General features: G+C 67.1%; 45 protein-coding genes, 3 tRNA genes, 1 other RNA gene and 2 pseudogenes (2 of these 51 only partly in view). 27 read left to right on the forward strand and 24 right to left on the reverse strand.

Going from position 1 to position 57671, the window contains the following annotated elements:
- The 21 genes and pseudogenes from GBA63_RS11400 to GBA63_RS23620 form a co-directional block, all read left to right on the forward strand.
- Window positions 1-200 carry the 3' portion of an O-antigen ligase family protein gene (locus GBA63_RS11400; protein ID WP_166176169.1) on the forward strand. 1099 nt of this gene lie to the left of the window's left edge, so the window shows 200 of its 1299 coding nt (coding positions 1100-1299); the start codon falls outside the window, past its left edge; it ends in the stop codon at window positions 198-200.
- Entirely contained in the window at window positions 197-1639 is a 1443-nt protein-coding gene (locus GBA63_RS11405) for a hypothetical protein (RefSeq protein ID WP_166176171.1), read from the forward strand. Before GBA63_RS11400 ends, GBA63_RS11405 begins: the two co-directional genes overlap by 4 nt.
- A 78-nt stretch (window positions 1640-1717) precedes the next feature.
- Window positions 1718-2482, forward strand: a pseudogene (locus GBA63_RS24370) (oligosaccharide flippase family protein); the annotation flags it as partial.
- Window positions 2483-2597: 115 nt separating this feature from the next.
- Entirely contained in the window at window positions 2598-3194 is a 597-nt protein-coding gene (locus tag GBA63_RS11415) for an oligosaccharide flippase family protein (RefSeq protein WP_166176173.1), read from the forward strand.
- Between the two features lie 218 nt (window positions 3195-3412).
- The gene (locus GBA63_RS11420; RefSeq protein ID WP_228282552.1) at window positions 3413-4432 is read left to right on the forward strand and encodes a DUF4915 domain-containing protein; all 1020 of its coding nucleotides are present in this window, start codon (window positions 3413-3415) and stop codon (window positions 4430-4432) included.
- Window positions 4432-5541, forward strand: a complete 1110-nt coding sequence (locus GBA63_RS11425) for a sulfotransferase family protein (RefSeq protein WP_166176177.1) — start codon at window positions 4432-4434, stop codon at window positions 5539-5541. The genes GBA63_RS11420 and GBA63_RS11425 overlap by 1 nt, the downstream gene beginning before the upstream one ends.
- Complete coding sequence (locus GBA63_RS11430) at window positions 5538-6554, forward strand: sulfotransferase family protein (RefSeq protein ID WP_207956729.1); 1017 nt, start codon at window positions 5538-5540, stop codon at window positions 6552-6554. The genes GBA63_RS11425 and GBA63_RS11430 overlap by 4 nt, the downstream gene beginning before the upstream one ends.
- Before the next feature lie 10 nt (window positions 6555-6564).
- Complete coding sequence (locus GBA63_RS11435; protein WP_166176179.1) at window positions 6565-7707, forward strand: glycosyltransferase family 4 protein; 1143 nt, start codon at window positions 6565-6567, stop codon at window positions 7705-7707.
- Between the two features lie 6 nt (window positions 7708-7713).
- On the forward strand, window positions 7714-8904 hold the full coding sequence (locus GBA63_RS11440) for a DUF1972 domain-containing protein (RefSeq protein ID WP_166176181.1): 1191 nt from the start codon (window positions 7714-7716) through the stop codon (window positions 8902-8904).
- Entirely contained in the window at window positions 8901-10334 is a 1434-nt protein-coding gene (locus GBA63_RS11445) for a hypothetical protein (protein ID WP_166176184.1), read from the forward strand. The genes GBA63_RS11440 and GBA63_RS11445 overlap by 4 nt, the downstream gene beginning before the upstream one ends.
- A gap of 245 nt (window positions 10335-10579) precedes the next feature.
- Window positions 10580-11230: a DUF1326 domain-containing protein gene (locus GBA63_RS11450; RefSeq protein ID WP_166176186.1), complete on the forward strand. Its 651-nt coding sequence runs from the start codon at window positions 10580-10582 to the stop codon at window positions 11228-11230.
- A 2-nt stretch (window positions 11231-11232) separates the two neighbouring features.
- Window positions 11233-12030, forward strand: a complete 798-nt coding sequence (locus GBA63_RS11455; RefSeq protein ID WP_166176188.1) for a DUF2182 domain-containing protein — start codon at window positions 11233-11235, stop codon at window positions 12028-12030.
- 370 nt (window positions 12031-12400) lie between these two features.
- Window positions 12401-14365, forward strand: a complete 1965-nt coding sequence (locus tag GBA63_RS11460) for an O-antigen ligase family protein (RefSeq protein WP_166176190.1) — start codon at window positions 12401-12403, stop codon at window positions 14363-14365.
- 268 nt (window positions 14366-14633) lie between these two features.
- Window positions 14634-14942 carry an LPXTG cell wall anchor domain-containing protein gene (locus tag GBA63_RS11465; RefSeq protein ID WP_166176192.1) on the forward strand — a complete coding sequence of 103 codons (309 nt, stop codon included), beginning with the start codon at window positions 14634-14636 and terminating at the stop codon, window positions 14940-14942.
- A gap of 635 nt (window positions 14943-15577) precedes the next feature.
- On the forward strand, window positions 15578-18925 hold the full coding sequence (locus GBA63_RS11470; protein ID WP_166176194.1) for an efflux RND transporter permease subunit: 3348 nt from the start codon (window positions 15578-15580) through the stop codon (window positions 18923-18925).
- Complete coding sequence (locus GBA63_RS11475) at window positions 18922-19401, forward strand: efflux RND transporter periplasmic adaptor subunit (protein ID WP_166176196.1); 480 nt, start codon at window positions 18922-18924, stop codon at window positions 19399-19401. The genes GBA63_RS11470 and GBA63_RS11475 overlap by 4 nt, the downstream gene beginning before the upstream one ends.
- 16 nt (window positions 19402-19417) lie before the next feature.
- The gene (locus GBA63_RS11480; protein WP_166176198.1) at window positions 19418-22528 is read left to right on the forward strand and encodes an efflux RND transporter permease subunit; all 3111 of its coding nucleotides are present in this window, start codon (window positions 19418-19420) and stop codon (window positions 22526-22528) included.
- A gap of 72 nt (window positions 22529-22600) precedes the next feature.
- Window positions 22601-23563 (forward strand): hypothetical protein, encoded by a 963-nt coding sequence (locus tag GBA63_RS11485; protein ID WP_166176200.1) that lies wholly within the window; start codon window positions 22601-22603, stop codon window positions 23561-23563.
- 178 nt (window positions 23564-23741) lie between these two features.
- Entirely contained in the window at window positions 23742-24767 is a 1026-nt protein-coding gene (locus GBA63_RS11490) for an ABC transporter ATP-binding protein (RefSeq protein ID WP_207956730.1), read from the forward strand.
- 200 nt (window positions 24768-24967) lie between these two features.
- Window positions 24968-25120, forward strand: a pseudogene (locus GBA63_RS24375) (ABC transporter permease subunit); the annotation flags it as partial.
- Between the two features lie 94 nt (window positions 25121-25214).
- Complete coding sequence (locus GBA63_RS23620; RefSeq protein WP_228282102.1) at window positions 25215-26207, forward strand: hypothetical protein; 993 nt, start codon at window positions 25215-25217, stop codon at window positions 26205-26207.
- Window positions 26208-26348: 141 nt separating this feature from the next.
- Here GBA63_RS23620 and GBA63_RS11500 read toward each other — a convergent pair whose 3' ends face one another.
- From GBA63_RS11500 to GBA63_RS11515, 4 genes are read right to left on the reverse strand one after another with little or no spacing between them, the layout of a single operon-like run.
- Complete coding sequence (locus GBA63_RS11500; protein WP_166176202.1) at window positions 26349-27764, reverse strand: sensor histidine kinase; 1416 nt, start codon at window positions 27762-27764, stop codon at window positions 26349-26351.
- Window positions 27765-27771: 7 nt separating this feature from the next.
- Window positions 27772-28449, reverse strand: coding sequence for a response regulator transcription factor (locus GBA63_RS11505; RefSeq protein ID WP_166176204.1), 678 nt, complete (start codon window positions 28447-28449; stop codon window positions 27772-27774).
- Window positions 28450-28459: 10 nt separating this feature from the next.
- Entirely contained in the window at window positions 28460-29083 is a 624-nt protein-coding gene (locus GBA63_RS11510) for a phosphatase PAP2 family protein (RefSeq protein WP_166176206.1), read from the reverse strand.
- 22 nt (window positions 29084-29105) lie between these two features.
- Window positions 29106-30002 carry an ABC transporter permease subunit gene (locus tag GBA63_RS11515; RefSeq protein ID WP_166176208.1) on the reverse strand — a complete coding sequence of 299 codons (897 nt, stop codon included), beginning with the start codon at window positions 30000-30002 and terminating at the stop codon, window positions 29106-29108.
- 625 nt (window positions 30003-30627) lie between these two features.
- Here GBA63_RS11515 and GBA63_RS11520 point away from each other — a divergent pair.
- From GBA63_RS11520 to GBA63_RS11535, 4 genes are all read left to right on the forward strand, one after another.
- On the forward strand, window positions 30628-31347 hold the full coding sequence (locus tag GBA63_RS11520; RefSeq protein ID WP_166176210.1) for a hypothetical protein: 720 nt from the start codon (window positions 30628-30630) through the stop codon (window positions 31345-31347).
- Between the two features lie 308 nt (window positions 31348-31655).
- Window positions 31656-33128, forward strand: coding sequence for an undecaprenyl-phosphate galactose phosphotransferase WbaP (gene wbaP, locus GBA63_RS11525; protein WP_166176212.1), 1473 nt, complete (start codon window positions 31656-31658; stop codon window positions 33126-33128).
- A gap of 1 nt (window position 33129) precedes the next feature.
- The gene (locus GBA63_RS11530; RefSeq protein WP_166176214.1) at window positions 33130-35154 is read left to right on the forward strand and encodes a calcium-binding protein; all 2025 of its coding nucleotides are present in this window, start codon (window positions 33130-33132) and stop codon (window positions 35152-35154) included.
- Window positions 35155-36062: 908 nt separating this feature from the next.
- Window positions 36063-36539 carry a calcium-binding protein gene (locus tag GBA63_RS11535; protein ID WP_207956731.1) on the forward strand — a complete coding sequence of 159 codons (477 nt, stop codon included), beginning with the start codon at window positions 36063-36065 and terminating at the stop codon, window positions 36537-36539.
- A 414-nt stretch (window positions 36540-36953) separates the two neighbouring features.
- Here GBA63_RS11535 and GBA63_RS11540 read toward each other — a convergent pair.
- Window positions 36954-37027: transfer RNA gene (locus GBA63_RS11540), tRNA-Arg, on the reverse strand.
- A 117-nt stretch (window positions 37028-37144) separates the two neighbouring features.
- On the opposite strand from GBA63_RS11540, the gene GBA63_RS11545 reads away from it, so the two are divergent.
- On the forward strand, window positions 37145-39976 hold the full coding sequence (locus tag GBA63_RS11545; RefSeq protein ID WP_207956732.1) for a PAS domain S-box protein: 2832 nt from the start codon (window positions 37145-37147) through the stop codon (window positions 39974-39976).
- Complete coding sequence (locus GBA63_RS11550; RefSeq protein ID WP_166176218.1) at window positions 39973-40362, forward strand: response regulator; 390 nt, start codon at window positions 39973-39975, stop codon at window positions 40360-40362. Before GBA63_RS11545 ends, GBA63_RS11550 begins: the two co-directional genes overlap by 4 nt.
- Before the next feature lie 142 nt (window positions 40363-40504).
- Here the strand turns inward: GBA63_RS11550 and GBA63_RS11555 are convergent.
- The 19 genes from GBA63_RS11555 to nuoL form a co-directional block, all read right to left on the reverse strand.
- A tRNA-Gly gene (locus tag GBA63_RS11555) sits at window positions 40505-40575 on the reverse strand.
- A 28-nt stretch (window positions 40576-40603) separates the two neighbouring features.
- Window positions 40604-40677: transfer RNA gene (locus tag GBA63_RS11560), tRNA-Pro, on the reverse strand.
- A 38-nt stretch (window positions 40678-40715) separates the two neighbouring features.
- Window positions 40716-41528, reverse strand: coding sequence for a glutamate racemase (gene murI / locus GBA63_RS11565; protein ID WP_166176220.1), 813 nt, complete (start codon window positions 41526-41528; stop codon window positions 40716-40718).
- Between the two features lie 648 nt (window positions 41529-42176).
- Window positions 42177-42532: a transfer-messenger RNA gene (gene ssrA, locus GBA63_RS11570) on the reverse strand.
- Window positions 42533-42729: 197 nt separating this feature from the next.
- Window positions 42730-43182, reverse strand: coding sequence for an SsrA-binding protein SmpB (gene smpB, locus GBA63_RS11575; protein ID WP_166176222.1), 453 nt, complete (start codon window positions 43180-43182; stop codon window positions 42730-42732).
- A complete protein-coding gene (locus GBA63_RS11580) occupies window positions 43179-44714 on the reverse strand; it encodes a ribonuclease R family protein (protein ID WP_166176224.1) in 1536 nt (511 codons plus the stop codon). The genes smpB and GBA63_RS11580 overlap by 4 nt, the downstream gene beginning before the upstream one ends.
- Before the next feature lie 363 nt (window positions 44715-45077).
- Window positions 45078-45962, reverse strand: coding sequence for a cell division protein FtsX (locus tag GBA63_RS11585; RefSeq protein ID WP_166176226.1), 885 nt, complete (start codon window positions 45960-45962; stop codon window positions 45078-45080).
- Window positions 45952-46638, reverse strand: a complete 687-nt coding sequence (gene ftsE / locus GBA63_RS11590; protein WP_166176227.1) for a cell division ATP-binding protein FtsE — start codon at window positions 46636-46638, stop codon at window positions 45952-45954. Before ftsE ends, GBA63_RS11585 begins: the two co-directional genes overlap by 11 nt.
- A gap of 114 nt (window positions 46639-46752) precedes the next feature.
- On the reverse strand, window positions 46753-47469 hold the full coding sequence (locus GBA63_RS11595) for an LmeA family phospholipid-binding protein (RefSeq protein ID WP_166176229.1): 717 nt from the start codon (window positions 47467-47469) through the stop codon (window positions 46753-46755).
- Window positions 47470-47475: 6 nt separating this feature from the next.
- The gene (prfB, locus tag GBA63_RS11600) at window positions 47476-48567 is read right to left on the reverse strand and encodes a peptide chain release factor 2 (RefSeq protein ID WP_166176231.1); all 1092 of its coding nucleotides are present in this window, start codon (window positions 48565-48567) and stop codon (window positions 47476-47478) included.
- The gene (gene secA, locus GBA63_RS11605; protein ID WP_166176233.1) at window positions 48568-51180 is read right to left on the reverse strand and encodes a preprotein translocase subunit SecA; all 2613 of its coding nucleotides are present in this window, start codon (window positions 51178-51180) and stop codon (window positions 48568-48570) included.
- Window positions 51181-51267: 87 nt separating this feature from the next.
- Complete coding sequence (gene hpf / locus GBA63_RS23630) at window positions 51268-51828, reverse strand: ribosome hibernation-promoting factor, HPF/YfiA family (RefSeq protein WP_166176235.1); 561 nt, start codon at window positions 51826-51828, stop codon at window positions 51268-51270.
- 180 nt (window positions 51829-52008) lie between these two features.
- The gene (locus GBA63_RS11615) at window positions 52009-52692 is read right to left on the reverse strand and encodes a ComF family protein (RefSeq protein ID WP_228282103.1); all 684 of its coding nucleotides are present in this window, start codon (window positions 52690-52692) and stop codon (window positions 52009-52011) included.
- Window positions 52693-52695: 3 nt separating this feature from the next.
- The gene (locus GBA63_RS11620) at window positions 52696-52884 is read right to left on the reverse strand and encodes a PDDEXK family nuclease (RefSeq protein ID WP_166172263.1); all 189 of its coding nucleotides are present in this window, start codon (window positions 52882-52884) and stop codon (window positions 52696-52698) included.
- Window positions 52830-53246 carry a Uma2 family endonuclease gene (locus tag GBA63_RS24380; RefSeq protein WP_166176239.1) on the reverse strand — a complete coding sequence of 139 codons (417 nt, stop codon included), beginning with the start codon at window positions 53244-53246 and terminating at the stop codon, window positions 52830-52832. Before GBA63_RS24380 ends, GBA63_RS11620 begins: the two co-directional genes overlap by 55 nt.
- A gap of 162 nt (window positions 53247-53408) precedes the next feature.
- Window positions 53409-54515 carry a sugar phosphate nucleotidyltransferase gene (locus GBA63_RS11630; protein ID WP_166176241.1) on the reverse strand — a complete coding sequence of 369 codons (1107 nt, stop codon included), beginning with the start codon at window positions 54513-54515 and terminating at the stop codon, window positions 53409-53411.
- Between the two features lie 39 nt (window positions 54516-54554).
- Window positions 54555-55988, reverse strand: a complete 1434-nt coding sequence (locus GBA63_RS11635) for an NADH-quinone oxidoreductase subunit N (RefSeq protein WP_166176243.1) — start codon at window positions 55986-55988, stop codon at window positions 54555-54557.
- Window positions 55988-57442, reverse strand: coding sequence for a complex I subunit 4 family protein (locus GBA63_RS11640; RefSeq protein WP_166176245.1), 1455 nt, complete (start codon window positions 57440-57442; stop codon window positions 55988-55990). The genes GBA63_RS11635 and GBA63_RS11640 overlap by 1 nt, the downstream gene beginning before the upstream one ends.
- On the reverse strand, window positions 57439-57671 hold the 3' portion of the coding sequence (gene nuoL, locus GBA63_RS11645) for an NADH-quinone oxidoreductase subunit L (protein WP_166176247.1). 1759 nt of this gene lie beyond the right edge of the window; only the last 233 of its 1992 coding nucleotides appear in the window; its start codon lies off the right edge, out of view; its stop codon occupies window positions 57439-57441. The genes GBA63_RS11640 and nuoL overlap by 4 nt, the downstream gene beginning before the upstream one ends.

Below are 57671 nucleotides of genomic sequence, written 5' to 3' on the forward strand. Positions count from 1 at the left end.
TGCTCGTCGCGTGCCTGACCTTCGTCATCATCTCCCCCATTCAGGCCAGGTTCATATACAGTGAAGGGCTGCCCCTGGCGGCGTTCTGCTGGGGTCTGCTCATGGCCCACAGGCACGTCCCGGAGCCGACGCCCCGCGCGCCGGTGATGGCCCGGCGCCCCACGGACCGCCCACGGACCCCAACGGAGGTTTCCCCATGACGCTCTCCGGCCCGTCGAAGCTGCTCGTCACCGTCGCCGTCCTCTACCTGGTGAACGTCGGGGGTGGGGCCTGTTTCGCCGGGGAGGTGAAGAGGTCCGCAACGCCCAAGACCTCCGCGCTGCCGGCCATCAACGTCGCCTCGCCGGGCGCGGCGAGGGCGCCCGTCACCGGAATGAACACCAACTTCTTCGAGCCGCAGGGGGTCTTCGACAACGCCGGCGTCTGGAACGCCGCGGAGGCCGCGGACGTGCCGATGATGCGTTTTCCCGGTGGGACGCGCAGCAATTTCTACGACTGGGAGACCGGGCGCATCCGGGACACGGGGGGGCTGGAGCCGGGACTCGAGGGCGGCGACGTCGTTCCGATGGACGACTTCATGACCCGCGCCAAAAGGTCCGGCATCCAGGTTTCCTACGTCGTCAACGTAACCGACCCGCCGGCGAAGATCGAGGCCCTCGCCCGCCGCTGGCAGCAGACCAACGCGCCCGTCCGCTGGGTCGAGCTCGGGAACGAACACTACCTGCCGGATTACATAGACAGGATCGGCGGCCCCGCAGGATACCTCGAGAAGGCCCGGCGGGCGCTGGCGGCGCTTCGGGCCGGCGGCTACGGGGGTCCCGCCGGCCTCGTCGTCGCCCCGGAGATAGACGTCGGCCAGAACGACACGCCGGACCAGGAATCCCGCGCCTGGAACAGGGCGCTGGCGGCGGCGGAGAACTCCGCCTTCGACGCCGTCGTCGTTCACGTCTATCCTTCCCTCGAGAGGGTCGGCTTCAAGAGGGCCTACGCCCACGCCCCGTCGGCTTTGACCGCGGAAGTCTCCAACCTCAGGCGGATGTTTCCGGGAAAGCAGGTCTGGCTCACCGAGTGGAACCTCGGCAAGCCCTCCGGGACCCCCCAGGTCAACACGCTGTGGAACGCGCTGTTCGACCTCAGGATGCTCAAGGCCATGCTCCGCAACGGGGTCGAGCTGGGCTGCTACCACGTCCTGACGGGCCACGGCTGGGAGCTGGTGCACCTGTCGGACGACGCGGGCCCGAACGCGGCCATAGAGCGGGAGGTGCCGTACTTCGCCTTCCAGATGGTCAACGAGGCCAGGGGCGGCGGGGCCGCTTACGCCGCGAACCCGAAGGGGCGCGTGCTCCTGCCCGAGGGCGCCGAGCACGTGGCCTTCCGCACGCAGGACCAGCTTCGCGTGGTGGCGTGGACTTCCGCCGCGAGGACCGGGGTCGTGCGGGTCGAGGCGGACGGGAGGCCGCTGGAGTTCGTCGGGGGCAGGAGGCTGCACGGCGACCTGAACGCCACGAACGAGAGCAAGATCCCGGACGAGGAGATCAAAGCCGTCCCCGCGGAGTGGCCCCGGTTGGTCGGCCCGGGGGCCGTGGTGTTGAGGTTCTCGCTCGGGTCCGGCCGAGGCGATAGCCCGGGCGAAGGCTAGATGCCGCCCGCCACCCCGGGCGACCCGGGGGAGGAGAGGTACGGCGCCTACGTGGGCCGGATAGCCCGGGGGGCCGGCATGAGCCTCTCCGGGCAGGGGGTGGGCCGAATCCTGAACTACGCCACCCAGATCTCCCTCGCCTGGATGTACGGGCCGGCCCAACTCGGCCTGTACGCGCTCGGGCTGACGCTGGTCCAGATGTCGAACATCCTCTCCCAGTTCGGGATGGACAACGGGGTGGTGCGCTTCGTCGCCTACCACCAGGCAGAGGGGGACGTCCCGCGCGTTCGGGGGACCATCTTGCTCTCCCTGGGGGCGACGTTCGCCGCGAGCGTGGCGCTCGCCGCCGCGATGTACCTCGGCGCGGGCTTCTTGAGCGCCGGGGTCTTCGGCAAGCCCTCGCTGCGGACGACCGTGGAGGTCTTCTCGCTCGCCCTGCCCTTCCTGACGCTCATGAACATGGCTCTCTACGCCACGGTCGGCTTTCAGACCGTCCGGTACATGACCTACGTGCAGCAGGTCCTGCAACCCCTGGCGAACTTCGCGCTGATAATCGTCTTGTACCTGGTGGGGATGGGGATTCTCGGCGGCGCCGTCGCCTACGTCGCCTCCACGCTGCTCGGCGCCCTGGTGGCCCTCTATTTCCTCAGGCGCGTCTTCCCCGGGCTCCTGGCCCGCGGGGAGCCCGCCAGGTACGAGGCGCTGGCCCTCTTCGACCACTCCTGGCCGCTGACGCTCTCCAACTTTACCCAGCGCATAAACAGCTGGACGGCGGTGCTCGTGCTCGGCGTCTTCGGCACCGCGAGCGCCGTGGGCATCTACAACGCCGCCGCTCGGACGGCGATGCTCTCCGCCCTGGTGCTCTTCGCCTTTAACGGGATCTTCTCCCCCATCATCTCCAGCCTCTACCGCAGGGGGCTGATGGAAGAGCTTGGTCGCCTCTACGGGACGTCTCCCGGTGGGTCTTCGCGGGGGGCTGGCGATCTTCCTGCTCACGGTCCTCCTGAGCAAGGACATTATGGCGGTCCTCGGCCCCGAGTTCGTGCCCGGCTGGGTGGTGCTCATCGTCGTGGCCGCGGCCCAACTGTTCAACTCTTCGGTCGGGCCCACGCAGCGCGTCCTGGCCATGACGCGCCACCAGAAGGTGCTCATGGCGGCCACGGCGGGCTCGGCGCTGGTCGGCGTGGCGGCGAGCTTCGCCCTGGTCCCCGGCTACGGCATCCTGGGCGCCGCGGCGGCGACGGCGACGGCGATAGTCCTCATGAACGCGATCACGCTCCTCTCCGTCCGGCGGCTCCTGGACTTCTGGCCCTACGACCGGCGGTACGCGAAGCCCGTCTCCGCCGGCGCGCTCGCCGCCGCGGCGGTCTACCTCGTCGGGCTGGCCGCCCCCGTCCCCCAAGGCGTACAGGCCCTGCTCGTCTTCGCCCCGCTCTTCCTCGTCTTCTACGCCGGCCTCCTCATCGTCCTGGGCCTCGGAAAGAGCGACAGGCAACTACTCGCCGCGCTGTGGGCCCCGGCCCGGCGCGCGATGCGGCGCGTCGCGCGCCGTTAGTCCGGGGCGCGTTTAACGGCGCCTTAACACTTTGGTGCGTGCCACCGGCCGGTCGCGCGGCGTACTTCAGATCGTTCCGGGTGCGCTTTGCGCGAAGCGGCCTGTTTCCGGCCGTTACCCCCGTTATAGAGTGAAAACGCGGCAAGGACGGGAGGCCGAACCCTGGCCTCACGCAAGCGACGAGTAAGGACGTTTACGTGTCCCGGTGGAGATCTTTGGTGCATCCAGACGAGGCGTTGCTGGTCCTCGGTTCCCTGCACGCTTTCGCGCAGGACCGGAGGCTCGACCGCTCGGAGGTGCGGTCACTTCAGGTGGTCCTTGACGGGGAGGTGGGCCACGCGCCCTTCTTCGACGCGTGGGGCGAGTGGGGCGTCGTCTCGTTCGCCTGGGCCCCAGAGCGGCCCGGGACGGCCTACGTCGCCACCGGCACCGAGCTGCTGGAGGTCGACCTCATAGAACGGCGCGTGAGGGACCTCGGGGTTTTAGACCTGCACGACGTGCACGAGTTGACCCTGATGGGACGGGTGCTCTGGATCGCCAACACCGGCCGGGACGAGGTCGTGGCCTTCGACGTTGCCCGGGAACGCGTCGCGGGACGCGTTCAACTCTCCGCGTACGGCTCGACGCCGAAGATCGTCCCCCGGCCCGTCGAGGACGACGTCCCGGACCGGCGGTTGGCGACCGACGTGCGGGAGGAGTCGGAGAGGTTCCACTGCAATCAGGTGCTCAAGGGCTTCGACGGACATTACTACGCGCTGGTCCACTACGCGTTGGGCGAATCGCAGCTGATCCGGCGCGCCGCGCGGCGCCTGATGGGACGCCAGGGCAACGGCGGCGTCATCGACCTCAACGACGGCCGGGTCGTGCCCCTGGGGCTCATGGGCCCGCACACCTTGAGGAAGGTGGACGGCCATTACCGGGTCTGCGACAGCGGCCGTTCGGCCATAAACGTCTACGACGGAGACTGGACCCTGATGGAGAAGATCCCCTCGCAGGGATGGGTGAGGGGCGCGGACGCCTCCGAGAGGCTCGGCATCTACTACGTGGGCATCTCCCAGTTCCGCCGGCGCTACATGGCCCTGAACCCCACGGCCCGCCAGACGCCCAACATGGTGCAGGCAATCTCCATAGAGACCGGGGAGCCCGTGGGCGAGATGGTCCTCTCGGGCGTCGAGAGGGTGACGAACGTCTACGTGATACCCAGAGAGATTGCCGCATCCATACTGGAGATGCGGTAGTGGCCCGGGTGCGGGGTGACCTTTTCGAGAAAGGTCAAGACGCGAAGAGCGCGGCTTCCCGCCGGCCTTCCGGGCACGCTGACGAGGTGGGTTGCCCCATCTTCGTCGTCGGGAACAGCCGCAGCGGCACGACGATGATGGGCCGCGCTCTCGGCCGGCACCCGCACGTTTTTACGATGGGCGAGATCCACTTCTTCGAGCAACTGCGGTCGGCCGGCGGGATGGACGACCGAATGCCGGAGGCGGAGGCCGTCAGGCTGGCCGCCCGGCTGCTCTGCATCCAGCGCGACGGCTACCTGAGGCAGGGAGACCCGGCGCGTTTCGGCGCGGAAGCCCGTGAAATCCTGAGCCGGATGCCACGGTCCACGCCGCGGCGGGCCCATACCGCGGCGGAGGTGTTCGAGGGCTTTCTTCTGCACGAGGCCGCGAGGGGCGGCAAGGAGGTGCCCTGCGACCACACGCCGCGCAACGTCTTCTACATCGGGGAGATACTCCGGCTCTACCCGCGGGCGAGGGTGATCAACCTGGTCCGCGACCCCCGCGACGTCCTGCTCTCCCAGAAGCGAAAGTGGAAGCGGCGCTCCCTGGGCGCGAAGGGCATCCCCCCCCGCGAGACCCTGCGGGCGTGGGCCAACTACCACCCGGTAACGACGAGCAAGCTGTGGAACGCCTCCGTCCGGGCGGCCGACCGGTTCGCCGGCCACGGGCGGGTGCTCTCCCTCCGGTTCGAAGACCTTCTCGCCGACCCCGAGGGAGAGCTTCGCGCGGTCTGCGAATTCATCGGCATCTCGTTCGAGGATGGCCTGCTGGAGGTGCCGCAGGTCGGCTCGTCCAGCGGGCGCGACCGCCCGGACCGCAAGGGAATAGACCCGGGCAGGGCCGGGAGCTGGAAGAAGGGCGGCCTGGGCGAGGCCGAGCTGTTCCTGTGCCAGAGGGTGACGGCCCCCCTCATGCGGCGCCACGGCTACTTCGTGGAGCCGGTCGCCCCGAACCCCCTGCGGGTGGCGGGCAGCGTGCTCGCGTTGGGGCCCAAGCTGGCGCTGGCCCTGGCCGCGAACCTCGGCAGGATAAAGAACCTTCGGGAGGCGCTCGGGAGGCGCCTGTCGTGATAGCCCAGCTCGACCCCCTCTACATCAAGACGCGCCCGACAAAGGCCGTCTCGCGCCTCGTCAGCTACGCGCTCTTCGAGGGGCGCCCGCTCACGACCAGGGGGCAGTGGATCAACCCGCTCGTCTTCGCCCACTTCGCCGTAGAGACGCGCCTGCCGCAGCTGACGGAGGTTGAGAAGCCCGTCTTTATCGTAGGCACCGGCAGGAGCGGCTCGACGGTGCTCGGGGTGCTCATGTCCATGCACCGCGACGTGGGCTTCCTGAACGAGCCGAAGGCCCTGTGGCACGCCGTCTGCCCCGATGGGGACGTCTTCGGCCAATATCCTTCGGATGGGACGCCGCGTTACTCCCTCGGTGCGGCGGACGCCACGCAGGACGTGCGCCGCAGGGCGCGGCGCCTGTTCGGGGCTTACCTCAAGGCCACCCGTAGCAGGCGGGTGGTGGACAAGTACCCGGAGTTGGTCTTCCGGGTTCCTTTCGTGCGCGGGATCTTCCCCGACGCCCGGTTCGTCTTCCTCGTCCGCGACGGGCGGGACACGTGCCGGTCCATAGAGGACTGGTCCGGAAGAAAAGGCGTAAGAAACGCCGGAGAGGTCCACGACTGGTGGGGCGCCGACAACCTCAAGTGGCGCCTGATGCTCGATCAACTCGTCCCCAAAGAGGAAGACCTCTCAGGCTCCATCGACGAGATACGCGGCTTCGACCGCCACGTCGACCTGGCGGCGGTGGAGTGGGTGATCACCATGCGCGAGGGCCTACGCAACGCTGGACGTTACCCGAACAGCTTCCACACCGTCCGCTACGAGTCGCTCGTGGCGAACCCCCGAAAAGAGCTGTCCGGGTTGATCGACTTCTGCGAGCTGCCGCAAGACGAAACCTTCCTCTCGTTCGCCGAGCAGAAGCTCGTCCCGGCCCCGCCGAAGGACGGAGCCCTGAGGTTGCACCCGGCGATCCGGGGTCCTTTCGAAGAGACAGCCGGAGCCCTGGGCTATTTGGGGGCGAACAGTGGGTGAAAGTAAAGGCTTGAGGGCCGCGATCGTGGAGCCCGTCGGCGGCCACGGCGGCATGGACTACTACGACTTCGGCCTGTGCGAAGCCCTTTCGAAGGCCGGGATCGAGGCCACCCTGTACACCTGCGACGAAACCTCCTGGAGGTCTCGCGCATTTGGCGTGGAAATTCCTTACCGGGGCGTCTTCGGGGCTGCCCCGGCCTGGCTCCGGGGACTCCGTCACCTCAGGGGCACCGTCCGGGCGTTGGTGGGCGCGAGGCTCAAGGGGGCGAGGATCTCGCACTTCCACTTCTTCCACGTGGGTCCTCTTGAGCTGTTCGGCGTGCTGCTCGCGAGATCGCTGGGCATGAGGGTGGTCGTCACCGCCCACGACGTTCAGCCTTTCGTCGAACGCCTCTCGGTGCCCTGGATGGCCGCGCGCGCCTACCGGATGGCCGCCCGGGTTATCGCCCAGGGCAGGACTGCCGAGAAGGAACTCGGAGCGCTGCTCGATGTGCCCGCGTCCAGGATCGACGTGGTACCCCACGGCAGCTACCTGCCCTTCGTCGGCGAAGCCCCGGCGCGGGGGGCGGCGAGGGCCCGGCTCGGGCTGCCGGAGGAGGCCAGGGTGCTGCTCTTTTTCGGGCAGATCAAGGCGGTCAAGGGGCTCGACCTCCTGATCCGGGCCATGCCGCGGGTTCTACGGGAACATCCCGATACGGTCCTGCTGGTGGCCGGTAAGGCTTGGAAGGACGACCTCAGGCGCTACCGCGCGCAGATCGAGGCTTTGGGCATCGCCGAGAGTTGCGTCTTACACACCCGCTACATCCCAGACGAGGACGTGGCTGCGTACTACGCCGCCGCGGACGTGGTCGTCCTGCCTTACCGCAGGATCTACCAGAGCGGCGTCCTCTTGATGGCGATGAGCCACGGGAGGCCGGTCGTTGCCTCGGACCTCCCCGGCATGACGGAGGTCGTCTCAGACGGCGTCACCGGTTATTTGTTCGCCGCCGGAAACGCGCAGGCCCTCGCCGCGAGGCTCGCCGGCGTGCTGGGCGAAGACGGGGAGCTACGCCGGACCGCCCAGAGGGCCCTGCGGTACGTGGAGGAGCACCACGACTGGGAAAGGATCGGCGCGATGACGGCGGCGTGTTACCGATCGGCCCTGAAAGGTTAGCCCATCATGGAGATTCACGGAGACAAAGCGGTTGCCTTCTGCGGGACGCGCGGCGTGCCGGCCAACTACGGCGGCTTCGAGACCGCCGTGGACGAGATCAGCCACCGCTTCGTAGAGCGCGGGCGCGACTGCGTGGTGTTCTGCCGAAAGTCGGCCGGGGGCAAGGTCCTCGAGGTCCACGGGGGTCGCAGGTTGATCTACGTGACGGGCAGCTCCGCGCGCGCCCTCGACACGTTCGTGTCGGCGTTCCAGACGGGGTGGCACCTGCTGCGCCACCGCGAACGGTACGGCCACGTCTTCTGGTTCAACAACGCCAACCTCCCGGGCATACTGCTGACGCTGCTCGCCGGCCTGCCCGTGTCGGTGAACACCGACGGCATGGAGTGGCGCAGGGCCAAATGGAGCTGGCCCTTCAAGGCCTACTACTTCCTTTCGTCTTTCCTCATCTCGCGGCTGTGCGGGTCCCTAATCTCCGACTCCAGGGCCATCCAGGATTACTACAGGAAGGTCTTCTTCAAGAAGACGCAGTTCGTCCCGTACGGCATACCGGGGACGCCGCCGGTCGCCCGGGAGAAGCGGCGGGAGGTGCTCCGCGAGTACGGCCTGCGGCCCGGGCGCTATTTCCTGCAGATCACACGCTTCGAGCCGGACAACCTGGTGCTCGAAGCGGCGCACGCATTCCGGGCGTCGCGGCTCTGCGAAGACGGGTTTGCGTTCTTGCTGATCGGATACCAGCACGACACGCCTTACGCCCGGCGGGTTAAGGAGCTCCAAGGCCGCGATGGAGTTCGGGTGGCGAGCGCCGTCTACGACGCCGGGGTCCTGGCGGTTCTAAGGGAGAACTGCTTCTGCTACGTCCACGGCAACACCGTGGGCGGCACCAACCCCGCCCTGCTGGAGGCGATGGAAGGCTGCCCGAGGGTGCTCGCCGTCGACGGGCCTTTCAGCCGGGAGGTCGTGGGAGAAGACGGCCTCTTCTTCACCCCGGACGGCATGGTGAACGCCTTCCGCGACGTTCTCGCCAGACCGGCCGGCCCGGCCCTGCGGGAGCGGGCGCGGTCTCTGTACCAGTGGGACGCGGTCGCGGAAGGCTACGTCCGGCTGACCGAGGGCAAGCCCGCGAACTACCGTCCCGAGAAACCCGGCCCGGCCCGGGAGCGCCCGCAGAGGCTGGCGACAAAGGAGCGCGGGGCGTGACCGAAGATGGAGCGCCCCGCGAGGCTTCGGGAAGGGCCGGGGTGACGTCCACCCGAACCTCCGTCGAAGGCGAGATCCTGCGCGGCGCCGTCCGCGCCTTCGAACGGGCGGGCCTCGGGTTCTGCGTGCTGAACTCCTACGCGGACTACCCGGAGCGCATAGGCTCGGACGTCGACGCCGTCGCGGAAGACCCGGCCCGTCTCCCCCGCCTCCTGTCCGAAAGCCGAAACGCCACGCTGGTGCAGGCCGCGCGCACCAGGGCGGCGGCCGCGACCTACTACGTCCTGTGCCGGTGGCACGAAGGCAGGCCCCGGTTCCTCACCCTCCACGTCGGCGCGGATTGCCGGCGCCACGGCCGGGTGTTTTTGCGGGCGGAGGAGTTCCTGGAAGATTCGCGGCCCTTCGAGTTCTTCAGGGTGCCCTCCCCCGCCCCCGAGTTCGCCGCCTACCTGGTGAAGAAGGTTCACCAGGGCTCCCTGGAGGAGTCCCGGGCCCGGCGGCTGGGCGAGCTCTACCGAGAGGACCCTGCGGGATGCGGGCGGTACCTGCGCCGCCTCCTTCCGGCGGCGGAAGCGTGCCTGGTCGCGGAGGCCGCGGAGGGCGGGGACTGGGGGCCCGTGCGGGCGCGGATGGCGCGCCTGCGAGGGGCGATGTCCGGCAGGGTGGACTGGGAACGGCCTCTGGAGGTCCTGCTAAACAGCCTGGGAGATCACTGGAAGCGCCTGCAAAACGCCGTCAGGCCGCCCGGCCTCATGGTGGCCGTCCTCGGCGTGGACGGGGCCGGCAAGAGCACGGTGATGGCCGCGCTCGAGCGGGACCTCGGCCCGGCCTTCTGGTCGACAAAGCAGTACCACGGGCGGGCCCTCGAATCGCCCCTGCGGTGGACGAAGAGGGTCCGCGAACAACGCCGGCGGCGGGACGCCGAGATAGAGGCCGAGGCCGGAAGATCCCAGAAGAAGCCGCGCGACCCGCACGCGAAATCCCTGCGGGGGCTCGGCCTCTCCCTGGTCAAGCTCGGCGCCTGGTGGGCAGACTTCACCTTCCTCGGGTACGTCCTGGACGTGCACCCGCGCCTGCGACGCTCGGGGCTCGTGCTCTTCGACCGCTACTACCAGGATCTCCTCGTGGACCCGAGGCGCCACCGCTACGGGGGACCGCTGTGGCTGGCCCGGTTCGCCGGGCGCTTCTTTCCGAGGCCCGATCTCGTGATCCTCCTCGACGCCGCGCCCGAGGTCCTCTACGCCCGCAAACGGGAGGTGTCCCTCCGGGAGACGACCCGGCAACGGGAAGCCTACCTGGATCTGGTGCGAAAGATTCCCAACGGCCGCGTGGTGGACGCGTCGAGATCCCCCCGAGAAGTCGCGGCGCAGGTCGAGAAGCTCATCCTGGACCACATGTCCGAACGCACGGCCCGACGGCTGGGGCTCTGACGACCCATAACCCGTCTTTCGCGCGTCGTGCGGGCCGCCCGCCGCCACGGCGGCCTGCAGGCTCCTTGCCGGTGAGGTGGGAGGATTTTCCTATAGCTCCCCGGCGCCTCTCGCGGTAGCCTGCCACTGCGACGAGACCCGTTGGGCCCGGTGGGAAAGACGAACCGTACTCGGGCCGTCGGGCCCATCGCTATAGGTCTCGCGACACGACATCCTGCGGCCGCGAGCGGGAAGGAGAGGAGAGCATGGAACCCAACGCTGAGGGCGTCTCCTCGTGGCGGGTCGAGGGAGACTGGTTCGACGTCTGCAGGTGCGACATCCCGTGCCCCTGCGAGTTCGCCCAGGCCCCGACCGACAACTGGTGCCAGGGTGTCCTCGCCTGGCACGTCCGCGAAGGGCACTACGGCGACGTTCGGTTGGACGGGTTGAACCTCGTCGGGGTCGCCGCCTTCGAGGGGAACGTCTGGGCCGGGGAGGGGAAGGTCACCATGGGCCTGTACATCGACGAGCGGGCCGACGAGGGGCAGCGTGAGGCGCTGCAGCGGATCTTCGGCGGCCAGGGCGGCGGTTTCCCCGCGGAGTTCGCCGAGCTGGTCGGGGAGATGCGCGGCGTCGAGTTCGCGCCCATAGAGTTCGAGGTCGCAGACGACCTGGCCTACTGGCGGGCGGAGGTACCGGGTAGGGTCCAGGCCAGCGCCGAAGCCCTGACCGGGCCGACGACGCCACCCGGCGCACGGGTGCAGTTGCTCAACCCGCCGGGCAGCGAGGTGGGCCCGAACCAGGGGGCGGCCACCTGGGGCAGGGCCGTAACCGACCGGGTGGAGGGCTTCGGGTTCGAGTGGGAGTGGGACGGCAAGTCGAGCAAGCATATCCCCTTCGACTGGAGCGGCCCTTAGCCTTGACCGGTCTAGAGCGGTCAAGCGCGTTCTCGCCCCCGGTCTTCGGGAGGTGGCGCAGGTCCGAGAACCTCGTCCCGGCGCTGGTCCTGCTCGCCCTGGCGGCGGCGGGATGGGCTTACGCCATCCGTCAGGCAGGCGCCGCGCACGGAATGGACCCGGCGATGGATGGCCTGTCGTCGGGCGGGGCCTGGGGTCCGGCATCCTTCCTTTTCGGTTGGACGGCGATGATGGCGGCCATGATGATCCCCGCCACGCTTCCCCTGATCCTGCTCTACCGCGTCTTCGCCCGCAACCGGCTGGACAAGGGCCGGGCCGGGGTGGCGGCGCTGCTCGCTGGTTACGTCGCGGTCTGGGCCGCCGCAGGGCTGCCGGTCTACGCCTACTCGCTCTTCGGTGGATGGGCCGGTCCCCCGGCGGCGGCGTTGCCGGCGTTGCTACTGATCGTCGGGGGCGCCTACCAGTTTACGCCGCTCAAGAGGGGCTGCCACGTCCGGTGCAGCAGCCCCCTGTTCTTTCTGGTGCGGAGGTGGAGGCCGGGACCAACGGGTGCCCTGAGGCTGGGCGCGATCCACGGCGTCGACTGCGTGGGCTGCTGCGCCGGGCTGATGGCGGGGCTGGTGGCGCTCGGCACGATGAACCCCGCCTGGATGCTCACGGTCGCCGTCGTCGTCTTCGTCGAGAAGACGATCCCGGGCGGCCACCGCGTCGCCCATCCCCTCGGCGCCCTCATGATCCTGGGCGGCGTGCTGCTGGGGGCGTCCTTGATAGACGGGACCTCACCAGGCATGGAACCATAGACCCCTCCCGGGCGCGGACAGCCCGGACAACCTTGCACGGCGGCCCCCGCGGCATGCATGCAAACACTTTGGTGCGTGGCAACGCTTGACACCCGCCGATGCCTAATGCCGGTTAAAGTGCGTTTGTTTCCGCCATCCCGCCTTTTGTACAGAAGTTCGCCGTAAATTTGCGTCAAGATTCGTCGTCACGAATTGGGTGAGGGAAGCGGAGATCCGGAACAGGCAGGGGTGGCGTTCCCCCAACCCGATGGAAGCAGAGACATTTGGGCCCACGAACCACACCAACCCGCGGCGCCGCGTTTCATCGCCCTGGCCCACGCCTTCACGGGCTTTGCACGGGGCCGTGCGTCGCGACCCGGAGGGCTGACGGGTGATCGGAAACAAGGCGATCAAGCCGCGCGCGGCCCGATCGTGGTCGATCCCGGGCAAGCGCCCGCGGCCGGCGGGCGGCCGGCTCGCGTCCACCGCCGCCCTGGTTATGGTCCTGTTGCTGGGCGTCTGGATGGGCGGCTCTTACGGCGGCTACTTCGTCGAGACGTGGGCGCCGGTCGCCCTTGTGCTCTGCGCGCTGGGGATCGCGCTGGCGTCGGCGGGCGTGCCCGACGCCCGGCCGTCCCGTTGGGGCGTTTTCGCGCTGGCCCTGTTCTCCGGCTATACGGCGTGGACTTTCGCCTCTATCCTCTGGTCCCCCAACAAGGGCGACGCCTGGGCCGGCGCGGGCCAGACATCCTTGTACTTGGTCGCCTTCGCGCTCGCCGTTTGCCTGGACGCTGCGGGGGCGTCGCGCCGCGTGGTGCTGGCGGCCTGGGTGCTCGGCACGTCGTTCGTGGCCGGGCTCACGCTGCTCGACCTCGCCTCGGATCCCGAGGGAATGTTTCGGCGCCAACGCCTGATCGGCACGGTCGGGTATTACAACGCCAAGGCGGCCTTCCTGCTGATGCCTTTCTGGGCGGCGATCTACCTGTCCGCCTCCAGGCGCGCGCACCCCGCCCTGCGCGGGGCGGCGCTGGGTGGCGCGGTGCTCTGCGCGGCGGTCGCCGTCATGGCCCAATCCCGCGGCGCGCTGGCGGCGATGGCCCTGTCGCTGCCGGTCTTCTTCCTGTTCTCCGGCGCCCGGCTCCGAGGCCTTCTGGCCCTTGCCCCGGTCGCAGCCGTCCTGCTTGTCCTGCTTCGGGACCTCAACCACGTCTACGTCGCGCTCTCGGACGGCGCCGCGCCGTCGGAGGCCGTCCGCGGTGTCCCGGCCGCGGTGTGGTCGGCCTCGGGGGCGGCCGCACTCTACGGCGTGGCGTGGGGGATCGTGGATCTCCGGTGGAGGCCCCCGGCGGTCCGGGCCGGCGGCCGGCTGGCGGTGGCCTGCGCGCTGCTGCTCCTGATCCCCGGCGCGCTCGCGTTTTACGAGCGGGCGGGCGACCCCGTCGCATGGACCGGTAAGAAGTTGGAGGCGTTCAAGACAGACGACCGGACGGGAGAGGCCGGGAGCCGGTACCTGAGCGCGTCGGGTTCGGGCCGGTACGTGCTTTGGGAGGTGGCCTGGAGGGACTTCACCGAACATCCGTTGCTCGGCGTGGGCACCCAGAATTACGAAGCGACCGTCTACCGGCTGCGCCAGGAGGCGACGGTGCGGGCCCGCCAGCCCCACGCGCTGCCGCTCGAGATCCTCGCCGAGCGCGGCGCGGTCGGGGGGGTCCTCTTCGCCGGCTTTCTGTTCGCCTGCCTGCGGGGCGGCCTGGGCCGCCGGCGGGCCGACCCCGACGCGACGATGCGGGCGGGCGCCCTGGCCTCCACCGTCTGTTACTGGTTCGTTCATTCCGGCGTGGAGTGGTTCTGGCAAATGCCCGCCGTGACCCTGCCGGCGATCGTCGCCCTGGCGATGCTTGTGGCGCCGGAGCGCCCGCGACGCGCCCCGCGGGCGGGCGGGCCTCCGCGCCTCGCGATCGTCGGCATCGCCCTGTTCACGATCTGCGCCGTCTCCCCCCTCTACGCCGCCGACGCGTACCTGCGCCAGAGCTACGCCGCTGGCGGCGCGGGCGGAGCACTCACCGCGGTGGAGAGGTCGGCGGCTCTCAATCCCCTGGATCCGCGAACCCCACGGCGCGAGGCTGAGGTGGCGGCCCGGGCCGGCTACGACCTCCGGGCCGAGGATGCGTACCGGCGGCTGATCCGGGCAAACCCCAACCACTTCGCGCCCTATGTCCTGTTCGGCGACTACCGCCTCGCCCGCGGTGACAGGGCAGGCGCGCTTGACCTTTACGAGAAGGCCCTCGAACGCAACCCGCTGGACAAGGGCCTCATCCGTTCCGCCGACCGGCTCCGAAACGCCGGGCCCCGTTAGCAGGTACGCTCCCGTTCGACGGTCCACCCTCCGCGAACGCGCCCGCCCGAGTGCGCGACCTCCCTTGGTCCTTTGGACCAACCGGCGGTTTGCGCCGTCGCGGCACGTTGGGATTCGGTAAGTGTAGTTCAGTGCTTCGCCCCCTTCCCGTAGTCGTATTCAGGATGCTATACGTTACGCGACCGGTGTTACGAACATCACCACGAGGAGGTACCTTGTCGCGTCGAACGTCTCTGTACAAGCATGTTTTGGAAAGGAGGTGTGAATTATGAGGGGTGCGACGAGTTCCGGTTTTCGTTTGGCCTGGATCGCCGTTTTCGTTATCCTGACGGTGCTCATGATCTCGGTCCCTTCGGTGGCGGACGCGCAGACGCCTTTCGACCACCAGTACGGATCCTCGGTCGTGTCGCCCGAGATCGGCGAAAAGGGCAAGGAGGTGGCCGCCGCGTTTACCGGGGTCTTGCCGGAGACCGGCGGGGTACCGTTCCTCGTCCTGGGGGCACTGCTGATGTCCGCGGGAACGGGCCTGTTCGCCCTGCGGCGCCTGGGTCGCCGAACGGGCCGCCGGGGCCGGTAGCCGGACGAACAAACCGTAACGGACAAGAAGGGGGGCGGACTCTCGGACCCGCCCCCTTCGTGCGCATGATCCACGCCTCGGAGCCCTAGAGCGGTTTGCGGAGGTATCGGGCCTACCGTGAGCAGGCATCCAGGTTCTCACGTTCATAGGTGTAAAAGGTCGGGGCCCGCCCGCGGCCTCGGGGCGCACCCCTCAAAACCTCGGTGTCTCAAAGCCTCACGGCCGACGAGGGTCGATCCTTATGCGAACCGCTGTGAGGGGAACCACCGGTTGCGGACCCTTGAGGGTTTTCCGGTCGCCCGGTACTTCGGTGCACGGCCCTGCCCGCAAACCGCGAAGACAACCGATGGTGTTACCCCATTGAGTGCCCCGGAGGCCTACCCGTAAACGACCCGGACAGGCTATATACATCACAAAGTTGCATTGTTACATTCGAGTTTCTATGGACAGAATGTGCCCAACCGCAGGCTGCGCCTCTCAGATCGGGTCCTGCGACGAGCCGGGAGAGGGTGAGGCATGAACGGATGCGTCGCGGAACGGTTCGCGGTGTCCGCGGCGGAGGAACGGTCCCGACGGCTCCGGGCTAATCGGATGCGTTACAGGCACCAGGCATCAACGCGGGGAGGTCGTCAGCAATGATTCGTTCGATCATCCGGTCAAGCCTGCGGTTCCGGCTCCTGATCGTCGGCCTCGCGGTGGGTCTGGTGGCCGTCGGGGTCGTGCAGTTGCGCGCGGCGTCCGTGGACGTCCTCCCCGAGTTCACGCCGCCGTACGTGGAGGTTCAGACCGAGGCTTTGGGGCTCTCCGCGAACGAGGTCGAGCAGATGATCACCGTCCCGCTGGAGGCCGACCTGCTCAACGGCGTCGAGGGCGTCGACACGATCCGCTCGGAGTCGGTTTCGGGGCTCTCCGACATCGTGATGGTCTTCGAGCCCGGCACCGATATCTACCAGGCACGGCAGCTGGTGCAAGAGCGGCTCACGGGGGCCACCGGGGCGGCCGGGATTGCCGCCGCATACTCCAAACCGCCCACGATGATCAATCCTCTGTCGTCCGCGAGCCGGGTGATGATGATCGGAATCGACCCGAACGAGCTGTCGCCGATGGAGGCGGGGGTTCTCTCCCACTGGGTGATCAGGCCTCGTTTGATGGGCGTTCCCGGCGTGGCGAACGTCGCGATCTGGGGCCTGCGCGACCAGCAGCTTCAGGTGCAGGTCGACCCGGAGAGGCTTCAGGACCAGGGCGTCACACTGAACCAGGTGGTCGAGACGACGGGCAACGCGCAACTGGTGTCGCCGCTCACCTTCCTCGAGGCCTCGACGCCGGGCACCGGCGGGTTCATCGAGACTCCCAACCAGAGGCTCCAGGTCCGGCACATCTTCGAGAACCTCGGGACGCCGGAAGCCCTCAGCAAGGTGACGGTAGAGGACACCAACGGCCAACTGAGCGTCGGCGACGTGGCCAACGTGGTGGAGGAGCACCAGCCGCTTATCGGTGACGCCGTGGTCAGCGGCAACGACGACCGTCTGATGCTCGTCGTGGAGAAGTACCCGGGCGCCGACACCGCGGAGGTGACCGGCGGGGTCGAAGAGGCGCTCGAAAACCTGCAGCCCGGCCTCTCGGGCATGAGGTTCGACCCGAACGTCTTCCGGCCGGCGACCTACATCTCGGACGCGATCGGCAACCTGACGCTCGCGCTCATGGTCGCGGGCGCCCTCCTCGTCCTCGCGCTGGCCGCGTTCCTGTTCGAGTGGCGCACCGTGTTGATCGGCGTCGTGACGATCCCGTTGTCCCTGCTGGCGGCGGCGCTCGTGCTCTACTTGCTCGGGGAGACGTTCAACCCGATCGCGCTCGCGGGGCTCGCCGTGGCGGTCGTGCTCATCATCAACGATGCCGTCGTGGGCGCCCACAACGCCGTCCGGCGCCTGAGGGAGCAGCGCCGGGCGGGCGTCGGCGGATCGACCGCGGATACGGTCGTCGAGGCCCTGGCCGAGGTGCGGGGGCCCCTCACGTACGCCGCGCTCATAGGGCTGCTCGCGATCGTGCCGGTCGTCGTCATGGAGGGCAGGCCCGGCGCGTTCTTCGAGCCGCTCGCGCTCGCCTACGGGCTCGCGGTGCTGGCGTCGATGGTCGTCGCGTTGACGGTCGCGCCGGCGTTGAGCCTGCTGTTGTTCTCCAGGGGCTCGGTGACGCGCCGCGAGTCCCCCATCCTGCGGCGGCTGAGACCAGGCTACGACGGCGCCCTCTCGCGGCTCGTCCGCGCGCCGCGCGCGATCCTCATCGCCGCCGGGGTCCTCGTGGTGCTCGGTCTCGCCGCGCTTCCGCTTCTCGGCACGTCGCTCATTCCGTCGTTCGAGGACAGGGACGTGCTGATCCGCCTCGAAGGGCAGCCCGGCACCTCGGAGCCGAGGATGAGCGGTCTGACGGCAGATCTCAGCCGGGATCTCGAGGGTATCCCGGGCGTCACGGGCGTCGGCGCCCACGTCGGGCGCGCCCTGACCGGGGACCAGATCGTCGACGTCAACTCCAGCACCATCTCCGTCAAGGTCGGCGCCGACGCGGACTACGACGCTACGGTGGCGTCTATCGGGGACGTCGTAGGTCGCCTCGACGAGAACGTGAGCAGCGAGGTCGCGACTTACTCGCAGCAGGCGGTCCGCAACGTCGGTACGCTCATCGACGCGGAGGCGCCGAGTTCCGGCGACGGCCTCGACGTCCTGACGGGGGCGGACAAGCCCCTCGTGGTGCGTCTCTACGGCCAGAACCTCGACACCTTACGCCACGAGGCGGACAAGGTGCGGGGCATCGTGGGCGGGATCGAAGGCGTCGACAGCCCGAGCGTCGAATCCGTGCCCGAGGAGCAGGTCCTCGCGATCGAGACGGACCTCGCCAGGGCCCAACCCCACGAGGTCAAGCCGGGCGACGTCCGCCGGGCGGCGGCCATGTTGTTGCAGGGCGTCGTGGTCGGCAACATCTTCGGCGAACAGAAGGTGTTCGAGGTCGTCGTGAAGGGCACGCCGGACGTGCGCCAGAGCGTGGAGAGCGTCCGCAACCTGCTCATCGACACGCCCGGCGGCGGTCACGTGCGGCTGGAGCAGGTGGCCGACGTGCAGACCCGGCCGTCGCCGTCCGTCATCAATCGCGATGCGGCCCAGCGTTACCTCGACGTCGAGGCCGACGTCAGCGGCCGTAGCCTCGGCGCGGTGGCGGCCGACGTCGAGAATCGCCTCGGCGACTCCTCGTTCCCGCTCGAATACCACGCCGAGGTGCTCGGGCAGACCACGACGGGCCAGGAGGCCAACCTGGGGCGCGTTCTGGGCTTCACTCTCGCCGTCGTGGTCGCCGTCTTCCTCCTGATCCAGGCTGCGGTCGGCAGTTGGCGGCTGGCGGTGCTCGCCTTCCTCACCCTGCCGGTGGCCCTCGTCGGCGGCGTCCTGGCGGCGCTCATCGATGGCGCCACGCTCTCGCTCGGCTCGCTGGTCGCCTTCCTCGCGCTGCTGGGCCTCGCCGCCAGCAACGCCATCATGCTGATCCAGCACTCTCAGCGACTCCAGGTCGAGGAGAGCCGGACCTTCGGTGACGAACTCGTCCGGCGCGGGGCGGGGGATATGCTCGCGCCGGTGTTGAGCGTCATGGTGGCGACGGCCGTGGTGGTGCTGCCGTTCGTGATCATGGGCGACGTCGCCGGCCTCGAGATCCTCAACCCGATGGGGATAGTCATCCTGGGCGGTCTGATCACCACGGCCCTGCTCAGCCTCTTCGTGCTGCCGGTCCTCTACCTGCGTTTCGGCGCCGACGCGCGGCCCGAACCGGTAGTTGAAGCGACCGCGCCGCCCGCTGTCGGGGTCGAGCCGGCGGATCGCGGCAGGGAGGTGACCACCGAGCGCTCCCGCCGGTTCGGAAGGGTGCCCGGGCGACGGAGCGGGGTGTCCCATCAGGACGACGGAGATGGCAACTCCCCGGAAAGGCGCGGCGAACGATGATCCTGTCGCGCATCGACCTCAGGTGCGGGCGGCTGCGTACCGCCCGCACCGGGCTCTTGCTGATCACCGCCGGCGTAGTATCGCTTTCCGGATGTGGTGGCTCGTCGAGTTCGAGCTATTCGTCGGAAACGGCGAGCCATCACGAACCCGCCAGGATCGAGCCCATCAAGGGAACGGACGTCATGCGCGTGATCTTCTCCGCCGAAGGGGCGGAGCGGGTCGGCCTCGAGACGGACGCGGTTCGCCAGGAAGGTCAGGAACTGGTCGTGCCCGATGGCGCCGTTATCTACGACGCGGAAGGCAACGCGTACGCCTACACGGCCCCCAAGCCGCTCACCTTCGTGCGCCAGGAGATCGAGATAGATCGCTCCGAAGGCAACAGCGTCATGCTCTCCGACGGTCCGCCCGCCGGTACCGAGGTCGTGACGGTCGGGACCGCCGAGGTGTACGGCACCGAGTTCGAGGTGGCACATTGAAAGGTGGGGATAACTGATGCGTTGGATCGTCGGATCCAGCCTGCGGTTCCGGTGGCTGGTTATCTTTGCCGCGGCGGTGCTGATGATCTTCGGCATCGGCGAGACCCGCAACGCGGACGTGGACGTCTTCCCCGAGTTCGCCCCGCCGCAGGTCGAGATCCAGACCATCGCGGTCGGCAACTCCTCGCAGCAGGTCGAGGAGCTGATCACGATCCCGCTGGAAGACCAGCTCAACGGTATTCCCGGCCTCGAGGAGATGCGCTCGAAATCGGTTATCGACCTCTCGCAGATCCAGCTGATCTTCAGCAGGGACACCGACCTATACGAGGCCCGGCAGCTGGTGCAGGAGCGCCTGACGGCGGCGTCGCCCGACCTGCCGACCTGGGCCAGCCCACCCTTCATGATGCCTCCCCTGTCGTCGACGAGCCGGGTGATGAAGATCGGGATCTCCTCGGACGAGCTGAACATGAGAGAGATGTCCGTGGTCGCCTACTGGAAGATCCGGCAAGAGCTCCTGCGCGTGGACGGCGTGGCGAACGTGATGATCTACGGCGAGCAACTCCAGCAGCAGCACGTGTACGTCGACCCGAAGAAGCTCGCCGACAACGGCGTCTCGGTGGAGCAGGTGATGAAGAGCACGGGAGATGCCCTGGACGCGGGACTGCTGCGCTACTCCGAGGGCGCGGTGATCGGAACCGGCGGTTTCGTCGAGTCGAACGGCCAGAGGCTCGACGTGCGCAACGTGCTGCCGATCGTCCGGCCGGACGACCTCGCCAGGGTGCCGCTCGAGGGGAGCGACGGCACGAGCTTGCGCCTCGAGGACGTGGCGACCGTGGACTGGGGTCACCAGCCGCTGAGCGGCGACGCCGTCATCAACGACGGCCACGGCCTCATGCTGATCGTCCAGAAGTTCCCGAACGCCAACACGGTGGAGGTGACGCGGGGTATCGAAGAGGCGATCGACGACATGCGCCCCGGCCTCCCCGCCATGCAGATCGACACTACGATCTTCCGGCCGGCCACCTTTATCGAGCTGGCGATCAACAACCTCACGAGGGCGTTGCTGCTCGGCGTCGTGCTGGTGATCCTGATCCTGGCCGCGTTCCTTTTCGAGTGGCGCACCGCGTTGATCAGCCTGATCGCGATTCCGCTGTCGCTACTGGCGGCCGTGCTCGTGCTCCAGGAGCTCGGCGCCATCATAAACGTGATGATCCTCGCGGGGCTCGTCGTCTCCATCGGCGTCGTCGTCGACGACGCGATCATCGACGTCGAGAACATCGTGCGAAGATTGCGCCAGAACCGGAGCGAGGGCACGGGAAGGACGTTGATCTCCATCGTGCTCGACGCGTCGGTGGAGGTGCGCACGGCGATTACCTACGCGACCCTGATCAACGTCGTCGCGGTGATCCCGGTCTTCTTCCTACCAGGCCTCTCGGGCGCGTTCTTCAAGCCGCTCGTCCTCTCCTACGGGCTGGCGGTGCTCGTGTCGATGGTCGTGGCGCTGACCGTCACGCCGGCGCTGTGCCTGATCCTCCTCTCGAGGGGGCACAGGCACCATGAGTCCCCCCTGCTGCGGGTGCTGAAGCGCGGCTACGGCGCGTTTCTTGCCCGCATCATCCGCACGCCGCGGCCGGCCATGGGCGTCGCCACCACCTGCCTGCTTGCGGGCGTCCTGGTGGTGCCGACGCTCGGGACGATCCTGCTCCCGGACTTCAAGGAGAGGGACTTCCTCATGCACTGGTTGACGAAGCCGGGCACTTCGCAACAGGAAGAGTACCGGATCTCGGTGCGGGGCTGTCAGGACCTTCGGGAGATCCCCGGCGTGCGCAACTGCGGATCGCACATAGGTCAGGCCTACCTCTCCGACGAGCCCTACGGCGTGGACTTCGGCGAGAACTGGATCAGCGTCAGCCCCAGGGTCGACTACGACAAGACCCTGGCGGCCGTCCAGGAGACGGTAGACAGCTACCCGGGGATCTACAGGGACGTGCAGACGTACTTGAGGGAGAGGGTCAAGGAGGTGCTGACGGGCACGAGCGAGGCCATCGTCGTGCGCATTTACGGCCCCGACCTCGACGTGCTTCGCGCCAAGGCGGACGAGATAACGGAGCAGATCGCACCCATCGACGGCGTCATCGACGCGCACCCCGACTTCGCGGAGGATCTGCCCCACGCGGAGATCGAGGTGGACCTCGCCGCGGCGGAAGAACACGGGCTCAAGCCCGGCGACGTGCGCCGGCAGGCGGCCACGTTGGTGGCGAGCGAAGAGGTCGGCGACATCTTCCGCGGCGGCAAGGCCTACGACGTGCACGTGTGGAGCACGCCCGAGACCCGCCACGACTTCACCAGCCTGCGCGAGCTCCCGATCGACACCCCGGGGGGCGAACAGATACGCCTGGAGCAGGTGGCGGACGTCCGCCTCGGGCCGATCCCGAACGCCATCGAGCGCACGCAGCAGTCGCGCCGGATCGACGTCGGCGCCAACGTGGAGGGGCGAGACCTCGGCGCCGTCGTGGCCGACGTCGAGGAACAACTCGCGGGTGTCGGGCTGCCGCGCGAGTACCACCTGGAGGTCCTTGGAGAGTCAAACGAGCTGGCCGAAGCGCAGAAGAACCTGCTGATCTACGGCGTGGCAGCGGCGCTCGCGATCTTCTTCCTATTGCAGGCATCCTTCGGGAGCGTGCGCCTGGCAGTCTTGCTCTTCCTCACCCTGCCGATGGCGCTGGTGGGAGGGGTGCTCGCGGTGTGGATGGGCGACGGCATACTCTCGCTCGGCTCGCTGATAGGGTTCCTGACGGTCTTCGGCATCGCGGCGCGGAACGGGATCCTGATGATCAGCCACTTCCAGCACCTCGAGCGCGAAGAGGGCGAGGCGTTCGGGCCCGCGCTCGTCCTGCGCGGTGCCAAGGAGCGCCTCGCGCCGATCCTGATGACCGCCTCTGCGACGGGTCTTGCGCTCGTGCCGCTGGCGGTCGCTGGCAGCATCGCCGGCCACGAGATCGAGCACCCGATGGCGATAGTCATCCTCGGCGGCCTCATCACCTCGACGTTGCTGAACCTGTTCGTCCTGCCGTCCCTCTACTTGCGTTTCGGGAAGAGCAGGAGAGAGCTTGCGCGCATGAGTTAGCGGACGCTGGCGACCAGCCGTCCTTGCGGCGAGGAGTCTTTCTCCTCGCCGCCGACGTAAAGGAGACAAGGGATGAAAATCCTTATCGCCATTGTTTTTGTCCCCCTGACGGCGCTTCTGGCCGCCTGCGGCGCGCAACAGGGCGCCAATCAGGAGAGCGCCAACCGGGACGCCCAGACGAGCGCCGAGAGCACGCAGGCGGAGCACCTGACGGGAACCGCCGAGGAGTTCGACCGAGCGCAGTTCGACAACCCCACGCAGATCGACAACGAGTACCAGCCCTTCGAGCCGGGGACGCAGTGGGTGTACGAGGGGGCCATCACCAACGAGGAGACCGGCGTTCGGGAGAAGCATCGCCTCGTCGTCACCGCCACCGACCTGACCAAGGTCGTCGACGGCGTGCGGACCCTGGTGGTCCACGACAAGGAGACCACCCAGGCGGGCCAGATGCTCGAGCCTGAGGTCCGCTTCCACGCGCAGGACAACGAGGGGAACGTCTGGTACTTCGGCGAGTACCGCGAGGAGTTCGAAGACGGCAAGCTGGTCGAGCCCCGCGCCTGGGTCCCCGGCCAGAAGGGGGCCAGGGAGGGGATCTCCATGCAGGCAGATCCCCGGCCCGGCACGCCAAGCTACGCGCAGGGGTACGCGCCGAAGCCCGTAGTCTGGGTCGATCGGGGCAAGGTCTACGACGTGAACCGGAAGACCTGCGTCCCCGTCGGTTGCTACGACGACGTAGTGGTGATCGACGAGTTCGAGCGGACCAAGCCGGGCGCCTTCCAGCAGAAGTACTTCGCGCCGGGCGTCGGGGAGGTCAGGGTCGGCTGGAGGGGCGAGAAGGAGAAAGAGCGGGAGACGATGGTCCTGGTGGAGCGGCGGCACCTCGACCCCGAGGCCCTGGCGAAGGTAAGGCAGGACGCGATCGAGCTGGACCGCCGCGGCTACGAGCAGCCGAACAAGGTCGGACCCTTCTGGAAGTACACCAAGGAGGTCTACCGTCACACCCAACCGGTAGAGCGTACCTTCCAGGCGGAATGATGCCGGGGCGCAGCTTGTGCCGGGGCAAGGGAGCGTAGGCGAAGAAAGGGAGAGCGTCAGCAGCGGCGTCGGCCGCAATTGACCACGGCGTCGCCGACGAGCCGGGCGACGCCGACAAACCGGACGGTACCGAAGACCGGGCCCGGAAGTTGTTCTCGTATCGTATGGAGCGCGAACTGTGGCAAGAAGCAGCGATCATCTAGCGGTTTCGGACAGAACTTCAGAGGAGGAATCGCATCTGCTGGTAGCCGAGGATCTACGGAAGTCCTACGGCGACAACCCGGCCCTGAAGGGCCTCTCTTTCTCGCTAAGGCCAGGCAGAATCCTGGGCTTTCTGGGCCCCAACGGCGCCGGCAAGACGACCGCCATCCGGATCCTGACCACCGTCTTAAAGCCCTCCGCGGGAGGTTTCTCCGTCAACGGCATCGGCCACGACGACCCGACCAGGATCCGCAAGATCATCGGCGTCTTGCCCGAAAGCCAGGGCCTCATCGAGGGCATGACGGGCGCCGAAACCCTGACGTATTTCGGCAGGCTCTACGGCCAGAGGGCATCCGAGGCCAGGAGGCGCGCCGCGGGCCTACTGAGGGAGGTCGGCCTGGAGAACAGGGCAAACTCCCTGGTGTCTACTTACAGCCGTGGGATGAGGCAGAGGTTGGGTATCGCCCGGGCGCTCATAAACGAGCCTGCGCTCCTGTTCCTGGACGAGCCCACCCTGGGGTTGGACCCGAAGGGCCAGCGGGGGCTGCTCCTGCTGCTGAAGGACATCGCCCGCCGTCATGGCACGGGCATAATCCTGTGCAGCCACCTCCTTTCAGAGATCGAGGAGGTTTGCGACGACGTGGTCATACTGAGGTCTGGCGGGATCGTCGCCTCGGGCACGGTCTCCGAGGTGCTGCAAAACGCCCGCCACAACAACGTGCAACTGCGCATCCCGGCGGACTTTGTAGAGCGGGCCACGGAGACGCTCGGGGCCTTGCCCGGCGTCCGGCAAATCTCCCGGAGGGGAACAGGCGAATCGCTCTACCGGCTTGACGTCGAGCTCGAGGACGTGGCGGGGCGGCAGGCAAAGGCGGACCTGAGAAACGGGATGTTGTCGGCCTTGATAGAGGCCCGGATACCGATACTCAACTACGATGCCGCGGGCGTCAGCCTCCAGGACGTCTTCCTTCAGCTTACCGACGAGGAGCAGGTAGAAACATGACGACTACAGCGGAACGCGTCGAGCGCAGGTCTTCGGGTCCGGCGGCGCCGGGGTGGGTCGTGATCGCGTTGCGGGAGCTCTCGGCCCTGTGGCGGGGAGGAAGGATTCTGGTCCTGATCATCCCGTTCAGCATGGTGCTGAGCGCCATATCCTACCTTCTGGCGACCAACAACGAGCTGAACCTGATCCCCCCGAAAGAGATGGTCCTCCTGGTCCTGCAGGTCAGCCTGGCGGTCAGCATCCTTATCACCCTGATCCTCGGCGCCAACGCGATCAGCGGCATGCGGGAGAACGGGACGCTTGAGAGCCTGCTGGTAACGCCTGTAAGTCGCCAACAGATCGTTCTGGGCAAGTTCCTGGCGGCCCTCTCCCCTGGCCCGTCATGCTTGCCGTCGCCGCCCCTACGCGGCGATACTCTCCCCCGACGCCCGCTTCTTCTGGCTCTCGTTGTCGGTGTTCGCCCTCGTGGGCAGCCTGCTCGTGATCCTCTCCGCGGGCTTCGGCCTGCTCGTCAGCATCTACTCGAACTCCAACAAGTCGAGCCTGTCGGTGAGCCTGGTAGTCCTTCTCCTGTCCATGTCGTTCACCCAGTTGCCGGGCACCACGCAGACGGGCAACATCGCGCGGTTGTTCAAGCGCATCAACCCGATGGAGTCGACGTGGCACTTCACCGAGAAGGTGCTCGTCAACAACAGGACGATCTCCGAGATGACCAGCATTACGGGGCCGGAAGGCAACTGGCTCTTGTCGCCGCTCTTGCTGACGGGGCTGGTACTGGGCCTGCTCTTCGTCTACAGGCCAAAGCTAAACCTCGAAGGAAAGCTGGACCTCGACGAGATCCTGGGCCTGTTTCGCAGAAGGCAGTCGGCAGCCCCGGTGGTCTTCTTGCTGGTCCTGGCAGGCTCCCTCTTGTTCACGCCGGGCGCCCTCGCCCAGAACGTGGTGAAGCAGGACGTCGGGATCTCGATCGACAGGTCCTACGAGACGCGAAGGACCGGAGACATATTCAACTTCACCACCAGGGTAAAGAACAACGAACCCAGCCAGCAATCCGCGCCACTGGTGGTTGCCATGAACATAGTAAACCTCGGAAGCGGAGAGCCGGTCGACCCGGAGGATTGGTCCCCGGAGCGACTGCAGGCCCTGGACCCGCTCGCGCCCGGGCAGGCTTCCGAGTTGCACTGGGAGGTGGACCCGATCCTTGAGGGCGACTACCTCGTCTACATGGTGCTTGCTCCCAAACCGGGCGGCAAGACGTCGACCAGCCAACCGGTAACGACACCGGCCATCCACCTGACTGTCACGCGATACACCTGGCTAAACCCGGGGAACGTCGTGCCGCTGGCGATCGGCATGCCCCTCGCTTTGACGGCGATGTGGATAGGCCTGAGAGCCCTGCGGCGCAGGGAGATCGGACGCGTCTCCCCCACCCCGGGGTAGACACAGATCCAGGACCTCGAAGCGGTTTTGCAAAGTGGGTGGACCCGCTTGCAAAGCTTCAGCGGTCAACTTTCAGCTGAGGACAAGAAGCTGATAGCTGACCGCGCGGGCTGCGGAGGCATTGAGCCTCCGCAGCCCGCATCAGAGACCCGGTTCCCGCGGGCCGGGGGACTTCTTCGGTAGGCGTAGCGTGAAAGTGGAGCCCTCGCCTGGCTTGCTGCTCACCTCGACGGTACCGCCGTGGGCCTCGGCGATCTGGCGCGCGATGGAGAGTCCCAACCCCGCGCCGCCCTTCGTACGGGACGGGTCGGCCCGGTAGAAGCGCTCGAAGACGAAGGGCATCTGGGAATCGGGGATGCCGATTCCCGTATCGGAGACCTCGAGCTCCGCCCGGCCGTCCCTCTCGCGCACCCGCACCGTCGCCTTGCCCCCCTCGGGCGTGTACTTCACGGCGTTGTCCAGGAGTATGCCCGCCAGCCGCAGGATGCTGTCGCGGTCGAAGGTTGCCATGACCGCGCGCGCGGGACGGGCGTACTCGACGGACGTTCTCCCGTCGGCCGTGGCCCTGGCCGTTTGGACCGCCTCTTCGGCGACGGCGGCGAGGTCGTGGCGCCCGAACTCCAGGCCGCCTCCTTCGTCGCCGCGGGTGAGGGCCAGGAGGGATTCGACGAGGTCGCCCATCCTCGCGGCCTCCCGCCGGATGGCGCCGACGCTCCGTCTTGCCCTCTGCGGGTCCTCTTCGAGCGCCCACTCGTCCAGCATCCTGGCGTGACCGCTGATGGAGGTGAGCGGCGTGCGCAACTCGTGGCTGGCATCGGCGGCGAAGCGGCGCTGGCGCTCCAGGGCCTCCTCCCTGCGAGCGAGGGCGGCTTCGAGGCGCGAGAGAAGACCGTTTATGGTGATGGTGAGACGCCCGACCTCGTCTTTGGGGTTCGCCACGGGCAGCCGTTTGGAGAGGTCGCCCTCGCCCATCTCCCGGGCCGCGCTCGTCACCGCCCCGACGGGCCTCAAGGCCGCCCGCGCCAGGAAGTACGCGCCGCCGATGGACAAAAACAGGGCCGCGCCGATGCCGGTCGCCAGCACGGTCGCGAAGACCTCGAGCGTCTCCTGGGCGGGCTCGTAGGACTTGCCGGCTTCAAGCACCCGCGCGGGACCGTCCTCCGGGTCTACCGGCACGGCGTAGACGTAGTCGGGCTCCTCGGAGGAGAGCTCCGCCGTGCCGCCCTCGGGTTCCCCGGAGCCGAGCGCCCGTTTCCAGACGGAGTCCCTGGCCTCTTCGTTCTCCGAAAGGTTCGGTGTCTGGTTGAGGATCCTGCCCTCCCCATCCCTGACGATGAGGAAGACGCCGTCCGCCGTGAGCTGCCCCGCGTCGTCGTCCAGGGGATCTTCGCCGTCCTCGAGTGCCCTGGCGGCCGCGACGGCGCGGACGCGGGCGGTGTCCTCGACACCCGAGACCAGGGCCTCACGCAACAGCAGGTAGAGCGAGAGGCCGAGCGCCAGGAGGATGGCGCCGATGATAAGCGCGTTGAAGAGCGTCAGGCGCCGCCGGATCGACAAGGACCCTCTACGCCCCTTTCAGGGCGTACCCCGCGCCCCTGACGGTGTGGATCAGCTTCTGCTCCCCGGCCACGTCCACCTTCTTCCTGAGGTACGCGACGTAGACCTCCACGGCGTTGGTGGTGACCCCGAAGTTCTGGTCCCACACCTGGCTGAGAAGGAGCTCCCGCGAGAGAACCCGCCTGGGGTTGCGGGCCATGAACTGCAGCAGGTCGTACTCGCGGGCGGTAAGCTCGATCTCGCGCTCGCCGCGCCTGACCTCGCGCGTGGCCGTGTTCACCTCCAGGTCTGCGACCACGAGCACCTCCTCCCCCTCCGCGCGCCTCAGCAGGGCCCGGATGCGGGCGAGAAGCTCGTCCATGTCGAACGGCTTGGTGACGTAGTCGTCGGCGCCGAGGTCGAGGCTGTGGACCTTGTCTAGCGTGGCGTCGCGGGCGGTGAGCATGATGACCGGCACCCGGTTGCCCTCGTGCCTGAGCTCCTTCAAGACCCCCACCCCGTCCAGTTTCGGCAGCATGATGTCCAGAAGCACGAGCTCGGGCCTGAACCGCCGGGCCTCCTCGAGGCCGGAGGGACCGTCGTAGGCGCAGCGTACGCGGAAGCCGAGGCGCCCTAGCTCGGGCTCGACGAAGTCGGCGATCGAGCGGTCGTCTTCCACCAGGAGTATGCGAGTGCCTGACCTCATCTGCTCCTCGTCACCTTCCCAACCGGTATTGTACTTCCTGGTCCTCCTCGTGATGACCGCCCGTCTTGCCCGGAGGTCCAGGTCTCCCCGTCCGGCTCGCGAGGCCCGCCACGCACCGGGCACCTATCCAGCCGCAGGCGATCCCGAGGCCCGCCCCCGCCAGCACGTCCGTCGGGTAGTGGACGCCGACGTAGACGCGCGAGTAGGAGATGGCGGCGGCGAGGGCGAGCATGCCCCATCCCCAAAACGGCACCCGCTTCAGGGACCACCTGGCAACCAGCACGACGCCGGTGGCGGCGGAGAAGGCGCTGGCGGCGTGCCCGGACGGGAACGCGTAGGAGCTCGGCCTGGGGACGAGCAGCCGCGCATCCAGCGCGGAGGCCAACGGTCTCGGCCGCACGGTGAGCTCCTTGAGGACATCCGAGGCCCCGTGACCCAGGATGAGCGCGAACAGACCGGCCAGGGCCACGACGCGTCCCGTCCGCCCGCCGAAGACGGCGATGGCCCCGAGCAACGCCAGCCAGACCGCGCCGGAGTTCCCGGCCCGGCTCAGGGTCGTCATCAGCCAGTCGAGCGCCGGGGCCGTCCACGACCCGTTGATCGAGTGGAAGAGGGCCTGATCCCAACCGGCCATATAGGGATCCGGGTCCCTACTCTTACCTCTGGCCCCGCGGGGCGCGGGCCGGTTCGTTTGTCCGAGACCGCGTTCCCAGCGGTTCCCGGGGGTCGAAACCTTCGCGCCCGGCAAGCCACCCGCCCCCTTCCGGCGAGACGCCGCGGGCGGCGAGAGCGGCGAATACCCCCGCGATTACCGTGAACGCCGCCAGCCCCCCGACGTGCGGAAGCTGTAGCAAAAAAGCCTCCTTGCCCACGATAACGTTCTCGAGCGCGAGCCTCGCTTGCGCGACGGGACTCAAGGCGTTGTAGGCGCTGGCGAGCCAGCTCTTCTGCAGCGCGGCGCCGAGCAGGGCCGGGGTCACCATCACGAGCAGCACGGCCATGGAGGCGAGCATCACCCCACGCCCGGAGCGCGAGAGGGCGCTTATGCCCACGGTCAGGGTCGCGAAGCCCGCCACGCAGAAGGTGCCCAGGACGAAGGTGTAGATCAACACCGCCCACGGGACGCTTGCGCCGATGCCGGCCACAAGGACGTAGGGGACGGAGATGGCGAAGACGAGAAACCACGTCGCCAAGGCTCCCCAGACCTTGCCCAGGAGCGGCGCCCCACGCTTCGCAGGGGTGAGCAGCCCGCCCTCCAGCGTCGCCCGCTCCTTCTTGCCGGACACGGGGTCCGCCGCAAAGACGCCGGCCACGAGGAGGCCCAGACCTATAGCGAGGCTCGCCACCGTGTAGAGGACTTCGTCCTGCCCCGAGGACGAAAGCTCTTTGTCCGTGAGCAGGAGATCCGAGCTCACCAGGTTCAGGACGACCGCGGTGAGCACGGCCCACATCGACCCTCTGACGCCGTAGAGGTTCCGTCGCGCCTCCCCGGCACCGATACGGGCGGAGTCCTTCAGGAAGGAACCTCCCACAACAGCGGCCGACGCGTCCATCGCGACACCTCCTCTCCCCCCTCCAGCCCCGTGCGGCCGGTGGAGACCTCCTCCGCTAAAGGGGCGAGCCGTTACGCGCCGCGAACCCCGATGGCTTCTGTAACCGGCGACACGGGCAGGCCCAACACGGACCGATTCGGCCAGGCATCTCTGGTAGGAGCGCTCTCGCAGAGGGCCGTTGAGGGCCAGGCCCGCCCACAAGAGGCCCGCCACGACAAGTTGCTGGGCCAACGCCGGGGTCCGGACTGTCGCGAAGGCCGAATCCCAGGAGAATAGAAACGCCCCCGTCAGGACCAGGAGAAGTGCCCCCGCGTAGTTCATCCAGCTGCGCACCACGTGCTCCTTCCCCTCTGAGGCCAGGCACCTCACCAACTCACTTTTCACGACCATCCGGTCACGCACGGACAGTCTAATCATCGTTTCTGAGAGGGAGATGAGAACTTCCCGGGTCAGGCGCATACGGTCCGCCGACGGTGGATGTTCACCCCCGTTCCCCGGGAAGGGCCCACGTTTCTCAGCGGATTCTTAGGATCGGGTCGCATACTCGGCAGAGAAGCTGTTTCGGGCTCGGGCGCTGGTTGCGCTGAACGCGCGGGCCGAGCCCAGGGAGAAGGCGGTGAACAGCATGGCACGGGGAACGGTATTGGGAGTAATCATCGGGGTGGCGGTCTTGCTCGCGGCAGGGTGCGGCGGCTCCTCCGGGGAGACCGGCGACGCCACCGGGAGTACCCGGAAAGCCTACGCGCCCCGAGTCGATCCCGCCGATTTCACCACCACCATCGACAACGAGTACTTCCCGCTAGAGCCCGGCACCACCTTCGTCTACGAGAAGCGCGGGGAGAAGGCGGAGCGCGATGAGGTGGCCGTCACCCACGACACCCGGCGGGTCATGGGCGTGGAATGCGTCGTCGTCAGGGACACGGCCACGGAGGGCGGCGAGCTGATCGAACGGACCTTCGACTGGTACGCCCAGGACGAGAAGGGCACCGTCTGGTACTTCGGGGAGGACACCAAGGAGTACAGGAACGGGAAGGTGGTCAGCACCGGCGGTTCGTGGGAGGCAGGGGTGGACGGGGCCAGGCCCGGCATCATCATGCAGGCCGACCCGAAGCCTGGCCTCTCCTACCGCCAGGAGTACTACGAGGGCGAGGCCGAGGACAAGGCCGAGGTCGTCAGCGTAAACGAATCGGCCACGGTGCCATACGGTTCGTTCGACCACGTGCTGATCACAAAGGAATGGACGCCACTTGAGCCCGGCCTCGTGGAGCACAAGTACTACGCCCCCGGGGTGGGCCAGGTGGGCGCCTCAGAGGGCCTGAACCTGGTCGACGTCAAGACCGGGTGAGGGCCTCCGGCGCGGGAGGCGCGGACGAGACCCCGGCGGCGGCGGGTACGGTTTCGCGGCCGTTTGCGGTGCCCGGTGCTTGCCCCGTCCGGCTTGCACTTTGGTACGAGCCCACGGTCGGCGCCGGGTTGCACCTTGGGTTGTATTAGGGTCCCTTCCGGCCCGCATCGACGCCCGAACCCTTGTCGCCCCCTTCCCGTTCGGCTATCTGTGGGTCCACGGAGTTAAATCCGCGTTACACGGCGGGTAAGGAAATCGGCGTCGGTCCTCACGGGAAATCGGCGCCCCGGGATACAGGGGAGTGTCGCTTGGCACGGTCGGCAACGACGCCGGTCCTCGATAAGCAAATGGGTTTGCCTATCCTGCAGGGCCCGAAGACGCTGCGTAAGCAGCGGCTCGTAGTCCTGGTGCTGGTGCTCTCGGATATCCTGCTCGCCCTTTTCGTCTGGGAGGCCGCGCGCCTGGTTCAGGTAATTTGGGGGCGCGGGCCTCTCTCGGAGATCACGCAGGCAGCCGTGGTGCCGAACGTCGGGATCTGGGTAGGGCTGCGGGCCCTGTTCGGGCTCTACCCCGGCTACGGCCTCGACGCCGCCGAGGAGTTGCGCCGGCAGACGTACGCGACGTTCGCCACGCTGGCGATAACCCTGCTCTTCGCCGTCACGCTCCAGGCGGAGGACATACTCTCCCGCCTCCTGGTGTTCTCGGGCTTTCTGGGGCTCCTCGCGCTCGCGCCGCTGGCGCGTCATTTCGTCAAGCTCGCCCTGATAAGGGTCGGGTCGTGGGGCAAGCCGGTCATGATCATGGGCTCCGGGGAGACCGGCGCCACGATCGTGAGGCTCCTCAAGCGGGAGCGCGAGATGGGCCTCACCCCCGTCGCCGTCTTCGACAACCGGCTGGTCCCGGCGGGTCGAACCCTCGAGGGCGTGCCCTACGGGGGGACGCTGCCGGACGCGATGTCGCTGGCGCGGGAGCACGGGGTGGACACGGCCATCTTCGCCATGCCGCACATCCGCCGCGAGCACCTGGCGAGGTTCGTGGGCCAGGCGAGCCGCTGCTTCTCCCGGGTCGTCGTCATCCCGAACCTCGGCGGGGTGACCAACTCCGCCGCGACGGCAAGGAACCTGGGGGGAACCTTCGGCGTGGAGATCACTCACAACCTCCTCAACCCGTGGGCGCTGCGCTCCAAGCGCGTGCTCGACCTCGTCGCAACCATCTGCGGGGGGGGCCTGATCCTGCCGCTCATCCTGGTCCTCTCGGCGTTCGTGTGGCTCGAGTCCGGCGGACCCGTCTTCTACAGGGACCAGCGCCTGGGCCAGGACGAGCGGCTCTTCGCGTGCCTGAAGTTCAGGACCATGCTGCCCGACGCCGAGGCCATGCTGCAGCGGCTGCTGGAGGAGGACGCCGAGATGCGGGAGCAGTACCTGATCTACCACAAGCTCCACGACGACCCCCGCGTCACCCGGGTGGGGCGCTTCCTGCGCCGGACCAGCCTGGACGAGCTGCCGCAGCTCTGGAACGTGCTGCGCGGCGAGATGAGCCTGGTCGGCCCGAGGCCCTACCTGCCCCGCGAGTCCGCGGACATAGGCAAGACGCAGGCCGAGATCCTGCGCGTCCCCCCCGGAATGACCGGCCCGTGGCAGGTCTCCGGGCGCAACCGCACCTCCTTCGAGGGGCGGGTGCGGATGGACGCCTACTACGTGCGTGACTGGTCGGTGTGGCTCGACCTCGTCCTGCTGGCCCGCACCGTCAAGGTCGTTCTGTCCAAGGGAGGAGCCTACTAGCATGCAGCGACAGCCCAAACCCCGCAGGCAGGCCGCGGCCTGGATCTTCTCCGTCCTGCTCGCCCTCGCGATGCTGGGCGGCTTCGGTCGCCTGGGCGACATTTCGGCGTTCGCTGTCCCGACGGACGTGGGCTTCAGGGACTTCTCCTTCGGCACCGCCGTGGGCTCACCCACGGGCAACAAGGCGCAGAGCAAGCTCTGGTTCAACGACGGCACCTGGTGGGGAAGCCTCTTCGACCCGTCCGCCAACGACTACCACATCTACCGTTTCGACAAGGCGAACCACAGCTGGACGGGAACGGGCACCCTCATCGACCGCCGGAACAACTCGAAGGCCGACACCCTGTGGGACGGCAACAAACTGTACGTCGCCTCCGCCGTCGTGAGCGCCACCGGCACGGACCAGTCCGCCAAGGTCCTGCGCTACAGCTACGACGAGTCGGCACAGACCTACACCCTCGACACAGGCTTCCCCGTCACCGTCGGCAGCGGCCCGATGGAGGCGATCACGCTGGACAAGGACACCACGGGCAAGCTCTGGGTGACCTTCACCCAGGGCGGCCGCGTCCTCGTGAACCGCTCCCAGGGGAGCGACACGAGCTGGGGCCAGCCCTTCGTCCCGCCCGTCGCGGGCACCAACGTCGACCCCGACGACATCTCGGCCGTGGCCGCCTACGACCTGCGCACGGCGGCGCCCAAGATGGGCCTGATGTGGAGCAACCAGCTCGACGACAAGGTCTACTTCACGGCCCACACGGACGGGGCCGCGGACGACGCGTGGCAGCCGACCCGGACGGTCATAGAGGGTCCCAAGAGCGCCGACGACCACATCAGCCTAAAGTCGCTGCAGACGGATCCCGAGGGCAGGATCTTCACCGTTCACAAGACCTCCTTCGGCGACACGGGCACCCCGGATCCCAACGCGCCCCTGATCCTGCTGACCGTCCTGCGCCAGGACGGCAGCTTCACCCGCCACGTCTTCGGCCGGGTCGCCGACGACCACACAAGGCCCGCGCTTATAACCGACGAGGAGAACCACAACCTCTACGTCTTCGCCACCGCCCCGGTCTCCCCCGGCGGCACGATCTACTACAAGAAGACGTCCCTCGACGCCCCGAACTTCCCGGAGGGCCGCGGCACGCCGTTTATCAAGAGCAGCACAGACACCTCCATCAACAACGTGACCTCCACCAAGCAGAACGCCACGAGCGCCAGCGGGATACTGATGCTGGCCTCGGACGACGCCAGCAACTTCTACCTCCACAACACCATAGACATCGAGGCCGACACCGCCCCGCCGACCATAAACCTGCAGACGCCCCCCGAGGGCGCGACCTACGCCCTCAACCAGACAGTGAACACGGCCTACACCTGCGCCGACGCCGGTTCCGGCGTGCAATCCTGCACCGGCACCGCGCCGAACGGGGCCGCCATCGACACGGCCTCGCCCGGGCAGAAGAACTTCACGGTGACGGCGACGGACAACGCCGGCAACACGTCCTCGACCAGCCACGCCTACACCGTCGAGGACGCTCCCCCCGCCGCCCAGTGCTCCGACGGTATCGACAACGACGGAGACGGCAAGATCGACTTCGGAACCGGGCCCAGCAACGACCCTGGCTGCCAGTCGGCGACCGACAACGACGAGGCCGACGCGCCGACGCCGAAGTGCACGATCAACGGCACGGCGGCCAACAACACGATCAACGGCACCTCGCGCAACGACGTGATCTGCGGCTTCGGCGGCGACGACACCCTGAAGGGTCTGGGCGGCAACGACACGCTTCTCGGCCATGGCGGCAACGACACCCTCCAGGGCGGCTCGGGCAACGACACCAACCGCGGCTCCATCGGCGCCGACACCGTCGCGGGCGGCGCGGGGGCCGACAGGCTCTTCGGGGACGAGGACAACGACAAGCTCAACTCGAAGGACACCGTGAGCGGCAACGACGAAGTCAACGGCGGGACCGGCACGGATCGCTGCACCACGGACGCCACGGAGGCTTCCATAACCGGTTGCCCGTAGCATCCCAAACCCCAGGCAAGCGCGAAGCCGCGAGCGGCACTCCCCGCCCACCCCCGGGGAGTGCCGCAATTCCGCCACCGCGGTCTCCTGACAGCGGTTTGCGGAAGGATGGGGCCCATGACGAACGGGCCACGAGTCATGGAGGTTTTGGGGCTTTCAGGTTCTTGGGCTATTAGGCTTTTAGGGGTGTAGGGTCGGAGCTTGCCCGGGGTTTCGAGACGCACCCCTCAAGACCTCGGTGCCTCAAAACCTCACCAACACCAGAGTTCAGTACTTATGCAACCCGCTATGAGATCCTGACGGCCAGATCGCTTCGCCTCCCCCAAACGGATAGGGTATAGCCCTCATCGAAGAAGTGGGCAAAACTCCCGCTGGAACCGGACCTCCTTTCGTCTCCTGATGCGAACTTCGGAAACTACCGCGCACCCGGGTGGGCAAGGGCATGAAGAGGGGCCGCGCGTATGGCGCCCGGCCCTTTGCCGCTACGGGTCCGACCGCCGCGCAGAACGTCCCAACAGAATTTGAAGCCATCGCCCCATGTTCAGCATCCCCTTCTTTGCGACCATGGCCTCGTGGCGTTTGGCGGAAGAAACACGGGGGGCACCTCGGGCCATAAAAACCGTAGTTCGGAGGCGCGATCCTGGCGTTTCTGCTCGCGGTGGGGTTCGCGGCTTTGGTGCCCATCGGCGAGGACGCGCACCTCGCCAGGCCCTGCGGGCGCCACGCCGCACCTCGTGGTTGCGGCCAGGAACGGAGCGCATCGGGTGGGGCGGTCGGGCCCCTCCGAAGCGTCGTGGGTACGCGAAGCGAAAGAGGGGTGGTTGGCAGGAACGGACGCGGGTGTAGAAAGGATAAGAGTCCAGCAAGAGTCTATTGCGCTTTATGCGTGAACGGAGGGACGCAAGAAGGTGGGCGTAGAGACGAGGAGAGCGGTGGCGGTCCTTCTGGTGTCGATGCTGCTGGTGGCGCTGGCCGCGGGGGCGGCGCTGGCGGCCAACATCAACGGCACGGCAAACGCCGACTTGATAGGACCAGGGCCATACAACGGGGTTTCTCTGACGGCCAACGACGTGATCCGGGCGCTAGGTGGTGACGACAGGGTCGACCCCTACCTCGGCAACGACACGGTATTTGGTGGCGAGGGCAACGACACGTTGCTAGGAGCGGAGGGCAACGACAACGTCAAGGGCGAGAACGGCGACGACACCATCGACCTCGCGGCGTTTGACACCCAGGGCTCGGTGGACAGAGGCTTCGGAGGAGGAGGCGACGAAGTCTTCCTTGCCGAGGACGGCAACAAGGACTTCATCAACTGCGGACCCGGCGACGACATCGTCGAAAGCTTCGACAACGGTCTCGACGTAGTCCACGCAACCTGCGAGTAGTCGCAGAATCTCTGGCCGACCTCAGAGACCAAACGGGCCGGGGCCCTACGAGACCCCGGCCCCCTTCGTACTTGAATTCGGCACGATGCACCGCACGGAACAACGCAAGTGAGCTTCGAGCTTTCGGCGCGAGTGCGCTGCCCGCCGCGGTTCTTGCGCGCCAGGGACTACCCGAGGCCTGAATACTGCGCGTTGTATCGACCAGGCAAAGCGGCACCATGTCCAGTGTGGCGTAGCTCCTCAGGGCAGATGATCCAAATTGCGGCCTTCGGGTCTCCCGAGATGTTCGCCCAGACCACCTCGCCCGGCGGAACGTCGCCGCGCCCCACCAATTCTGTGGTCAAGGCGGCGAATCGGGCCGCGCAGGCTGTCGCGGCCGGCGGGTTGTTGGCTTACCTATCGGAACCTGAGGGGCGCGCCCGGCAGGACTCGAACCTGCAACCTGCGGATTAGAAGTCCGCTGCTCTGTCCAGTTGAGCTACGGGCGCATCTGGCTTGCGCGCGGGGAGCATTATAGCCGAAGCGTGCCTGATGTTGAGTGTAACGGGGCTAGTGGTTATGCCACAATACGGGCTACTGATCCTCGAGGTCGGGGAGGGATGTCGGTGAGATCCGAAAACGGTGAGGCTTCTGGGCGTAGCGGTGAGCTGCTGCGCGAGAGCGAGGAGCGATTCCGGCTCCTGGTCGAGGGCGTAAAGGACTACGCGATCTTCATGCTCGACCCCGAGGGACGCATCGTCACCTGGAACCGGGGCGCCGAACGCATCAAGGGCTACAAGTCCGGGGAGATCCTGGGCCGGCACTTCTCGGTCTTCTACACCGAGGAGGACGTCGAGCGCGGGCACCCCGCCTGGGAGTTGCGCCTCGCGGCGGCGGAGGGCAGCTACGAGGAGACGGGCCTGAGGGTGCGCAAGGACGGCTCACGGTTCTGGGCCAGCGTCGTCATCACCGCCCTGAGGAGCGAGGAGGGGGACATCCGCGGCTTCGCCAAGGTCACGCGGGACATAACCGAACGCGTGGAGGCGGAAGAACGCGAGCGTTTGCTGCTCCGAGAACAGGTGGCGCGGGAGCAATTTTCGCGCATCCTGGAGAGCATAACCGACGCCTTCTTCGCGGTCGACGACGGGTGGCGGTTCACCTACCTCAACCACAGGGCGGAGGAGCTCTGGGGCCGCTCCCGCGAGGAGCTGCTCGGGTCGACCATCTGGGAGGAGTTTCCGAGGCTGGCGGACTCCGAGCTCTACCGGCGGATGATGCTCGCGGCGGAGCGCCGCGTTACGACCGAGTTCGAGACGGTAGTCCCCGTCCTCGGCTTTTGGGCGGCCGGGCAGATCTACCCCTCCGAAGACGGCCTCTCGGTCTACTTCAGGGACGTGACCGGGCGCAAGCGGACCGAGGAGGAGCTGAGGCGGAGCACGGAGCGCTACCGGGGCTTCGTCGAGCACTCAACCGAGGGCATCTGGCGCTTCGAACTCGAGGAGCCCGTGCCGACGGACCTGCCCGTAGAGGAGCAGATCGAGAGGTTCTACAGCCACGGTTACCTTGCCGAGTGCAACGACGCGATGGCGGCCATGTACGGGTTTTCGCGGGCAGAGGAGATCCTGGGCGCGCGACTCGGCGATCTCTTGCCCCGCCCGGTACCGGAGAACCTGCAATACCTCGAGGCTTTCGTGAGGTCCGGCTACCGGATCGCCGACGCCGAGTCGGTCGAGGTGGACCGGGATGGCAGGCCCAAGCACTTCCTGAACAACCTCGCCGGCATAGTGGAAGAAGGCCGCCTGGTAAGGGCCTGGGGGACGCAGCGGGACGTAACCGAACGCCACCTGGCCGAAGAGGCGCAACGCCTTTTGGCCGAGGCGAGCGACGTGCTCGCCTCCTCGCTCGACTACCGGGCGACGCTCTCCAACGTCGCCCGCCTGGCGGTGCCCGCCCTGGCCGACTGGTGCGCCGTGGACGTCTTTGGGGAAGACGGCGCGCTTGAGCGGCTCGCCGTCGAGCACCCGGACCCCGAGAAGGTGGCGCTCGCCTACGAGTTGCAGGAACGCTACCCTCCCGACCCGGATGCCCCGAGGGGCGTGCACCGGGTCCTGAGGACCGGTGAGCCGGAGATGATGCCCGAGATACCCCCCGAGGTGATCGAAGGTGTCGCCCGCGACGAGGAGCACCGCGAGATCCTCAGGAAACTGGGTCTGAGGTCGTACATGGTGGTCCCGCTCCTCGCGCGGGGCCGGACGCTCGGCGCGATCTCCCTGGTCGCGGCGGAGTCGGGCCGGCGCTACGGGGAGCCCGACCTGGAGTTCGCCAGGGAGCTGGCCCGGCGCGCGGCCCTCGCCGTGGACAACGCCAAGCTCTTCGAGGAGGCCCGGCGGGAGCTCTCCGAGCGCAGGCGGGCGCAGGAAGAGTTGCGGGCGTCCAGGGACCAGCTGGAGGTAGTTTTGCGCGGGGTGGCGGACGGCATTACCGCCCAGGACCCGACGGGACGCATCATCTACGCCAACGAGACGGCGGCTAGGTTGGTTGGGTACCCCTCGGCCCGCGAGTTCATCGGGGCCCCCGTGCGGGAGGTGATGGCGAGGTTCGAAGTCTTCGACGAAGAGGGGCTGCCGTTCCCCGTCGAGGAGTTGCCGGGACGCAGGGCGCTCGCCGGCGAGGAGGGGGGCGAGAAGGTCCTGCGCTTCCGCGTCCGGGCGACGGACGAGGACCGGTGGGCGCTCGTCAGATCGGAGCCCGTTTTCGACGAGCAGCACGGGGTACGCATGGCGGTAAACATCTTCAGGGATATAACCGAGAGGCGGCGGGCGGGTGAGGCCCTGCGAAAGGTGCGGGAGGCCGAGCGAAACCGGATGGCCCGCGACCTGCACGACAGCGTACTGCAGGACCTCTCCTACACCGCCGCGGCGATGGGGGTGGTGATGCTACAAGCCGAAGGAACAGAACTGGAGAAGCAACTTCAGGGGGCAATCGACGCCATCCGTCGGGCCGCCCAGGGGCTGCGGGACGCGGTTCACGACCTTCGCATCGAAGACGAGCTGAACCGGCCCTTCCCCGACCTCGTGAACGACCTCGTAGACCGTAACCGGTCTATGGCCGCAGGCTACGAGATCGACCTGGAAATCGAAGATGGATTCCCGTCGTATCCTTTGGGGGAGACCGGGACGCAACTCTGGCGCGTGCTCCAGGAGGCGCTAACCAACGCCAGGCGTCATTCGCAGGCAAGCAAAGTGACGGTCGTGCTCAAGACCGAGGGGGAGGACATGATCGCGGAGGTCTCGGACGACGGGCGGGGCTTCGGCCCCGAAACCGTCCCCGGCGTGGGCCAGAACAGCATGCGCGAGCGGGCGGCGGCCGTCGGCGGCTCACTGCAAGTCGAGAGCGAACCGGGGCGGGGAACCAGGGTGCTCTTGCGGGCCCCCTTGCCGAAGGAGGTAAGGAATTGAAGGGGGAAGGGCTCGCAACGCTAACCCGTATCATGCTGGTCGACGATCACCTCGAATTCAGGAACCTCATGGTCGAACTGCTCGAAGGCCAGCCCGACCTCGAGGTCACGGCCCAGGCCGGCTCCCTCACCGAGGCCCGTAGCCAGGTGGCGACGGCGAAGTTCGACGTGGTAGTCCTCGACCTCGGCCTCCCAGACGGCAACGGGGCCGACCTGATCGGCGAGCTGCACGAGGCGAACCCCGAGGGTTCCGTCCTGATAATGAGCGCCAGCCTCCACCCGACCAACATCGAGAGGGCCATGCGCGCGGGCGCTGCAGAGGTCCTCGATAAACTCTCCTCCCCCAAAGAGGTAATCTGCACCGTGCGACGGCTCGGAAACGCCTGACAGCCGATGGCTGACAGCGGAGGCGGGGCCGCAGCGGGCTGACGGCTGACGGCGCGGATCGCAGTGGCTCAATGCCACTGCGATCCGCTTTAGGCCACCCGGGATCGGCCGGGCTCCATGCCGCACACCCCACCCATGAGAGAGCGGGTGAGGGGGATCGAACCCCCATCGCCAGCTTGGAAGGCTGGAGCTCTACCATTGAGCTACACCCGCTTGTGCGTAGGTCTTCCGGGCTCTGCTGTCGGGGCGAGAGGATTCGAACCTCCGACCCCCTGCTCCCAAAGCAGGTGCGCTACCAGGCTGCGCCACGCCCCGCGGAGACCAGGGGTGAGTATAACAAAGGGCGCGCGGCTTTAAATGACGGCCGCGGGCGTCACGGCCACTATCTCCTCGTCGAGAAAGCGGCTACCCAGAGTCGCGAACTCTTCGGGATCTGCGCTGCAGACGTACGTGGCGTTCCCCTCGTCCTCGACGTTTAGGGGGCGTCGCAGGTTACCGCGGCGCGAGAGCATCCGGCCGACCTCAAGAGCGGTCTGGCCGGCGGAGGAGATCAGGCGCACCTCGGGCCCAAGGATCCGGTTTATGGGCGCGGAGATGAGCGGGTAGTGGGTGCACCCGAGCACCACGGCGTCCACCCGCCGCCGCATGAGCGGCTCCAGATATCCCGCCGCCACGGACTCGAGCTCGGGCCCGTCCACGATGCCCTTCTCGATCAGGGGCACGAACTCGGGGCACGCCTGCTCGTAGACCTCTATACCGGCGTCCAGAGAGTGAACCGCCCGCCTGTAAGCCGCGCTCCTGGCGGTCAGCTGCGTCGCCAGGACACCGACGCGGCGATTGCGCGTCTCCTCGACGGCTGCCCTGGCTCCGGGCTCCACGACGCCTATGATCGGGACCTCGAAGGAGCGCTGCAGGGTGCGCAGGGCGGCGGCGGCGGCCGTGTTGCAGGCGATCACGACCATCTTCACGTCCTGCTCGACCAGGTAGCGCACGATCTCGAACGCGAACCATCTGACCTCGGCGGGGTCCCGCGGCCCGTAGGGGACCCGCGCCGTGTCCCCGAAGTACAAGGTGTGCTCGTAGGGCAGCCGATCCCGAATCTCCGCCAGAACCGTCAGCCCCCCGACACCCGAATCGAAAACCCCTATAGGCCGTGGATCGCTCACGGGGCTCTATTATATCCGTTCAACAGACTTTCCAATGAACTCACCCGGACCATGATCTCCTTCGGCCGTCAGGGCAGACGCTTCGAGCACCGCGTAGCCGGCCTCTGCACCCACAACGGATACGTCCTCCTGACGAGGGCGGATCAAGACGATTACCGGCTTCTACCCGGAGGGAGGGTCGAACTTTCGGAAGACACCCGCACCACCCTGAGCCGCGAATTGATCTAGGAGACAGGGTACGAGGCGGAGATCAAAGACCTGCTCCGGAAAGTCGAGAACTTCTGCAACCTGGACAAAACCGACTACCACGAACCGGCCTTCATCTACGCCGTCTCTCCCACAGACCCGGCCATCCTGGATAGGAGCTGGACCCGTCGCACGTTGAACGGAGACATCGAAATCGAGCTCCGGTGGTTCCAGCTAGACCAGATCAAAGCCCTCGACTTCAAGCCATCTCTCCTTGCCTCCGGCTTAAAAGCCCCGCCCCAAACACCACAGCACGTAACAGCAATAGAGCCACTCCAGAAAGAAGCTGACCGCTGAAAGCCTCCGAAGGAGGCGTGCTGACAAGGCGCGAAGCGCCGGGCTGAAAGCGTAGGCCGAAGGCCGAAGCGTGCGGGCCCCGGAGGGGAACCGTCCGGGGCCCTTCAGTGGAGGCGGCGGGACTCGAACCCGCGTCCGCGAGCGCGCCGTCCGTGAGATTCTACGAGCGTAGCTCCCGGTTTAGTTTCGCCTTCCGCGCCGGACCGGGGCGCCGCCGCGGGGCTAGCCCTTCAAGTGTCCCCCAGAAGCTCCGGGCCGGAACCCCTGAGGTAGAGCCCACTAAATGACACCGGACCCCGGGCCGTGGGCCGCCCGGACCGATGGGCTACCTAGTTTAGTTAGGCTGCCATCGCAACATTGTCGTTGGCGAGTATCTTTGTCGCCGGCGTTTTACGAGTCTCCAGCAAACTCGGCTCGTCTCACTGGACGCTGACCACTCCCGTCGAAGCCAAAACGCCCCCTGTGTAGGCAGTGATTTTATCACTGCCGCCGTCAGCCGTCAGCTATCAGCTTTCAGCCACCGATAGACCAGGCGAGATGGCCTGCGCCCCACGGGCGGTTTGCAGCACCGTGAACACTTAAAGCCGCTCGCATCGCTGGCTCCCATTCGAGACAACAAAGCTGACGGCTGAAAGCTGATAGCTAATAGCTGACCACTCTACCGGCGCAGGCTCTCCTTGACGGCGCGTTGCATCTCGCGTTCCGCCGTCTTGCGGGCGATGTCGCGGCGCTTGTCGTACTCGCGCTTGCGGCTGGCTACTCCGATCTGGAGCTTGACGTTGCCGTTTTTGGAGTAGAGCTTGAGCGGGACGAGGGTGTTGCCCTCGGTCAGGGTTTTGCCGATGAGGCGGTCTATCTCCTTGCGGTGCAGGAGCAGCTTCCGGTCGCGGGTCGGGCGCTGGTCGCGCTGGGTGGCGTTCTCGTAGGGGGAGACGTGCATCCCGATCAGGAACACCTCGCCGTCGCGCACCCGCGCGTAGCTCTCCTTGAGGTTGGCCCGGCCTTCGCGGATGGACTTGACCTCGGGGCCCGTCAGCGAGATCCCGGCCTCGTAGGTCTCTTCTATGTTGAAGTCGTGCAAAGCTTTCTTGTTGCGCGCAAAGTCGGTCATAGCCGTTTCACCACTCTTAACTCGGCCCGCCGCATGAGCGGGAGTACGTCGATCAATTCTACCAGCACCCTGTCCCCCACCCTGTAGGAAGCCCCGATGGTGTTGTTGGACAGCACCACGCCGCTCTCCTCTAGCTCCCACCAGCCAGGGAGCTTGCTGACGTGGACGAGCCCGGTTGCGCCCGTCTCCAGTTGGACGAAGAGGCCGAAGGAGGCGGTGCTCACGACCGTCCCTTCCAGGTCCTCACCGACGCGGTCGCGCATCAGCCACATCAGGGTGTAGTCGTCAGCAGTGCGCTCGCAGATCGCGGAGCGGTACTCCCGCTCGGAGATCTCGGCCGCGACGGTCGGAAGGTCGGCCGGGGCCTCGTCGCCCAGCAGAGCCCGGTGAACGAGGACGTCGGCGTAGCGCCGGATCGGGGAGGTGAAATGCGTGTAGTGCTCCAGCGCGAGCCCGTAGTGCCCGTCGTCTTGGGGCGAGTAGAGCGCGCGCGGGATGGAGCGCAGTATCAGATAGTTTACGGCGTCGGACTTCGCCATCTGGGAGATGGTCCCGAGGTTCTCGGGCGTCGGCTCGACCTGCATCCCGACCGCCGCTAACCTCTGGCCCAAGGTCTCCAAGGATTCCTCGTCCGGCCTCTCGTGTACCCGGAAAACGCCGCCGTTGCTGCCAGATAGCATCCTCGCCACGGCCTCGTTGGCGAGGACCATGAGCTCCTCTATAAGCTCCCGCGCCGGCGTCGAGCGCCGCGTCGTAGAGCCCACGGGGACCCCGTCTTCGTCCAGCTCGTACTCGGGCTCCCTCCCGCCAAGCTCCAGCTTGCCCCGCCTGGCCGCCCCCGTCTTCAGGCGCCGGGATAGGTCGTAGGCGGCCCTTACCAGGTCGGACTGCTCCGTCTCTCCCCCACCGTCCAGAAATGCGTCTACGCCGGCGTAGGTGAGCCTCGCGTCGCTGACTATAAGGCTCCTGTAGGCCACGGCGCTTTTCGTCTCACCGCCCCCCGAAACCTCCACCTCTGCCGTCACCGTGGCCCGCTCCACGTTCGGCTTCAGCGAGCAGACGTCGTTCGAGAGCCGCTCGGGCAGCATGGGCGCTACGGTGCCGGGCAGGTAGACCGAGTTCCCCCGGAACTCCGCCTGCCTGTCGAGCGCGGAGCCGGGCTCTACGAAGTGGCTAACGTCCGCGATGTGCACCCACACCCTGTAGCCGTCGGCCAGGCGCTCGACGGAGATGGCGTCGTCGAAGTCCTTCGCGTCGTCGCCGTCGATCGTGACCGTCGGCAGGTGCCTGAGGTCCCGGCGCTCACCGATCGGCTTCCCGGCGACGGCCTCCGCCCCCGCCTCGACCTTCGGGGGAAACGTCCGTCCGGTTCCGATAGAGGCAAACAGGGCTTCGTAGACGTTGCGGGGGTCGTCCGAGGGTCCGATCACGCGCGTGACCTCGCCCCGCAGCGAGCGGTTCATCTCCCTCGCGTTCACCAGCACGATGTCCCCAACCTCGGCCCCACGCCGAACCTTGCGTCCGACCAGCACAGGACGACGCTCCTCCACGAACAGAGGATCGGCGACGGAATACTTGCCCCTTCGGACCAGCACAGCGGGAATAATCAAAGCCTGACCCCGGTCTGGAAAGTCGAGAAAAACACCGAGGAGATTCTAGCACGCCGCCTGCGGCGGCTTTCAGCCCGCTACGCCCTAAGGGCTCCGCTATCAGCACGCATCGGCCTGCTCCGCAGTCCTCGCTCTCAGCTGTCAGCTTTCAGCCGCGTGGGGCGCGACCGGGCGGCGCCATACCCGACGGTTCCGTTGCCGAAGAGCGCAACGCTTACAGACGACTCGCTAACGTGCTGAAAGCCCGCGAAGCGGGCGTGCTGAAGATCTAGGCGCCTTTGGCGCCTAGATCTTCCTGAGGAACCTTGTTACGGAGAGGAAGCTGCCGCCCACTCCGATCGCGACGCCCACGAAGACTAGGATCACGAGTATGGAGGCCGTGTTTACGGCGTCGGAGACTATCGGGACGAAGGTCAGTTCCTGGCGGGTCCAGTCGACGAAGAGGTAGTTGAGCCAGACCACCGTCAGGGCGGCCAGGCCGGCTCCGAGGAGGCCCTGCATCAGGCCCTCCAGCACGAAAGGCGTTCGGACGAAGCCGTCCGAGGCGCCGACCAGCTTCATGACCTCTATCTCCTTGCGGCGGGCGAAGATCGAGAGCCGGATGGCGTTCGAGATCAAGAGCACGCTCGCGACAAGGAACAGGATCGTCGCCGCGTAGAGGCCCCAGATCATGTACGAGGTAACGGAGTTGAGCCGTTCGATGGTCTGCTGCGGATAGCTCAGGTTCTCCTCGTCGTACCCTTCGGCCTTGAGCTTGTCCGCCACGCTGTTGGCGAAGTCCGGGTCGGTGAGCTGTATCTGCAACGAGGCGGGCAACACGCCGGGGTCGAGGTTCTCGTAGAGCTCGGGCTGCTCCTCGAAGGTGTCCTTGAACGCCGCGAGCGCCTCGTCCTCGGAGACCCGGTTTACGCTTGCGACCTCTTCCCAGCCCTGCGCCTTCTCCTCCAGAGCCGCCATCTCCTCCTCGCCGCGTCCCGGCATGAAGACCTCGACGCTGACGTCCTCGCGCACGGAGCCTATCACCCCCTCGACGTGCGAGCTCACGAGCAGGCCGACGCCGAGGACCAGGATGCAGATGAACGTGGTGGTAACGGCGGTTATGCTCATCAGCAGGTTCAGGCGGATGTTCTTGAACGCCTCGCCCAGAAAGAAGCCCAGGTTAAACCTCATCAGCGTAAGCCCCCTTGACCTTGTCGCGGACGATGCGGCCCTCTTCGAGGGCCACTACCCGCTTGCGCATCACGTCCACCATCTCCCTGTCGTGCGTGGCGACGACGACGGTGGTGCCGGTGCGGTTGATCCTGTGCAAGAGCTGCATGATGCCGACGCTGGTGTTCGGGTCCAAATTGCCCGTAGGCTCGTCAGCCACCAGTATCGGCGGCTGGGAGACGAACGCGCGCGCTATCGAGACGCGCTGCTGTTCGCCGCCCGAGAGCATCTCGGGGAACTTGTCCATCTTGCCCGAGAGGCCCACGAGGTCCAGGATCTGGGGCACCTTGGTCCTTATGACCCGCCGCCTCTGCCCCGTTACCTCCATGGCGTAGGCGACGTTCTCGGCGGCAGTCTTGTTCGGCAGCAGCTTGAAGTCCTGGAAGACGCACCCGATGTCCCGCCTCAGACGCGGGATGCGGCGCCTGGGGACCGACGAGAGCCTCGTGCCGTTGACGAATATGGCACCAGCGGAGGGCTCCATCTCCTTGAGCATGAGGCGCACCATGGTGGACTTGCCGGAACCGCTGGCCCCGACCAGGAACACGAACTCCCCGGCGTCTATCTCCAGGTTGAGCCGCTCCAGGGCGACCGTGTCTTTGCCGTAGACCTTCGTGACGTTGCTGAATCGGATCATGGACCTCTCCGGATGTGGCTTACACCCCGCCGCGCGAGGCGGGGCCCGGCCCGAGGTTCCCCCTCCAGGAACTTTTTCGGCCACGGGAGACCTTAGCAACAAAAAGTGGCATTATCAACCGCCGCCCCCGATCTCGACCCCGGACACCCTCCCCGTCAGCACGACGGCCCCCTCCCTCGTCCTGGCGTCGGTAATGGTCGCCCCGTAGGGCAAACCCTTCACCGGATACCGGAACGCCGTGCCGGCCAGCAGCGAGTCTGCCAGGTACCCTGGCACCGTCATGCCCGCGGCCCGCACGGTGCCGGGACGAAATACGAGCGCGTTCCCCTCGACGCCGACGTCTCCCTCCACCGCCACCGGGAAGGTCGTCCCGAGCACCGAAGCCTCGGAGTCGATGGTGGCGCCTTCTTCCCGCAACCCCACGCCGTTGACGGGCACACCGGCGTTCTCCCGCGCCAGCCGCGAGACTTCTCGTTCCGAGATCGTGAGCCGGACCCGGCCGGAGAGCGGCTCCTCCACGACGGCCGTCCTGCCGCTGACGCTCTCCCCCACACTCACGCTGAACGGCTCGAGGTCCATCGCCACGCCCTCGGCCCGCACGCCCCCGAGGTCCGTCCCCCCGACGGAGATCCTGCCACCGGAGAACTCGCCGAGGAGCATCTCCCACTGGGGATCGCTCTCCAACTCCACACCGGGACGTTCGGCCAAACCGAGCCGGTCCTGCACGTCGCGGGCGACGAGACCCTCCAGTACCGCCGGCAGGACGAAGTACGGGACGACCACAAAGACGAGGGCGCCGAGCATGACTACGAACAGGAGGAATCTTCGCACTGAAGACTAGGCGGCCGTCCGGGACTTCAGGAAAGCGTAGACGAGGTCGTCGAGCTCGCCGTCGAGGACCCGGTCGACGTTCGCCGTCTCCTCGTTCGTGCGGTGGTCTTTCACGAGCTTATAGGGATGAAGGACGTAGGAGCGGATCTGGCTCCCCCACTCGTTCTCGGCCTTCTCGCCGCTCTGGGCCGCGATCTCCTGCTCCCGCTTCTCCCGCTCCAGCTCGAAGAGCCTCGCCCGGAGGACCCGCATGGCGACCTCGCGGTTCTGGTGCTGGCTCCGCTCGTTCTGGCACTGGGCCACGATCCCCGTCGGCAGGTGGGTTATGCGAACGGCGGAGTCGGTCTTGTTCACGTGCTGGCCGCCCGCGCCCGAGGCCCTGTAGGTGTCTACCTTGAGGTCCTTCTCCTCGACCTCGACCTCGACCGCCTCCCCCACGACGGGCGCGACCGCGACGGAGGCGAAGCTCGTGTGCCGGCGGCCTCCGGCGTCGAAGGGGCTGATCCTGACGAGCCTGTGAATCCCCCTCTCCGCCGAGAGAAGCCCGAAGGCGTACTCGCCCTTGACGGTAAAGGTGGCGCTCTTGATGCCGGCCTCCTCGCCCTCGGTGTACTCGATGACCTCGAGCGCGAAGCCGCGCCTCTCGGCCCACCTCCTGTACATCCTGGCGAGCATCTCCGCCCAGTCCTGCGAGTCGACGCCGCCCGCGCCAGGGTTGATGGTCAGTATGGCGTCGCCCTCGTCGTACTCGCCCGAGAAGAGCCGCGCAATCTCCTGCTCCTCCAGCGACCCCTCGACCCGGCGCAGCTCTTCTTCGACCTCCCGCAGCAGGCCCGCGTCTTCCCCGGATAGCTCCAACAGCTCGCCGGAGTCCGAGAGGCGTTCGCGCAAATCGTGGAGGAGGCGCATCCTGCCCTGCACCCGCGAGAAGCGGCCCGAGACCTCCCGCGCGGTCTCCGGGTCGTCCCAGAAGCCGGGCCGGCTCATCTCCTCCCCGAGCTCCTCCGCCTCGGCCTCGAGGCTCGCCACGTCGAAGAACGCCTCGAGCTCCGCGAGGCGCCCTTCGAGCTCGGCCGTCTTCTCCCTGAGCTCGGTCAATTAGCCCGTCCGGAGGTCGGGGGCGTCGGTCGAGCTTATCGGGACGTTGAGGGGCGGGGCGCCGGGTTGCCCGTGGCACTTCTTGAACTTCTTGCCGGATCCGCACGGGCAGGGATCGTTGCGCCCGACCTTGGCGTCGGCGCGGCGCGGGCTCTTGGGCCGCTCGTTCGGCTCCTCGGTCCCGCCGCTGTAGGAGTACTGCTGCATCTCTTCCTCGCGCAGCTTGACGTTCTCGATGCGGTATATGTACGTGACGTAGTCCTCTTTCAGGCCCCGCTCCATCTCCTGGAAGATGTCGAAGCCCTCGCGCTTGTACTCGACGAGCGGGTCGCGCTGGGAGAGGCCGCGCCACCCGATGCCCTCGCGCAGGTAATCCATCTCGTACAGGTGCTCCCGCCAGCGGGAGTCCACGACCGAGAGCAGCGTCCGGCGCTCGGCCTCCTCGAAAGAGGCGACGCCGTCGGTGCGGGCCAGGCCGCGCCTCTCGAGCTCCGCCATCCTCTCGTCCCACTCGGCTTTGCGGTCCTCCAGACGCGCGCGGGCGTCTTTGAGGACCAGCTCCCGGACCTGCTCGCCGGTGAGCGTCTCGACGTCGAGGGACTTCAGGTCCACCGTGGCGGGGTAGAAGCGGTTGATCTCGGCCTGCAGCGAGTCGAGGTCCCACTCCTCCGGATACACGTCGGCCGAGGCGTACTCGGAGACCACCTGCGTGAGCACGTCCTCGACGTACTCTATCGTGTCCACGTTCTCGCCCATCAGGATGTCGCGGCGGATACCGTAGATGACCTCGCGCTGCTTGTTGAGGACGTCGTCGTACTCGAGAATCCTCTTGCGCATCTGGAAGTTGCGGCTCTCGACCTGCTCCTGGGCCCGTCGGACGGAACTCGAGATCATGCCCGCCTCGATCGGCACGTCTTCTTCGAGACCGATCCTCTCGATGAGCCCCTGCATCCTCTGACCCCCGAAGAGCCGGAGCAGATCGTCCTCGAACGAGAGGTAGAACCGCGACTCGCCAGGGTCCCCCTGACGCCCGGAACGGCCGCGGAGCTGGTTGTCTATGCGGCGCGACTCGTGGCGCTCGGTGCCGAGCACGTAGAGCCCTCCGAGTTCCTCGACGCCCTCGCCGAGCTTGATGTCCGTCCCTCGGCCCGCCATGTTGGTGGCTATGGTGACCGCGCCCTTCTCGCCGGCCTCGAGTATCGTCTCGGCCTCCCGCTCGTGCTGCTTGGCGTTCAGGACGTTGTGCTTGATCCCGCGCCGCTTGAGCATCCCCGACAGGTGCTCCGAGACGTCGACGGAGACGGTGCCGACGAGGACCGGCTGGCCCTTCTTGTGGCGCTCGACGATGTCCTCGACGACGGCCTTGTGCTTGAAGGCCTTCGTCTTGTAGACGAGGTCGTCTTCGTCGAGCCGGATCATCTCCCTGTGGGTCGGGATGGAGACTACTTCCATCTTGTACGTGTGCATGAACTCGTCGGCCTCCGTGGCCGCGGTACCCGTCATGCCGGAGAGCTTGTCGTACATCCTGAAGAAGTTCTGGATGGTCACCGTGGCGACCGTCTGGTTCTCCTCCCGTATCTGGACCCCTTCTTTGGCCTCGATGGCCTGGTGGAGCCCCTCGGAGTAACGCCGACCCTCCAGCACGCGCCCGGTGAACTCGTCGACGATGTACACCTGCCCGTCCCTGACTATGTACTCCTTGTCTTTGTGAAAGAGCGTCTGCGCCCTGAGGGCCTGGTTGAGGTGGTTGACGAGGTTGGTGTTGACGTCGTCGTAGAGGTTCTCGACGCCCAGAGCCTTCTCGACCTTCTCGACGCCGCTCTCGGTCGGGGCCACCTGGCGCTTCTTCTCGTCCGTCTCGTAGTCCTCGCCGGCCTTGAGGCGCGGCATGATGGCGGCGAAGCGGTAGTAGATGTCCGCGGCGCTCTCGGGCATCCCGCTTATGATGAGCGGGGTGCGGGCCTCGTCTATGAGGATCGAGTCGACCTCGTCCACTATGGCGTAGCTCAAGGGCCGCTGGACGAGCTGCTCCGTCGAGGTGGCGATGTTGTCGCGCAGGTAGTCGAAGCCGAACTGGGCGTTGGTGCCGTAGGTGATGTCCGCGGAATACGCCTCTTTGCGCTGGTCGAAGTCCATGCTCTCCTGGACGAGGCCGACGGTGAGGCCGAGAAAGGAGTAGACCTCGCCCATCCAGCCGGCGTCGCGGCGGGCCAGGTAGTCGTTGACGGTGACGACGTGGACGCCCTTGCCCGAGAGGGCGTTCAGGTAGACGGGCATGGTGGCCGCGAGCGTCTTGCCCTCGCCGGTCTTCATCTCGGAGATCTTGCCCTCGTGCAGCGCTATGCCGCCCATGACCTGCACGTCGAAGGGCCGCATCCCCAAAGTACGCCTGGACGCCTCCCGAACGACGGCGAAGGCCTCGGGCAGGAGGTCGTCCAGGGCCTCGCCTTCGGCGATGCGTTTCCTGAACTCGTCGGTCTTGGCCCGCAGCTCGTCGTCGGAGAGCTTCTCGATCTCCGGTTCGAGGGCCGTCACGGCCCCGACGCGTTGCTGCAGGACCTTTACCTTGCGGCCCTCGCCCATCCTCAATATCTTTGTCAGCAGATTAGCCACTCGCGAACACCAGCCTAGATCAGAAACAGTATGCGGCGGCCCGCCGCCGGGCGGGCCTCTCCGCACGATAGTTTAAGGCATCGAGCCCTATTTTGCGGGCTCTATCAGCCCGTAGTTGCCGTCTCGCCGACGGTATACCACGTTGATGTCCCCGCTCTCGGCGCTCGTGAACACGAAGAAGTCGTGGTCGAGAAGGTCCATCTGGAGCACGGCCTCCTCGGCCCCCATCGGCTTCATCTGGAACTGCTTGGTGCGCACGATCCGGGCCCCGATCTCTTCCTCGTCCGGGATCTCGGGCTCCTCGGGCGGTGGCGGGGCGTTCTTCGCCTGGCCCTGCCAGCGGTCGATCTGGCGCCCCCTGTACCGACGAACCTGCCGCTCCAACTTGTCGGCCATCTTGTCTATCGAGGCGTACATGTCCTCCGAGGCTTCCCTGGCCTTGAGAACGGTCCCGTTTATGAACAGGGTGGTCTCGGCGACCTCCGCGTCAGTCACGGAAGGGTTGCGCTCGTGGATCAACTCGACCTCCGCCCGCGAGTGGCTCTTCTCGTCGTCGAAGAACTTGCTGACCCGCTCCACCTTCTCCAGCGCGTACTCCTCCAAAGCCGGCGTCACGAAGATGTTTCGTCCCTTGACCAGTACGTCCATTGGCCTCCTTTCGGTCGGCGCTATCAGCCGTCAGCTATCAGCAAAAGCGTGCAACTCGGTACTCCAGAGCGGACCCGACTAGCTGTTGAGATCGTCCCTCCGACCGGAACCGTCCTATCGCGCAGCCGAGGCGCGCAGCGAACGGCAAAAAGCTGAAAGCTGACGGCTGACCGCTGATAGCTAACACGTTCTGCACAGCGTTAGGGAGTGGACTTCTGCGGCCCCGGCTTCTATGAGCGTGTCGGCGCAGGCGCTCAGGGTGGCGCCGGTGGTGAGGACGTCGTCCACCAGGAGTAGCCTGCCCCGCAGGGGGGCCTTCGCCGCAAAGGCGCCGGCGACGTTCGCGCGCCTCTCGGCGGCCGAGAGCTCGACCTGATCCCGGGTGCTCCGCACGACTTGTAGTGTATCCGAAACGGGCGTGTTCATCCGGCCCGCGACGCCCCGGGCCAGCAAGGCAGCCTGGTTGAAGCCGCGCTTCCTCTTCCGCGCCCGGTGAAGCGGTACGGGAACTACCGCGTCGAACGGACCGGGCACGCCGAGCGCTTCGGCCATTAGCGGGGCGGCCAGCTTCTCTACTACGCGGGTGTAGCCGCGGTATTTGAGGGCATGGACGATCTCCTTCCCTACCCCCTCGTAACGCAGCGGCGCACGCGCGCTCTCGAAGCCGAAGTCCACGGTCTTGCACGCCTCGCAAACCCGCATCTCGAAGGCGGCGGGGATGCCGCATCGGCCGCAGGAGGGACGCCCGATCCGCGGCAGGGCCTCGAAGCAGACGCGGCACACGACGTCGCTCGCCCGTCGATCGCAAGAAAGGCACCACTGGGGATAGAAAAGGTCCGCCAGCGCTTCGACGTAGGCCTGCAAGCGTTACCGGAACACGCCGGCCACGGGAAGCGTCCAGCCGGAGACCAGGTCGCCGCCGTCGAGGACCTCCTCTTCCGAGAAGGTTCGGGCTACTTTCTCCGAGGTTCGGACCGTCACGGTCGTGGCGCACGGGTTCACTACCAGGACCATGCGGGTACCGGCGGCGAGCCAGTCGGCAACCTTCTCTTCCACTTCTGCGAAACGGTCGTTCGGGAAACTACCTCGACAGCGAGGTTCGGGGCCCCGGGCCAGTACCCCTCGATTTCGCCGGCAGCCTCCACGCGTTCGCGCCGCACGAAAGCTACGTCGGTAGCGCGCACGGTGTCCGGGTTGCCACCCATTTTGAAGCCGGTTTTGGCCGCGAAGACCACGCCAAGATCGTGTGCCCTGACGAACCGATCCAGCGGCGTGCTGACGTTCATAGTCATCCGTCCAGGCACGTTCCCCACCGGGGCCATCGTGCGCACCTCCCCGCGTACCAACTCGCGCCGAAGACCATCATCGGGCGGGCTGAGCAACTCCTCCGCGGTAACCGGCTTGCGCGTGACGGCCATAACACCTCACCCTGGATCGCGTACCGCAATTCTAGCCTCCCGGACTGCCCGGGGCAGAGTATCGGCAGCCCGAACCGAACCCTTGAATCGGAAGCCTGAAATGCTGACAGGCTGAAAGCGGAGGCGAAAGCCGGAGCGGGTTGCGAGCCGCGAAGCGGCCCGCTAAAACCTCAAGCTGCGGGGGGGCAGTACGACGCCCGGGTTCACGCGGATTCCCTGATCGAGCACGTTGCCCTCGCCGACCACGCACCCGGCGCCGAGGACGGAGAGGCCGCGTACGATGGCGCCCCGGCCGACCCTGGCGTCGCGGCCGATGATGGAGCCCCGGATCACGGCACCCGCGTCTACCCGCGCGCCGTCGAGCAGGATGCTCCCCTCGACCACGGCGCCCCGTCCGATGCGGCAGTTTCTTCCGAGGGCCGAGCGACCCCCGATGGTGGCGAGGTCGGAGATCTCGCACCCTTCGGCCACGGAGAGCGGCGGGAGAAGCTTGACGTTCTTGCCGCAGCTGGCGTCTTCTTTCACGTCCATGTACTCGAAGTTCGTCCGGTCCGTGCCGACGGCGCCCGAGAGCACGTCGTGGGAGGCGGCCAGGTAGCTGCGCGGAGTTCCTATATCCCGCCAGTACGAGCTGGAGACGTGGGCCATGAGGCGGCCCCGGGCCTGAAGCTCGGGGAAGATCTCACGCTCTATGGAGACCTCGCGGCCGGCGGGTATCATGCCGAGCACCTCCGGTTCCAGAACGTAGACGCCGGCGTTCACCAGGTTCGTCGTCACCTCGTCCGCCGCGGGCTTCTCTATGAAACGCTGGACCACCATGTCGTGGTCGACCTCGACCAGGCCGTAGGCCGTCGGGTCCTCGACGCTCGTCAGGGTGATGGTCGCCAGAGCGTCCGAGGCTTTGTGGATCCTGATGGCTTCTGCGAGGTCCATCCCCGTGAGCACGTCGCCGTTGACGACCACGAACGGGTCGCCGTCCAGGTACTCCTCCGCGTTCTTGATACCGCCGGCCGTGCCGAGCGCGTGCTCCTCCACGGCGTAATCGACGTCGAAGCCGCGCAGGTCGTGCCAGTTCGCGAGGTAGTCCTGGATCGGGTCGGGCAAATACCCCAAGGAGAGAACGGCCCCGTCCAGCCCGCCGCCCCGCAGGAAGTCGAGCATGTACCCCATAAAAGGCCGGTTGCGCAGCGGCACGAGCGCCTTCGGGGTGTCGAAGGTGATCGGCCTGAGGCGGGTCCCCTGCCCGCCCACCAGAACCACGGCTTTCATCGACTTCCCGCCCTGCTAGTCTCCGCCCGCAGTTGCGGCCTAGCCCAGGCCCGATCCGCCGGCAAGGGCGGAGATCGGGACGATGAGGAGGAAGAACAGCGCCGTCAGCAGCGCCAGCGCGTACACGGAGAACTTTACCGCGCCGCCCCCGGGCGGCTCGGCGGCGTCGAGCGTCGGCTTCTCGAAGAACATGTTGCGGATAATGCCGAAGTAGTAAGGAACCGAGATGACGCTGTTCACGACCAGCGCGCCAACCACGACGTAGACCAGCACCGATCCGGACTGGGCGCCGGAGAAGATGATCCAGGCCTTCCCCCAGAACCCGCTGAAGGGCGGGATTCCGACGAGCGAGGCCATAAAGACGCCCATGCTGGCCGCCAGCGCGGGCCTGGTGCGGAACAGCCCGTTGAAGCTCTTCGCTTCCTCTCCGACGAGATCTATTACGAGGAACGCGCCGATGTTCATGAACGCGTAGGCGGCGGAGTAGATCAAGACGGCCTCGACCGCCCGCCCCGTTCCCTGCCCCTGCAACGCCGCGAACGCGGCCAGGATGTACCCCGAATGCGCCACCGAGCTGTAAGCAAGCATCCGGCGCACGTTGCGCTGCCTGAGCGCCGCCAGGTTGCCGACGAACATCGTAAGTATCGCGAGGAACGCCATCACCGCCGTCCACGTCGGCGCGGCCTCGGGCATTCCTTCCAAAAGGATCCTGAGCAGTATCGCGAAGGTCGCCGCCTTGGGCGCGACCGAGAGGAACGCGGCGGCGCTCGTAGGTGCGCCCTGGTAGGCGTCCGGGGTCCAGAAGTGGAAGGGCGCGGCCGAGACCTTGAAGGCGAAGCCGGAGAGGAGGAGCACGAGGCCGAGGAGGGCGACGGGCGTAAGGCCGCCGGAGAAGGTCCGGGCCACGTCGTCGAGTTGGGCGGAGCCGGAGACGCCGTAGATAAGTACTATGCCGTAGAGCAGCACCGACGAGGCGACGACGCCGGTTATCAGGTACTTCATCCCGCCCTCGGCGCTCTCCCGGCGCCTCCGGTCGAAGGCGACCATCGCGTAAGAAGGTATCGTCGCGAGCTCTATCGCGAGGAAGACGCCGAAAAGGTCGCGCATGGAGACGAGCAGGATGGAGCCGAGGACTACGGCGAGGATGAGCGTCAGGTATTCCGGGGCGTCGCCCGTGTTGCCGGACCAGCGGGCGGCGGCGAGCACGGCGAAGAAGGCGCTGCCGGCCACGATCAGCTTGAAGTACAACGCGAAGTTGTCCACCACGAAACCGCCGCCGAAGTACTCTCCCTCGAACCCGGCCGCGAGCAGACCGGCCGCGCTGCCGAAGACGGCGAGCGTACCGAGGGCCGCGAGGCCGGCGACGAGCCCGATGCTGTTCTGGAAGAAGACCCCTACCATGAGGACCCCTATCAGGAACCCTATTGCCACCAGCTCCGGCAGGAGCGCGACGAAAGTCTGCCCGGTAACCACTAGCCACCCCCTATCGCGCTAAGAACGGCCTCGACACCCGGACGCTGCACGCTCACCAGGAGCGCCGGGAAGACCCCGAACAGGACGAGCAACACCGCGAGCGGCACCGCCGCAGCCATCTCCATCGGACCTGCGTCCTCGATAGCCTCGTAGGCGGGCCTCTCTATCGGCCCGAAGACGACGCGGGCCAGCATGTAGAGCAGGTACATCGCCGAGAGCACGATGCCGAGGGCGGCAAGTACTCCCTGCACCGGGAAGGCCTCGTACCCGCCCATTATGCTCATGAACTCCGAGACGAAGACGGCGAGCCCCGGCAACCCCATCGCCGCCATGGCCCCGAGCGCCAGCAGGCCGCCGGCCCACGGCATCCTGGCCGCAAGGCCGCCGAGCTCCCGAATCCGCCGCGTCCCGGTCCTCGCCGCGATCACGCCGACGAGCACGAACAGCAGCGCCGAGTACAACCCGTGCGTTACCTGCTGCAAGACCGCCCCGTTCAGGCCGACCGCGTTACCGGACGCCGCCCCGAGCAGGATGAAGCCAAGGGTCCCGATGGACGAGTACGCGACGAGCGCCTTCAGGTCGGGCTGCAAGAAGGCCACGAACGCGCCGTAGACGATGTTTATGACCCCGAACGCCGCCAGGTATGGCAGAAAGGGCTCGACACCCTCTGGCAGGAGCGGTATGGCAACCTTGATCAGGCCGTAAGTTCCGAGCTTGGGCAGGATGCCGGAGAGAACTACGTTCGTGGAGATCGGGCTCGAGACGTAGACGTCGAGCAGCCAGCCGTGCAGCGGGACCGCCGGGACCTTTATAAGCAGGCCGAAGAGAATCGGCGCGGCTATCGCGATCTGGGCCGTCCGTCCCAGGCCTCCGCCCGCCGTCAGCGAATCCATGGCGTAGGTGCCGGCGAGGATGCCGAAGGCGAGGAAGCCCGCGAGCATCACGGTGCTCCCGAGGAACGTGTAGACGAAGAACTTTATGGCAGCCTGGCGGCGGTTCTGGTCGCCCCAGATGCCGACGAGGAGGTACATGGGTATTAGCGTGATCTCGAAGAAGATGTAGAAGAGGATCAGGTCTTCGGACGCGAACACGCCTAACATCCCGACCTCGGCGATGAACAGGATCGCGAAGTACTGCTTGAGGTTCTCCCGCACGTCGTAAGACGCGACGACGGCGATGAGCGTCAGGAGCGCCGTCAGGAAGAACATCCCGAACCCGAGGCCGTCGAGCCCGACCCTGTAGCCCATGTTGAGCGACGGGATCCAGTCGAAGTCCTGGGTGAGCGACGGTACGCCAAGACCGCTCCCGTAGGCGAAGTAGATGTAGAGCGTTAGCAGCAGCGGTACGGCCGCCACCGCGAGCGCCGCGTAGCGCAAGGGTCGCTCTTGCTCGGGGAGCAGGAGCATCAGGATGGCGCCGATCAGCGGGATAAAGATGGTTATCGTGGTGATCACAGCTTCACCCCCACCGCGAAGGCGGCTATCGTTATCACCGCGATCAACGCAACCACCATGAACGCGTACTGCGCCCCGACGATCACACCTATAACGAGCACGGCGAGCAGGATGAACAGCGCGTAGTTCTGAACGCCGCCGGTCTGAAAACGCTGAAGCAGACCGCCGACGCCCATCGCCGCCCTCCCGATCCCACCGACGAGACCGCCGACGGCGACCCTCCGGTCGA

It is taken from the genome of Rubrobacter tropicus (assembly GCF_011492945.1).
In the GTDB taxonomy this organism is placed as follows: Bacteria; Actinomycetota; Rubrobacteria; order Rubrobacterales; family Rubrobacteraceae; genus Rubrobacter_D; species Rubrobacter_D tropicus.

Coding starts and splice junctions, on each gene's coding strand:
- GBA63_RS11630 (WP_166176241.1), bottom strand. CDS start 54,515: ATGAAAGCCGTGGTTCTGGTGGGCGGGCAGGGGACCCGCCTCAGGCCG.
- GBA63_RS11505 (WP_166176204.1), bottom strand. CDS start 28,449: ATGAGGTCAGGCACTCGCATACTCCTGGTGGAAGACGACCGCTCGATC.
- GBA63_RS11465 (WP_166176192.1), top strand. CDS start 14,634: ATGAGGGGTGCGACGAGTTCCGGTTTTCGTTTGGCCTGGATCGCCGTT.
- GBA63_RS24380 (WP_166176239.1), bottom strand. CDS start 53,246: ATGGCCGTCACGCGCAAGCCGGTTACCGCGGAGGAGTTGCTCAGCCCG.
- GBA63_RS11530 (WP_166176214.1), top strand. CDS start 33,130: ATGCAGCGACAGCCCAAACCCCGCAGGCAGGCCGCGGCCTGGATCTTC.
- smpB (WP_166176222.1), bottom strand. CDS start 43,182: ATGACCGACTTTGCGCGCAACAAGAAAGCTTTGCACGACTTCAACATA.
- GBA63_RS11450 (WP_166176186.1), top strand. CDS start 10,580: ATGGAACCCAACGCTGAGGGCGTCTCCTCGTGGCGGGTCGAGGGAGAC.
- hpf (WP_166176235.1), bottom strand. CDS start 51,828: ATGGACGTACTGGTCAAGGGACGAAACATCTTCGTGACGCCGGCTTTG.
- GBA63_RS11485 (WP_166176200.1), top strand. CDS start 22,601: ATGAAAATCCTTATCGCCATTGTTTTTGTCCCCCTGACGGCGCTTCTG.
- GBA63_RS11405 (WP_166176171.1), top strand. CDS start 197: ATGACGCTCTCCGGCCCGTCGAAGCTGCTCGTCACCGTCGCCGTCCTC.
- GBA63_RS11470 (WP_166176194.1), top strand. CDS start 15,578: ATGATTCGTTCGATCATCCGGTCAAGCCTGCGGTTCCGGCTCCTGATC.
- GBA63_RS11440 (WP_166176181.1), top strand. CDS start 7,714: ATGGAGATTCACGGAGACAAAGCGGTTGCCTTCTGCGGGACGCGCGGC.
- GBA63_RS11520 (WP_166176210.1), top strand. CDS start 30,628: ATGGCACGGGGAACGGTATTGGGAGTAATCATCGGGGTGGCGGTCTTG.
- GBA63_RS11480 (WP_166176198.1), top strand. CDS start 19,418: ATGCGTTGGATCGTCGGATCCAGCCTGCGGTTCCGGTGGCTGGTTATC.
- GBA63_RS11515 (WP_166176208.1), bottom strand. CDS start 30,002: ATGGACGCGTCGGCCGCTGTTGTGGGAGGTTCCTTCCTGAAGGACTCC.
- GBA63_RS11510 (WP_166176206.1), bottom strand. CDS start 29,083: ATGGCCGGTTGGGATCAGGCCCTCTTCCACTCGATCAACGGGTCGTGG.
- GBA63_RS11585 (WP_166176226.1), bottom strand. CDS start 45,962: ATGAGGTTTAACCTGGGCTTCTTTCTGGGCGAGGCGTTCAAGAACATC.
- ftsE (WP_166176227.1), bottom strand. CDS start 46,638: ATGATCCGATTCAGCAACGTCACGAAGGTCTACGGCAAAGACACGGTC.
- GBA63_RS11475 (WP_166176196.1), top strand. CDS start 18,922: ATGATCCTGTCGCGCATCGACCTCAGGTGCGGGCGGCTGCGTACCGCC.